Origin of the sequence: Maribacter sp. 2-571 (genome assembly GCF_050589625.1) — a bacterium.
In the GTDB taxonomy this organism is placed as follows: Bacteria; Bacteroidota; Bacteroidia; order Flavobacteriales; family Flavobacteriaceae; genus Pelagihabitans.
The window spans coordinates 1-57,671 of the sequence record NZ_JBNGOP010000030.1 but is presented as its reverse complement, the minus strand read 5'-3'; the positions used below and the strand labels follow the sequence as shown (position 1 = coordinate 57,671).

49 protein-coding genes and 2 riboswitches (1 of these 51 running past the window's edge) are annotated in these 57,671 nt (G+C 44.3%); of the genes, 33 read left to right on the top strand and 16 right to left on the bottom strand.

Features of this window, described 5'->3' with window-relative positions:
• Both pafA and murI read left to right on the top strand, forming a co-directional pair.
• On the top strand, positions 1-1,124 hold the 3' portion of the coding sequence (pafA, locus tag ACRD7P_RS17810) for an alkaline phosphatase PafA (RefSeq protein ID WP_430909048.1). Its footprint begins 559 nt before the window's first position; the window shows 1,124 of its 1,683 coding nt (coding positions 560-1,683); its start codon lies off the left edge, out of view; it ends in the stop codon at positions 1,122-1,124.
• A gap of 10 nt (positions 1,125-1,134) precedes the next feature.
• Positions 1,135-1,923, top strand: a complete 789-nt coding sequence (gene murI / locus ACRD7P_RS17805; RefSeq protein ID WP_430909039.1) for a glutamate racemase — start codon at positions 1,135-1,137, stop codon at positions 1,921-1,923.
• A gap of 5 nt (positions 1,924-1,928) precedes the next feature.
• On the opposite strand, the gene ACRD7P_RS17800 is transcribed toward murI, so the two are convergent.
• Positions 1,929-2,438 carry a dihydrofolate reductase gene (locus ACRD7P_RS17800; protein WP_430909038.1) on the bottom strand — a complete coding sequence of 170 codons (510 nt, stop codon included), beginning with the start codon at positions 2,436-2,438 and terminating at the stop codon, positions 1,929-1,931.
• A gap of 60 nt (positions 2,439-2,498) precedes the next feature.
• Positions 2,499-2,918, bottom strand: a complete 420-nt coding sequence (locus tag ACRD7P_RS17795; RefSeq protein ID WP_430909037.1) for a 2TM domain-containing protein — start codon at positions 2,916-2,918, stop codon at positions 2,499-2,501.
• A gap of 55 nt (positions 2,919-2,973) precedes the next feature.
• Between ACRD7P_RS17795 and ACRD7P_RS17790 the strand changes: the two genes are divergently transcribed.
• Together ACRD7P_RS17790 and ACRD7P_RS17785 are read left to right on the top strand one after the other, a co-directional pair.
• The gene (locus tag ACRD7P_RS17790) at positions 2,974-4,062 is read left to right on the top strand and encodes an aminotransferase class V-fold PLP-dependent enzyme (RefSeq protein WP_430909036.1); all 1,089 of its coding nucleotides are present in this window, start codon (positions 2,974-2,976) and stop codon (positions 4,060-4,062) included.
• 151 nt (positions 4,063-4,213) lie between these two features.
• Entirely contained in the window at positions 4,214-4,510 is a 297-nt protein-coding gene (locus ACRD7P_RS17785) for an isoamylase early set domain-containing protein (RefSeq protein WP_430909035.1), read from the top strand.
• A 117-nt stretch (positions 4,511-4,627) separates the two neighbouring features.
• On the opposite strand, the gene ACRD7P_RS17780 is transcribed toward ACRD7P_RS17785, so the two are convergent.
• The 11 genes from ACRD7P_RS17780 to ACRD7P_RS17730 all read right to left on the bottom strand — a co-directional run bounded on the left by ACRD7P_RS17780 (position 4,628) and on the right by ACRD7P_RS17730 (position 15,224).
• Positions 4,628-4,909: a DUF427 domain-containing protein gene (locus tag ACRD7P_RS17780; protein WP_430909033.1), complete on the bottom strand. Its 282-nt coding sequence runs from the start codon at positions 4,907-4,909 to the stop codon at positions 4,628-4,630.
• A gap of 49 nt (positions 4,910-4,958) precedes the next feature.
• The gene (gene egtD, locus ACRD7P_RS17775) at positions 4,959-5,930 is read right to left on the bottom strand and encodes an L-histidine N(alpha)-methyltransferase (RefSeq protein WP_430909032.1); all 972 of its coding nucleotides are present in this window, start codon (positions 5,928-5,930) and stop codon (positions 4,959-4,961) included.
• Between the two features lie 212 nt (positions 5,931-6,142).
• The gene (gene egtB / locus ACRD7P_RS17770; protein WP_430909031.1) at positions 6,143-7,306 is read right to left on the bottom strand and encodes an ergothioneine biosynthesis protein EgtB; all 1,164 of its coding nucleotides are present in this window, start codon (positions 7,304-7,306) and stop codon (positions 6,143-6,145) included.
• Between the two features lie 221 nt (positions 7,307-7,527).
• Positions 7,528-8,352, bottom strand: a complete 825-nt coding sequence (locus tag ACRD7P_RS17765) for a thymidylate synthase (protein ID WP_430909030.1) — start codon at positions 8,350-8,352, stop codon at positions 7,528-7,530.
• A gap of 151 nt (positions 8,353-8,503) precedes the next feature.
• Positions 8,504-8,995 carry a DUF6985 domain-containing protein gene (locus tag ACRD7P_RS17760; protein ID WP_430909029.1) on the bottom strand — a complete coding sequence of 164 codons (492 nt, stop codon included), beginning with the start codon at positions 8,993-8,995 and terminating at the stop codon, positions 8,504-8,506.
• 219 nt (positions 8,996-9,214) lie between these two features.
• Positions 9,215-9,754, bottom strand: a complete 540-nt coding sequence (locus ACRD7P_RS17755; RefSeq protein WP_430909028.1) for a hypothetical protein — start codon at positions 9,752-9,754, stop codon at positions 9,215-9,217.
• A 120-nt stretch (positions 9,755-9,874) separates the two neighbouring features.
• On the bottom strand, positions 9,875-11,149 hold the full coding sequence (locus ACRD7P_RS17750) for a hypothetical protein (RefSeq protein WP_430909027.1): 1,275 nt from the start codon (positions 11,147-11,149) through the stop codon (positions 9,875-9,877).
• Positions 11,150-11,226: 77 nt separating this feature from the next.
• Positions 11,227-12,684 (bottom strand): NupC/NupG family nucleoside CNT transporter, encoded by a 1,458-nt coding sequence (locus ACRD7P_RS17745; RefSeq protein WP_430909026.1) that lies wholly within the window; start codon positions 12,682-12,684, stop codon positions 11,227-11,229.
• A gap of 26 nt (positions 12,685-12,710) precedes the next feature.
• Positions 12,711-13,340: a bifunctional nuclease domain-containing protein gene (locus ACRD7P_RS17740; RefSeq protein ID WP_430909025.1), complete on the bottom strand. Its 630-nt coding sequence runs from the start codon at positions 13,338-13,340 to the stop codon at positions 12,711-12,713.
• An 82-nt stretch (positions 13,341-13,422) separates the two neighbouring features.
• Complete coding sequence (locus ACRD7P_RS17735) at positions 13,423-14,391, bottom strand: electron transfer flavoprotein subunit alpha/FixB family protein (RefSeq protein ID WP_430909023.1); 969 nt, start codon at positions 14,389-14,391, stop codon at positions 13,423-13,425.
• Between the two features lie 92 nt (positions 14,392-14,483).
• Entirely contained in the window at positions 14,484-15,224 is a 741-nt protein-coding gene (locus tag ACRD7P_RS17730; protein ID WP_430909022.1) for an electron transfer flavoprotein subunit beta/FixA family protein, read from the bottom strand.
• Positions 15,225-15,391: 167 nt separating this feature from the next.
• On the opposite strand from ACRD7P_RS17730, the gene ACRD7P_RS17725 reads away from it, so the two are divergent.
• The 4 genes from ACRD7P_RS17725 to ACRD7P_RS17710 all read left to right on the top strand — a co-directional run bounded on the left by ACRD7P_RS17725 (position 15,392) and on the right by ACRD7P_RS17710 (position 22,396).
• Complete coding sequence (locus ACRD7P_RS17725) at positions 15,392-16,369, top strand: pyruvate dehydrogenase complex E1 component subunit beta (RefSeq protein ID WP_430909021.1); 978 nt, start codon at positions 15,392-15,394, stop codon at positions 16,367-16,369.
• Between the two features lie 183 nt (positions 16,370-16,552).
• The gene (locus ACRD7P_RS17720) at positions 16,553-19,048 is read left to right on the top strand and encodes a DUF5686 family protein (RefSeq protein WP_430909020.1); all 2,496 of its coding nucleotides are present in this window, start codon (positions 16,553-16,555) and stop codon (positions 19,046-19,048) included.
• A 329-nt stretch (positions 19,049-19,377) separates the two neighbouring features.
• A complete protein-coding gene (locus ACRD7P_RS17715) occupies positions 19,378-19,905 on the top strand; it encodes an inorganic diphosphatase (RefSeq protein ID WP_430909019.1) in 528 nt (175 codons plus the stop codon).
• 109 nt (positions 19,906-20,014) lie between these two features.
• Positions 20,015-22,396 carry a sodium-translocating pyrophosphatase gene (locus ACRD7P_RS17710; protein WP_430909018.1) on the top strand — a complete coding sequence of 794 codons (2,382 nt, stop codon included), beginning with the start codon at positions 20,015-20,017 and terminating at the stop codon, positions 22,394-22,396.
• An 82-nt stretch (positions 22,397-22,478) separates the two neighbouring features.
• Here the strand turns inward: ACRD7P_RS17710 and ACRD7P_RS17705 are convergent, their stop codons facing one another.
• Entirely contained in the window at positions 22,479-23,183 is a 705-nt protein-coding gene (locus tag ACRD7P_RS17705) for an energy transducer TonB (RefSeq protein WP_430909017.1), read from the bottom strand.
• Positions 23,184-23,498: 315 nt separating this feature from the next.
• Here ACRD7P_RS17705 and ACRD7P_RS17700 point away from each other — a divergent pair, with 315 nt between their 5' ends.
• Positions 23,499-24,497 (top strand): App1 family protein, encoded by a 999-nt coding sequence (locus ACRD7P_RS17700; protein ID WP_430909016.1) that lies wholly within the window; start codon positions 23,499-23,501, stop codon positions 24,495-24,497.
• 38 nt (positions 24,498-24,535) lie between these two features.
• On the opposite strand, the gene ACRD7P_RS17695 is transcribed toward ACRD7P_RS17700, so the two are convergent.
• Positions 24,536-25,150, bottom strand: a complete 615-nt coding sequence (locus tag ACRD7P_RS17695; RefSeq protein WP_430909015.1) for a deoxynucleoside kinase — start codon at positions 25,148-25,150, stop codon at positions 24,536-24,538.
• Positions 25,151-25,855: 705 nt separating this feature from the next.
• Between ACRD7P_RS17695 and metK the strand changes: the two genes are divergently transcribed.
• The 5 genes from metK (at position 25,856) to ACRD7P_RS17670 (ending at position 34,120) form a co-directional block, all read left to right on the top strand.
• Complete coding sequence (metK, locus tag ACRD7P_RS17690; RefSeq protein WP_430909014.1) at positions 25,856-27,112, top strand: methionine adenosyltransferase; 1,257 nt, start codon at positions 25,856-25,858, stop codon at positions 27,110-27,112.
• 75 nt (positions 27,113-27,187) lie between these two features.
• A riboswitch (SAM riboswitch) is annotated at positions 27,188-27,317 on the top strand.
• Between the two features lie 186 nt (positions 27,318-27,503).
• A complete protein-coding gene (locus tag ACRD7P_RS17685) occupies positions 27,504-28,796 on the top strand; it encodes an O-acetylhomoserine aminocarboxypropyltransferase/cysteine synthase family protein (RefSeq protein ID WP_430909013.1) in 1,293 nt (430 codons plus the stop codon).
• A 74-nt stretch (positions 28,797-28,870) separates the two neighbouring features.
• Positions 28,871-32,257, top strand: a complete 3,387-nt coding sequence (thrA, locus tag ACRD7P_RS17680) for a bifunctional aspartate kinase/homoserine dehydrogenase I (protein ID WP_430909012.1) — start codon at positions 28,871-28,873, stop codon at positions 32,255-32,257.
• 154 nt (positions 32,258-32,411) lie between these two features.
• Complete coding sequence (locus ACRD7P_RS17675; RefSeq protein WP_430909011.1) at positions 32,412-32,714, top strand: GIY-YIG nuclease family protein; 303 nt, start codon at positions 32,412-32,414, stop codon at positions 32,712-32,714.
• 242 nt (positions 32,715-32,956) lie between these two features.
• Positions 32,957-34,120 (top strand): trans-sulfuration enzyme family protein, encoded by a 1,164-nt coding sequence (locus ACRD7P_RS17670; RefSeq protein ID WP_430909010.1) that lies wholly within the window; start codon positions 32,957-32,959, stop codon positions 34,118-34,120.
• A 135-nt stretch (positions 34,121-34,255) separates the two neighbouring features.
• Here the strand turns inward: ACRD7P_RS17670 and ACRD7P_RS17665 are convergent, their stop codons facing one another.
• On the bottom strand, positions 34,256-34,789 hold the full coding sequence (locus ACRD7P_RS17665) for a hypothetical protein (protein ID WP_430909009.1): 534 nt from the start codon (positions 34,787-34,789) through the stop codon (positions 34,256-34,258).
• 275 nt (positions 34,790-35,064) lie between these two features.
• Here ACRD7P_RS17665 and ACRD7P_RS17660 point away from each other — a divergent pair, with 275 nt between their 5' ends.
• The 19 genes from ACRD7P_RS17660 to ltrA all read left to right on the top strand — a co-directional run.
• Positions 35,065-35,472, top strand: a complete 408-nt coding sequence (locus ACRD7P_RS17660) for an RrF2 family transcriptional regulator (protein ID WP_430909047.1) — start codon at positions 35,065-35,067, stop codon at positions 35,470-35,472.
• A 708-nt stretch (positions 35,473-36,180) separates the two neighbouring features.
• On the top strand, positions 36,181-36,453 hold the full coding sequence (locus ACRD7P_RS17655; RefSeq protein WP_430909008.1) for a DUF2061 domain-containing protein: 273 nt from the start codon (positions 36,181-36,183) through the stop codon (positions 36,451-36,453).
• Position 36,454: 1 nt separating this feature from the next.
• Positions 36,455-37,078, top strand: coding sequence for a phosphoadenosine phosphosulfate reductase family protein (locus ACRD7P_RS17650; RefSeq protein ID WP_430909007.1), 624 nt, complete (start codon positions 36,455-36,457; stop codon positions 37,076-37,078).
• Positions 37,079-37,139: 61 nt separating this feature from the next.
• Positions 37,140-38,036, top strand: coding sequence for a sulfate adenylyltransferase subunit CysD (cysD, locus tag ACRD7P_RS17645; RefSeq protein WP_430909006.1), 897 nt, complete (start codon positions 37,140-37,142; stop codon positions 38,034-38,036).
• A gap of 121 nt (positions 38,037-38,157) precedes the next feature.
• Positions 38,158-39,405: a sulfate adenylyltransferase subunit 1 gene (locus ACRD7P_RS17640; RefSeq protein ID WP_430909005.1), complete on the top strand. Its 1,248-nt coding sequence runs from the start codon at positions 38,158-38,160 to the stop codon at positions 39,403-39,405.
• Between the two features lie 131 nt (positions 39,406-39,536).
• Positions 39,537-41,627, top strand: coding sequence for a nitrite reductase (locus ACRD7P_RS17635; RefSeq protein WP_430909004.1), 2,091 nt, complete (start codon positions 39,537-39,539; stop codon positions 41,625-41,627).
• A gap of 34 nt (positions 41,628-41,661) precedes the next feature.
• Positions 41,662-42,444 carry a uroporphyrinogen-III C-methyltransferase gene (gene cobA, locus ACRD7P_RS17630; RefSeq protein ID WP_430909046.1) on the top strand — a complete coding sequence of 261 codons (783 nt, stop codon included), beginning with the start codon at positions 41,662-41,664 and terminating at the stop codon, positions 42,442-42,444.
• A 128-nt stretch (positions 42,445-42,572) separates the two neighbouring features.
• On the top strand, positions 42,573-43,634 hold the full coding sequence (locus ACRD7P_RS17625; protein ID WP_430909003.1) for an NAD(P)/FAD-dependent oxidoreductase: 1,062 nt from the start codon (positions 42,573-42,575) through the stop codon (positions 43,632-43,634).
• A 496-nt stretch (positions 43,635-44,130) separates the two neighbouring features.
• Positions 44,131-44,247, top strand: a riboswitch (SAM riboswitch).
• 155 nt (positions 44,248-44,402) lie between these two features.
• Complete coding sequence (locus ACRD7P_RS17620) at positions 44,403-45,413, top strand: homocysteine S-methyltransferase family protein (RefSeq protein WP_430909002.1); 1,011 nt, start codon at positions 44,403-44,405, stop codon at positions 45,411-45,413.
• The gene (locus ACRD7P_RS17615) at positions 45,410-45,691 is read left to right on the top strand and encodes an antibiotic biosynthesis monooxygenase family protein (protein WP_430909001.1); all 282 of its coding nucleotides are present in this window, start codon (positions 45,410-45,412) and stop codon (positions 45,689-45,691) included. The genes ACRD7P_RS17620 and ACRD7P_RS17615 overlap by 4 nt, the downstream gene beginning before the upstream one ends.
• A complete protein-coding gene (gene metH / locus ACRD7P_RS17610; RefSeq protein ID WP_430909000.1) occupies positions 45,691-48,420 on the top strand; it encodes a methionine synthase in 2,730 nt (909 codons plus the stop codon). Before ACRD7P_RS17615 ends, metH begins: the two co-directional genes overlap by 1 nt.
• A 206-nt stretch (positions 48,421-48,626) precedes the next feature.
• The gene (metF, locus tag ACRD7P_RS17605) at positions 48,627-49,580 is read left to right on the top strand and encodes a methylenetetrahydrofolate reductase [NAD(P)H] (RefSeq protein ID WP_430908999.1); all 954 of its coding nucleotides are present in this window, start codon (positions 48,627-48,629) and stop codon (positions 49,578-49,580) included.
• A 698-nt stretch (positions 49,581-50,278) separates the two neighbouring features.
• Entirely contained in the window at positions 50,279-51,373 is a 1,095-nt protein-coding gene (locus ACRD7P_RS17600; protein WP_430908997.1) for an acyloxyacyl hydrolase, read from the top strand.
• A 14-nt stretch (positions 51,374-51,387) separates the two neighbouring features.
• Positions 51,388-52,260, top strand: coding sequence for a head GIN domain-containing protein (locus tag ACRD7P_RS17595; RefSeq protein WP_430908996.1), 873 nt, complete (start codon positions 51,388-51,390; stop codon positions 52,258-52,260).
• Positions 52,261-52,377: 117 nt separating this feature from the next.
• Positions 52,378-53,517: a serine hydrolase domain-containing protein gene (locus ACRD7P_RS17590; RefSeq protein WP_430908995.1), complete on the top strand. Its 1,140-nt coding sequence runs from the start codon at positions 52,378-52,380 to the stop codon at positions 53,515-53,517.
• Between the two features lie 152 nt (positions 53,518-53,669).
• Positions 53,670-53,993 carry a recombinase family protein gene (locus tag ACRD7P_RS17585; protein WP_430909045.1) on the top strand — a complete coding sequence of 108 codons (324 nt, stop codon included), beginning with the start codon at positions 53,670-53,672 and terminating at the stop codon, positions 53,991-53,993.
• Positions 53,994-54,442: 449 nt separating this feature from the next.
• Entirely contained in the window at positions 54,443-55,465 is a 1,023-nt protein-coding gene (locus ACRD7P_RS17580; protein WP_430908994.1) for a DUF262 domain-containing protein, read from the top strand.
• Positions 55,455-56,087, top strand: coding sequence for a HEPN domain-containing protein (locus ACRD7P_RS17575; RefSeq protein WP_430908992.1), 633 nt, complete (start codon positions 55,455-55,457; stop codon positions 56,085-56,087). Before ACRD7P_RS17580 ends, ACRD7P_RS17575 begins: the two co-directional genes overlap by 11 nt.
• 612 nt (positions 56,088-56,699) lie before the next feature.
• Positions 56,700-57,671 (top strand): group II intron reverse transcriptase/maturase (gene ltrA / locus ACRD7P_RS17570; protein WP_430908991.1); only part of this gene is annotated, 972 nt, incomplete at its 3' end.

Sequence of the window (57,671 nt, the reverse complement as noted above, 5' to 3'; positions counted from 1 at the left end):
CGGCCAATGCCGCATACTGGTTTCACGGTATGGAGGAAGGCCATTGGATCAGCAGTACATATTACATGAACGAATTGCCCAAATGGGTAACCGACTTTAATGCTTCCAACGCGGCGGAACAATATAAAAAGCCGTGGACCGCGCTCAAAGCCTTGAACAGCTACACGGAAAGTGGTTTGGACAACAATCCGTTCGAGTCCCTTTTCGAAGGGGAAAAAAGTCCTACGTTTCCTCATGACCTGCCTACATTGTGGGGGGCTAACAATCAGTTCGATATCATTAGGCCGACCCCTTATGGGAACAGTCTAACGGCCGATTTTGCTCTGGCGGCCCTATCCGGTGAAAATTTGGGACAGGACGCCATTACCGATTTTTTGGCAGTGAGTTTTTCCAGTACCGATTATGTAGGACATCATTACGGGGTAAATTCAAAGGAAATACAGGATACCTATTTGCGTTTGGATCAGGATCTGGAACGACTGTTCAAAGGGCTTGACAAAAAAGTAGGTGACGGGACCTATACCGTTTTTTTAACGGCCGATCATGGTGCCATTGACGTGCCCGCTTATCTCAAATCAAGAAAACTGCCTGCGGGCTATATGGAATGGGACGCGCTAAAAGAACGCTTCGGCACCTTTTTACAGTATACATATGGTACCAAGGACATCGTTAAGAATTTTTCGAACGATCAGTTCTTTTTGGACCACAAGATCGTGAACAATCTGGATTTGGACCTGGGAAAGGTACAGGAACGTATGGCCACCGAATTGCTTACCTACGAAGGCATCGACCGGGTGTATACGGGAGTACAAATGCGTAATAATAATTATGTGAAGGGCATTCCGTATATTTTGCAGAACGGTTACCATCAAAAACGTTCGGGAGATGTATTGGTAGTATTGCGCCCCGGTATGGTCACCTATGGCGTTACAGGGTCTACCCATGGTTCTCCACAGGTATACGACACCCATGTTCCGCTGTTGTTCTATGGAATGGGAATCCGTAGCGGTAGCACGGTTAACCGGACCGAAATACCCGATATTGCCCCTACAATGGCCACACTCCTGGGTATTTCCTTTCCTAATGGAACAACGGGCAACCCTATTTCGGAGGTTCTGGAATAAGCGCTAACAAATGGATAAACGTCCCGTAGGTATTTTTGATTCTGGAGTTGGAGGTACTTCCATTTGGAGGGAAATCATCACCCTTTTGCCCAATGAGCATACCATTTATCTTGCCGATAGTGCCAATGCCCCGTACGGTGCCAAAGCTGAAGCGGAAATAAAGCGATTGAGCATTAAAAACACCGAACTGTTGTTAAAAATGGATTGCAAGGCGGTGGTGGTCGCCTGCAATACGGCAACAACCAATGCTATTGCCCATCTTCGTACTTCGTATAACGTACCCTTTATCGGCATTGAGCCCGCAATAAAGCCCGCGGCCTTAAAATCCAAGTCAAAAGTGGTAGGGGTATTGGCCACCAAAGGTACCTTGAGCAGTGCCCTTTTTCATAGCACTTCCGAACTACATGCCGCCGATATTGCCATTATCGAACAGGAAGGTGCCGGTTTGGTACCCTTGATCGAGGCATACGAAGCGGAATCACCCAAAACGGAATCCCTTTTAAAGGAATATTTGGCCCCAATGCTCGTGGCGGGTATCGATCATTTGGTGCTGGGGTGTACCCATTATCCTTATTTGATTCCCTTGTTGCGTAAGTTGTTACCGGCCCATGTGAAAATTATCGATTCCGGCGAAGCGGTGGCCCGTCAAACAAAGGCAGTGTTGACAGAAAGAGCATTGTTGAACAAGGACCAAAAAAAAGGAAATGGTGTTTTCTATACCAACGCGGATGCCACTATTTTAAACCGTTTTGTGTCGGGAACGGCAACGGAGGTAACGGTATCCGAACTCGATTTTTAGGTGTTTTATTTGACCGGCAACTTTCTACGGTAAGATAAAAAAGTGAAGGCAAAGGCGTGGCGCTCGTCTTTAGGATGCAATGTTTCGGACGTCAGTTCCCAGTTTTGCTCCGCTAACTCGGGAAAAAAAGTGTCCGCATCCTTAAAAACGGTATGTACGCGTGTCAGTTCGATACCATCGGCCAAAGGCTCCGCTTGTTTGTATATCTCACCACCACCGATAATATATACCACCTCCTCGTCGGCCACTTTTGCGATGGCCGCTTCCAAAGAATGGGTTACCTCACAACTTTCGTGTTCGATGGTGTAGTCCGTATTTCGGGAAATAACAATATGTCGACGTTTGGGCAGGGGCTTGGGAAAACTCTGGAACGTTTTGCGGCCCATGATTATGGTATGCCCCATCGTTTTTGTTTTAAAATGCTTAAAATCGTCGGGCAAATGCCAAAGCAGCTCATTGTCTTTCCCGAGTGCGTTATTCTCGGCCGCCGCCGCTATCAGTATTAACTTTGCCATATGCTATTTTCACATGATGATAATGGTACGAACAAAAAGTGTCTTTTAAAACAATTTCTGCTACAAAGCGTCTTGAGCACTATCGTTACTATTGGCCCCCTCTTTTTTGTTGATGTTGGATAACGGAAAATCGGTCTCGATTTCCTTTTGTATTTCGGCGATGCGCTTTTTTTGTTTGGCGACCAGCCTTTCCCGTTGCCGTCGCTCCCAGTCGGTTCCCATAAACTTGTGGGTGACCAGTACGTTAAAAGCATGGATAACGAACAAAAACGCCCAAAAGGTTATCGCCCATATAAACCAATCATAGTCCGCACCGTACTTTAAAATTTTGTTGATGAGTACTAGAAAAACACTCCCGATAAGGAAAATGACAAAGTGGGAATACAGTCGTTTTTTTTGCCTGATCCGCTTTTGGGCATGTTCAAGAACATCATGCTGCTCAAGGTCAAGGCTCGGGATATTTTTGTTTTTGGAGAACATCGGTTTCCAGTATCTTTAGGAACAAATATACGGCAAACGCCTTTTTAATGGTATTATGGACGATTATCAAAAACACTTTCCGGTTTTATCGCAAGGGATTTATGCCAATACCGCGGCGTCGGGTTTAATGTACACGGATTTGGTAGCATGGCGGCACCGACACGATCAGCAGTTTTTGGAAGGTGGCAGTAACATGAAAATGAACGCAATGGTGCGGGATATTCCAAAAGTCAGGGAAACGGTCGGGCGGTTCTTTCATTGTAAAACGGAAAATATCGCCCTAGTACCCAATTTCTCCATTGGACTCAACCTTCTATTGGAAGGGCTTGATCTAAAGAGTAAGGTGCTATTGCTTGAAGACGATTACCCATCGGTAAATTGGCCATTTGAAGATAGAGGGTTCAATTGTTTATACGTTGACACCAATGACCGTTTTGAAGACCGGATACGGAAGCTGATACTCGAGGAAGGGATTACCGTTTTCGCCTTTAGCGTGGTACAGTGGGTGGACGGGATTGCCATGGACATCGAATTTTTAAGGGAATTAAAAAAGGAACATCCGGAACTGTTGCTCATAGCCGATGGCACCCAGTTTTGTGGTACGGTGGATTTTAACTTTGAAGAAGGACCTTTTGATGTGTTAGGGGCCAGTGCCTATAAATGGCTGTTGGCCGGATATGGAAATGGATTCGTTTTGCTCAAGGACGGTGTGGAAGAAGCACTACGGTCCCCCTCCACGGGGTTCAATGCCGCTGCTGGAGATCTGGAAGGTAGGGACGACATTGGTTTGGCGAAAAGATTGGAGCCCGGACATTTGGATACCCTTAATTTTGGAAGTCTTCGGGTATCGTTGGAGTTTTTAATGGGAATCGGGATGGGGAAAATAGAAAAGCGTTTAAAGGAACTATCACAAAAGGCGAAAAAAGCGTTCTCTGAATTAAAATTACTGTCCGATGTTGTCGTTTCAAAAACCGAGCACAGTACTATTTTTAACCTTAGAGCCGATGAAAATACGTTTAAAAAATTGCAGAAGAGCGGGGTGATCTGTTCGCAACGCGGAGGGGGTGTTCGGGTGAGTTTTCACTTTTATAACACCGAAAAAGACATTGATGCCATTGTAAAAATCTTAAAAACAAGGGAATAGGGTTTGAACACTTCTAAAATTCAACGTGGTTTTTTTGTTGAAGCTATTTAAAAGTAAGGAAAATATTACCAAATTGATAAAACTGACCTAAGTCATTGGATGCTAGGTTATTTATGCCCTAATTTTGTCAAAAATTTTAAAATTTGAAATCATGGCAGTAGCTAAACAATATTTGAAGACCAAACCAGTATGCAAAGTAACCTTCACCGTACCTGCGGAAGAAGCTAAAAAAGTAGCCGTTGTAGGCGATTTTAACAATTGGAACCCAAAAGGGAGCACCTTGAAAAAACTTAAAAACGGTAATTTCAAAGGTACCTTTGAACTTCCAAAAGAGGGAAGTTACGAGTTCAAATACATCATCGACGGTGATTATGTGAACGAAGCCGAAGCGGACCGTTACCAGTGGAACGATTACGCTGGATCTGAAAATGCCGTTATTGAGCTATAAGCTATAACGGAATTCCAACAAAAAACAAAGACCGGATGTCCTTTTCTTAACGGAGCATCCGGTTTTTTTGTGCTCATCGTCCAGGGATTCCCCAACTTACCAATAACCTATAGCACCCTATGCTTCAATGGTTACCCCTTTCCAAAAGGCGACACGACCTTTGATGCCTTTGGCCAATTCGCTTACTTCCGGATAGTACCATGCAGCGTCTTCGTTTGTTTTGCCCGCGACTTCCAAGGTGTAGTAAGAGGCAACGCCTTTCCAAGGGCAGGTGGTATGGGTATTACTTTCCGAAAAAAACTCTTTTTTAATGCTTTCCGCTGGAAAATAGTGATTGTTCTCTACGACTACGGTATCATCGCTCTCCGCAATGACCGTGTTATTCCATATCGCTTTCATAAAATGTTATAAATTATAAGTGTTATTCAGTAAGACCTGCCTTTTGAGGCTATCGTTTTTCAAAAAGATAATTTTTAAATTGTCCGTCAACATCTGTGAACTGTTCCGTTATCCGAAATCCTGATTTTTCAGAAAGCCATGTAACGGTCTCGTCATCGTATTTCTGGGATATTTCGGTATGAATGGTTTCCCATTTCTTAAAGCCTACAGTGAGTCCAAGTTTTTTAATGTTTACGGTTTGTGGGCTGTTGGCTACCAAATAGCTTTTAGCGGTACCCGACTCGGGGTCATACACCTCCCAATGCAGGAAAGCATCCAGGTCAAAATCTGCCTGTAATTCCGTATTGATGCGTTTCAGAACATTTTTATTAAAGGCCGCCGTAATTCCGGTGGGGTCGTTATACGCATCCAAAATGGTTTGCGGATGTTTCTTTTGGTCGAGTCCGATAAAGAAAAGGTCGCCAGGGGCCATTAACCCTTGTACCTGTTTTAAAAAGCTGATCGCTTGTGGATGCAACAGATTACCAATATTCGACCCTAAAAAGAGAATAACCTTTCGGGTACCGTCCTTGGCGTTGATTTTTTTTAAGGCTTCAAAATAGGTGCCTTGTTGGGTGGCCACAGCAAGCTCTGGAAGTTCTCGTTTTAAGGAGTTTTCCAGACCGTCGAGCACATTTTGGCTGATGTCAATGGGTTCGTAGGTAAATTTGATGCCGCTGTCGACCAATTGTTTGAGCAGAATTTTGGTTTTCTTACCGTCACCGGCGCCCAATTCTATTAAGTTAAAAGGTTCACCTCCGCTGCTAAAGGTATTGCAGATTTCCTGTTTGTACGTGTCAAAAATTTCAAACTCCCTATCGGTCAAATAATATTCGGGCATATCCATGATTTGCTGAAAAAGCGCGTCGCCCTCGGCATCATAAAAATATTTGCTGGACAAGTGTTTGGGATATGCCATAAGTCCCTGATAGACTTCCTCTTCAAAAGGGGTATCAAAAGATGTTGTAAGCTGTGTTTGCATAAAAGTTATGTCGTAAAGGGTATTAAAAGTATGCGTATGATGAACTCGTTTAAACTTTTTGCGTTTAAGCGAAAATTAGTCATTTTTTGGCCATTCGAAGGCTTTTTTGAGTTGCATAGCATGGCTACGGAAAGAAAAAAAGGCAAAGAACGGACGAAAAAGGGCAATTTTTTAGCAAATGGAGAAAGTTTAAACGAGTTCGATATTTAAAATTACTGTTGTACCAGTCGAAAACCCGTAAACTGCCATCGCAGGTCGGTCTGAAAAAAGTTCCTATAGGTCGGTCGTGTATGTTCGATGGGCGTTGCCACGGAGCCGCCCCGCAATACTTTTTGGTTGACCATAAACTTTCCATTGTATTCCCCAAGGGCACCGGCCGCTTTTTGGTAGCCAGGGTAGGGCAAATAGGCACTTTCGGTCCATTCCCATCGACTTCCCCAATTAAAATGTGCCTGCGCCGATTCCCATTCGAACTCGGTAGGCAATCGGCTCCCTTTCCATTGGGCAAAGGCGAAGGCCTCAAAATAGGAGATATGGGTCACCTGGGCCTCCAACGGTACTTTTTGTAATCCTAAAAGGGTATAATGATGCCATTCCCCGTCGATATTGTGCCAGTATAAAGGGGCGGTTATCCCATTTTTTTGTACCCAGTCCCATCCCTCGGCGTGCCAAAGGTCGAAACGGGTGTACCCACCGTCCAGAACAAACGCCATAAATTCGCCGTTGGTTACCAGTTTGTTCGCTATGTTAAAGGCATTCAGGTATACCTTGTGCCTTCCCAATTCGTTGTCGTAACAAAAGGCATCCGAGGCATGTCCGATCTCATAAACGCCTTTGTCCATATTGATCCATTCCGCTTCTTGCGTTTCAGGAACATGTTCGCGGAAAGCATCGGAATATACCGGTAACAAGGGGTTGTTGCCCAAAATATACTTAATGTCGGTCAGTAATAGTTCTTGATGTTGTTTTTCGTGGTGGATACCGATTTCCAATAGCTCCCAAACCGCTTTTGGTTGTTCCCGTTCGAACAGGGCGGTCATGGCCTTGGTTACATGGGATCGGTATTCGTATACTTTTTTTACCGAGGGCCGCGATAGGTTTCCGCGATCTGCGCGAACTACCCGTTTTCCCACGGACTCATAGTAGCTATTGAATACAAAGGAAAAATCATCATTGAAAATACGATAATCGTTCGCATGGGGCTTTAAAATAAATTCCTCGAAAAACCAGGTGGTATGCCCCAAATGCCATTTAGGGGGCGAAACATCTACGATGGGTTGTACCACGTAGTCTTCTATTTCCAATGGCTCACAAATGTTTTCGGTATGGGCCCGTGTTTCCAAAAAGAAGGTCACGAGCGAATCGGTAAGTATCATAAGTCATGTTGTAAACCCTAAAGATACGAAGAACCTTACGGTTGCTATGGCTCCAAAAAGGTCAAAAAATGGTTAAAACGGACCTCAAATACCTTCATTTTTATGGTTGCCACGTACACGGATGTGTTTGCCGGAACAAATAACATTCTGTGGTCGTTACAATTTAGGTCAAAGGTGACTTCTTTTTGGATATGCCAATAGGATAAAATGCTATGGCCAACTCAAATGGCAACCACGCCTTTAATGTGCGGATGCGGGTTGTAATCCACCAAAGTAAAGTCTTCAAAGCTAAAGTCAAGAATATTGGTCTTTTCCGGATTTAGGATCATTTTGGGCAACGGCCGAGGTTCGCGACCCAATTGCAGTTGTACTTGGTCCATGTGGTTGTTGTAGATGTGTGCGTCACCGAAGGTGTGTACAAAATCACCGGCGGCGTATCCACACACTTGGGCCATCATCATGGTAAACAGTGCATAGGAGGCAATGTTAAAAGGGACGCCCAAAAAGATATCGGCACTTCGCTGGTATAGCTGGCAGGATAATTTTCCATCGGCGACATAAAACTGAAAAAAGGCATGGCACGGCGGTAATGCCGCTTTGCCGTTCGCCACGTTCTCGGAAAAGGATTTGGAAGTATCCGGTAACACGCTGGGGTTCCAGGCAGAAACCAACATGCGTCGGCTATTGGGATTGTTTTTTAAAGTGTGGACCACCTCCTTGATCTGATCGATCTCGTCGTTGTTCCAGTTGCGCCATTGCTTCCCGTAAACAGGACCTAAGTCGCCATTTTCATCGGCCCATTCGTTCCAAATACGGACACCATTTTCTTGCAGGTAACCGACATTGGTATCGCCTTTCAAGAACCACAACAGTTCGTAAATAATGGATTTAAGGTGTAATTTTTTAGTGGTCACCATGGGGAAGCCTTCGCTGAGGTCGAACCGCATTTGGTATCCGAACACACTTTTGGTTCCAGTACCTGTACGGTCCCCTTTCTGATAGCCGTTTTCAAGTACGTGGTGCAGTAAGTCGTGGTATTGTTTCATGGGATTATTGGCGCTTGTGCGTATCGCAGTTTGCAGAGATAAATATAGCGCATCGTTACAAGTTGGGCCGTTATAAAAAAAGGGAGTTATAAATAATTATCAACCAAAGGGCGCCCTAATTTTGGGAGCGCATAAAAGAGAACGCTATCGTTCACGTTTCCGCTATTCCCCCTATGGCTACAATACGATTAGCATTCAGTTTTATCTCGAGGCCATGCTCGGTATCGATGGTGTAGTGTATGGGGATTTTGATGGTGTCGTGGTCTAAGATCCGGAGATACAAAACATCTTGTAGCGTAACAAAATGTTTGTCCATTGTGGTAATGCCCAGTGGTGGGGTACCTGATTTGGTTTCGTTTTCATAGTAGTGCGCGTAGAGGCCCAAATACCTTTCAAACGTCTGTGCTTTTATTGCCTCCATTACAGTGTCGATGCCATCGATAAAAGCGGAATATGTTTTCTGAAAAGAATCCAATTGATCGGTCGTGGGCGGTATTTCGATTTCCTCGCCGTCTTCATCGTATTCCGTTCCTAAAAACAACTTAATTTCCTTTTCAGGGAAATAGGGGGAAACAAATTTGACTCCAGGCGAAAAACCGGCCCAGTCTTCTACTATTTCTCCCCAAAATGAATGTTGGATCATTGGTGGTTTTATTTTGGTACTGTTAGGGTGGTACATCCGACACACCTTTTTGTCAAAGTCATGTTTCGTTTTTTCTGGGAACGTTCGGTCTTTGTCTCCTGGGTTTTAATCGGTTTTACCTTTGTTGTCCGAATTACTTTCGTCAATGACTACGAATCAAATACCTTGTGAGCGTTCTGTTTTTTAACTTTTTGATAAGCGCATAAACAGCAATGGAAATCAGAAAAGATATCCCATTACAATTTTTGTGGTCCCAAATTGGGCCATACCCAATGCGAGGCCCGCAATTCCCACTCGTGACCCTTGCGGTTCATATTCATATCCTTGTTCAATATTGATGGCTAGGTAAAGCGTCCATAAAAAAAGCCCCGTTAGGATCAAAATTGCGAAAAACTGCGGTTTTCCATGACGGTAAATTGAAGGTGTTTGTTCGGAGTATGTAAAAGTCGGGAAATGTGTTTTAAGCGAATCGAACACTTCGTCTTTTACTTTTTCGTTTTCCGTTTTGATCTCCTCCGACGAATCTTGTCCATAATTGATTCGGATGTATGTTTTTTCTTCGGGATTCTCGATGCTTCTTATATAGGAATAAGGAATACTAAAAATATCTTCCGGGAAAATACCTTTTTTAGCGTTGGATAACAGGTGGTTTTTATCATGTCCTTTTATCAGGCCATAAATTAATCGGTGTTCCGATAAAGCGATTAATCGGCCAGTATCCGAGCTGGGCAACCAATACGTTCTCATAGGATTCAACATATCAAATATCGATTTCTTTATACTGAAAATAAGTTGTTGTCATTAGGGTAATGGTAGCGTTACCTTTTACTTGGGAGTTTAGACCGTTTCACGCCACGTATTGATTTTTGGGACTATAATTTAATCTTGAAGTTCTAATTTCAACACATCGTTTAAAGGCACTCCCAACTCACTGCCGGCAATTAAAAAGATAGCATCGTTGTATACATTGACACGGTGAGCAAAACGAGAAGAATTCTGTTCTGGTAGTAACGAGGCCTCAAACCACGAAACTCCATCCAAACTATACCAAACATCGAATGGATCTCTTTCCCTACCGAAAATCCACATTCTCCCTTGAAATACTGCCGCAGCGGAAACATTCCTTTTAGAAAAAGCGGCATTTTCGGTAATTGTTTCCCATTGAATTCCATTCGAGCTGGCATACACCGTATTGTTTATTCCATCATTACTGTTTCCGGCGATAACCCATATTTTATCCTTAAAAACCACGGCTTCGTTTACAATCGTAGCATTCAGTTCCGGTGTATCTGTGGCAAGTATCCAGTCCACTCCATTTTCGCTATACCATACGTCGTTGATTCGAGATGGTAGTGGAACCCTATTCGAATCAAAACCGTTGATAATCCACATTTTATCATCAAAAACAACAGTTGAATGTAAAAACCTGGGGTCAAAGGCGGCATTTGCTGTTTCTAAATTCCAGTTGATACCATCCGAACTCGACCAGACATCATTAAGTGCCAGTCCGTTGCTGTCGGTTATGATTTGCCCACCGATGACCCACATTTTATTGTCAAAAACTAGCGAAGTATGGAATTCTCTTCCTGGAAACCCCGCATTTTCGGTAGCCAAATTCCATATAATGCCATCAGTGCTAGACCAAACATCATTTTTGTAGTCTCCGGCAATAACCCAAAGTTTATTGTCGAAAACTAATGTGGTATGTCTACTTCTTGCGGAGAATGCCGCACTCTCTTGAACCGTAGTCACGGAAAGCACGAGTCCCCTGGTCGTAAAAGCCGCCGTCCCCGATTCCGCAGTATTACCTTCGGTATCTTTCGCGATCACCTTCCAATAATAAGTGGTATCGGTATTCAATTTTTCTGTTAAGGTATAGTTCGGGGTATCAAGTCCTTCTGATATAATGGTAGTAGGATTTTCATTTTCGTCCAATAAAAACTGGTAGCGAACCGCATCTTGTTCGGGGTCCACAGCCGTATCCCATGTAAAGGAGGCTAGTAGGTCAACATCAGTGCTATTATCGGCAATGGTCAGGAGGCTGAAGTTTTTGGGCGCCTTGTTTTCCGGTGTTTCGGGAACTTCGCCGGAATTATCGCTTTGGCAGGAAAAAAGGGCCAGAAACAGGCCGCAGAGTAAACAGGTTTGTTTCATTTTTGTTTGGTATTAGGCGAAAATAGGAAAAAGTATTAATTCGATATTACTGCAGGTGGCTATGGGAGACCGACAAATCATCCCAATATCATCCCGGCTATAGTAGCGGAAAGCAATGAGGCCAAGGAACCGCCAAGTACCGCTTTCATACCAAATTCCGACAAGGTTTTTCGCTGCCCGGGCGCCAACGAGCCGATTCCACCGATCTGGATGCCGATAGAGGCAAAATTGGCAAAGCCACAAAGCATATACGTGGCCATGATAACCGATTTGTTGTAGGTAAGGCTTGGTTGAGAAGCCATATTTTTAAGCTCCGCAAGTTGGATGTAGCCAACAAATTCACTGGCGGCCAATTTAATTCCCAATAACTGTCCCATGAGCATGATGTCTTCTTTGGCCACCCCTATCAGCCACATTAGCGGCGCAAAAACAGTTCCAAGAACGGCTTCCAAAGAAAACTTCTCATAGGCCGTATTTTCGGCCATCCAATCATTAAGTGAGGTAAGCTCACCGGTCCAGTCCAAGATGCCATTGATCATGGCTATTATGGCAACAAAGACCAAAAGCATGGCACCTACGTTGACGGCCAGTTTTAAACCCTGAGTAGTGCCATTGGCAATCGCATCCAAAATATTGGCGCCAATTTTATCGCTGGATACATGAACGTCGGTATTGACTTCGTCCGTTTGCGGATATAACATTTTCGAAATGACAATGGCTCCGGGTGCCGCCATGACGGAAGCGGCCAATAAGTGCTTGGCGAACATGAGCTGTAGCGCCTCGTCCTCTCCTCCTAAAAAGCCTATGTAAGCAGCCAAAACAGCTCCGGCAACAGTGGCCATACCCCCGATCATGACCAATAGGATTTCCGATTTGGTCATTTTTTCCAAATAGGCTTTTATTAACAACGGCGCCTCTGTTTGTCCAAGAAAAATATTACCGGCCACAGAAAGACTTTCCGCTCCTGAAATCCCTAAGCTCTTTGAAAGTAGCCAAGCCAATGCACGTACTACTTTTTGGATGATTCCCAGGTAAAATAGCAAAGAGGTCAATGCAGAAAAGAAAATGATTGTGGGCAATACCTGAAAAGCAAAAATGTAACCAAAGGTGTTGGTGTCCACCACCAAACCTTCGAACAAGAACTTACTTCCTGCCCGGGTATATCCCAGAATACTGATAAACACCTCTCCAACCGATTCAAACGCCGTTTGTACGAGGGGTATTTTTAGAACGCCAATGGCGATCAATAGCTGCAGGCCTACGCCGATACCTACCGTTCTCCAGTTAATGGCCTTTCTATTGGAACTGAAAACAAATGCGATCAAAAGCAGTACGACCATTCCCAGTGCCCCTCGCGCAAGACTATTTATACTAAAGCCTTCGCTTGGCAATGCGGTTTTGATGGTAGGTGAACTATCTTGTAAGGCAGGAACAATGGAGGTTTCAAGTGAATCCGAAAAGCCCGTGTCGTGGCCAAATAGGGCAAAAGAGCATAAAAATGCAAACAGCAATATCCCTCTGTTGATCGTTATCATCTGCTTGCGGTGTTAACGGACTGGTGTTAATTTCGTTTTGAGATCTCGTCCCGTAATTTTGCGGCCTTTTCGTAGTCTTCATTGGCAACGGCTTTTTCCAGTTCCTTTCCCAACTCCTCTATGGTAAGCTCCTTATAACCATCGGCCGCCCCAGATTCGATTTCTACCGTTTCTCCCTCTTGAAGAATTTCGTCGACCATAATACTTTCATCGCTATCCTCGGTTTCTTTGTCCTTGGAGGAAAATTTAAGAAAGATTCCCGCTTTGTCCAAAATGGTCTTATACGTGAATATCGGTGCGTTGAACCGTAGCGCCAAGGCTATGGCATCACTTGTTCTCGCATCGATAATTTCCTCTATTTTGTCGCGTTCGCAGATGATACTGGAGTAAAAGACACCATCGACCAATTTATGGATAATGACCTGTTTGACCACAATATCGAAACGATCTGCAAAATTTTTGAACAGATCATGGGTCAGCGGTCTCGGTGGTTTAATTTCCTTTTCCAAGGCGATGGCGATGGACTGCGCCTCAAAAGCACCGATGACGATGGGAAGTTTTCGGTTCCCCTCTATCTCGTTCAAAATAAGAGCATAGGCCCCATTTTGCGTTTGGCTATATGAAATCCCCTTTATTTTTAATCTTACTAAACTCATAATCCTATAACAAAGAGGGCTGTTTAAACAACAGGCGTACTATCATTTAAACAGCCCTTTAAGGCATGCAAATTAACAAAAATTAAGCGTTCTGCGCTTTAAATTCCTTTAATTTTTCGGTAAGCTGCGGTACGATTTCAAAGGCGTCCCCAACAATTCCGTAATCGGCGGCTTTAAAGAAAGGGGCCTCCGGATCGGTATTGATCACTACCTTGGTCTTGGAGGAGCTTACGCCCGCCAAGTGCTGTATGGCACCGGAAATTCCGATGGCAATGTACAGATTGCTCGCAACAGGTTTGCCGGTCTGGCCCACGTGTTCCCCATGGGAACGCCAGCCCATATCCGAAACGGGTTTGGAGCAGGCGGTCGCGGCACCGAGTACGTCGGCCAATTCCTCGAGCATTCCCCAGTTTTCGGGACCTTTTAGTCCGCGACCACCGGAAACGACGATGTCAGCATCCGCAATGGTAGCTTTACCGACCACTTTGTCCACTTCTACCGATTTGGTGGAGAATGCGGAGTCGTCCAAAGTAGGGGAGAAGTCCGCTATCGTTCCCGATACCTTATTTTCAACGGTTCCGAAGGCGTTGTTCGAAACGCCGATCACCTTTTTATCGCTATTGATTTGGGTGTGGGCGAACCCTTTGTTACTAAAAGCGCTCCTTTTTACGATAAAGGGGCTTGTGCTTTCCGGGGCCGCTACCACATTGGGGGCATAACCCGCTTTTGTTTTTGCCGCTACGATAGGGGCCAGGAATTTGGTATCGGCACTGGAGCTCACCACGATGACCTGACTGTTTTCCTGTGCGGCGGCCTGTTCCAATAGTGTTGCGTAGGCCTTGGCGTTGAAGGTGTTCAAACGCTCATCGGAAACCGATAGCACCTTGGTCACGCCATAGTTGGCCAATTCGTCCGCCGAGGCAGCGTTGATGGCCACGGCAGTAACCGATGTACCCAATTGCTGGGCAACCTCATAGGCATAAGAGGCGGTTTCAAAGGCATTCTTTTTAAATTTTCCGTTTTCTGATTCTGTATAAACGAGTACTGACATATTACTTTCTTTAGCCGTTCCCGAACGGTATATTACGACCGGACAAGGAACATTATTTTTTTAAATCGTTGCGTTTTAATATGGTGCTGAGGTCATATAGCTTTTGCTTCGTTATGCAAAAGATCGATCAAGGCGTCTACGTTGTCCACAAGTTTTACCGCTCCTTTTGGGGCCGGTTTTTCAAACTTGACATCCGTTGTTCCCTGCAATGCGGAAACCGGTTCCACTACATTGAGTTGTTTTTTACGGGCCATCATAATACCCCTCATGTTGGGAATGCGAAGATCACTTTCCTCTACAAGCCCCTTTTGTCCACCGATAACCAGGGGGAGGTCCGTGCTAAGGGTCTCTTTTCCACCATCGATCTCCCGGATTGCCTTGGCGCTGTTGCCGTCCACTTCAAGTCCGATACAGGTGTTCACGAAATTCATGTCCAGCAGCGTAGCCAAAATTCCGGGTACCATACCACCGTTGTAGTCAATGGATTCCCTTCCTGCAATAATGAGGTCGTATTCCCCACTTTTCGCTACTTCGGCAAGTTGTTCCGCAACAAAATAGCCATCCGTTGGAAGCGCATTGATACGAATGCCTTCGTCCGCCCCAATAGCAAGCGCTTTTCGCATGGTCGGTTCGACCGAAGCATCGCCTACCGTGGCGATATGCACCGTTGCACCTTGTTTTTCCTTGAACCACATGGCACGTGTTAAACCAAATTCGTCATTGGGATTGATCACGAATTGTACCCCATTGGTGTCAAATTTGGTGTCCCCTTCCGTAAAGTTGATTTTAGAGGTCGTGTCGGGTACGTTACTGATACAGACTAATATTTTCATTCAAATAAATTTTGATCGTTTCGATTATTAGGGTAAAGATAGGGAATTTTGCTCAATTTACTATGCGTGCATAGTAAATTTTGTTGGTTTTTTTGATTCCCTCTACATCCGAATAAGGGTATAATTTGCTATTTTTGCATGCATTTTTACTTAACCATGCAAGAAATATGAAGACACTACAATTTAGGCAAGCCATTGCGGAAGCCATGTCCGAAGAAATGCGAAGGGACGAGAGCATTTATTTGATGGGAGAAGAAGTTGCCGAATACAATGGTGCTTACAAGGCCTCCAAGGGCATGTTGGACGAATTTGGTGAAAAGCGCGTCATCGATACGCCCATTTCCGAATTGGGTTTTGCCGGTATCGGGGTCGGGTCTACTATGACGGGAAACCGACCGATCATCGAGTTCATGACCTTTAATTTTGCGTTGGTCGGTATCGATCAGATCATCAATAATGCGGCCAAGATTCGCCAGATGTCGGGCGGGCAGTTTCCATGCCCAATCGTATTTCGCGGTCCTACCGCTTCCGCCGGTCAACTTGCCGCAACACATTCACAGGCATTCGAGAGTTGGTATGCCAACTGTCCCGGACTAAAGGTAGTAGTGCCCTCCAACCCTGCCGATGCCAAGGGCTTGTTGAAGTCTGCTATACGGGACGACGATCCCGTAATCTTTATGGAATCGGAACAAATGTATGGGGATAAGGGCGAAGTGCCCGAAGGAGAATATACGATTCCGCTCGGCGTGGCCGATTTGAGAAGGGAAGGTACCGATGTCACTATCGTTTCTTTTGGAAAAATCATCAAAGAAGCCGACAAAGCTGCCGATGAATTGGAAAAAGAAGGAATACGTTGTGAGATAATCGATTTGCGGACCGTAAAACCATTGGATTACGAGGCCGTTGTTGCATCGGTGAAGAAAACCAATCGTTTGGTCATTTTAGAGGAAGCGTGGCCATTTGGAAACGTATCCACCGAAATTACCTATCACGTGCAAGAGCACGCTTTTGATTATTTGGACGCTCCCATACAGCGCATCAATACTGCCGATACCCCGGCTCCCTATTCCCCGGTATTGTTGGCGGAATGGCTGCCGAACAAGGGCGATGTGATCAAGGCTGTTAATAAAGTGTTATATAGATAAGAATAAACGCTACGTAAAACTACATTTGCTTCGTCGACCTCATACGTCGACGAAGTTTTTTTTTGTATTACTTGTCGAGCTTTCAAAACACATTTGTGCCAGTTTGTTCCTAAACAAAAAATGGAAACTTAAAATCCGTGGCATACGCTTTGATAGCAATAGGTCGAGAATCGAATGAACCGCATGAAAAATTTTCTTTTACCGATCCTTCTTTTTTACACCGCCTTTGCAATGGCCCAGACCAAGGTCGGTGGTATGGTGGTGGACGAGTTCGATAATCCAGTGGCTTTTGCCAATGTCATCTTTAAGGACTCCTACGAAGGAACCATAACCAATGATGATGGCCGATTTTATATGGAATCGGATGCCACCCATAAGACCCTGATCATTTCCTTTATCGGTTATGAGGATTTGGAAATACCGTTGACCTCCAAGGTTACCTATAACATGCAGGTTCGTTTAAAGGAGTCCAGTGAGCAGTTAAAGGAAGTGATCGTATTTAGCGGAAAGCAGTCGAAAAAAAATAACCCTGCTGTCGATATCCTCAAAAAAATATGGGCCAAGAAAAGACAGAACGGGATACGGCAATTTAAGCAGTATGCCTATGATAAGTACGAGAAAGTAGAATTTGACCTGAATACTATAGACAGCGCCCTCATGCAGCGCAAAATTTTTAAGGGGCTCGAATTCGTTTTTCAGGATCTGGATACCTCCCGCATCACCGGTAAAACCTATTTGCCCATCTTTTTGAACGAAACCTTTAGCAAGGTGCACGGCGACAATGTGTTGAAGGCCGAAAAAGAACAGATATTAGGGAATAAAAATTCAGGGTTCGATAACAATCAGGCCATTATCGCCTTTGTAGACGATCTGTACCAGGATTATGATGTGTACGACAACTACCTAAAGTTTTTCGATAAAAGTTTTACCAGTCCATTATCCCGAACTGGGGTCGATACCTACAATTACGCCTTGCGGGATAGTGCTTTCATCGACAACAAGTGGTGCTATAACATTGTTTATTATCCTCGAAGAAAGAACGAATTGACCTTCAAGGGCGATTTTTGGGTAAACGATTCTACCTACGCCATAAAAAACATCAACCTAGAGGTTACCAAAAGTGCCAACATCAACTGGGTGAAGGAAATTTACATCGAGCAGGAGTTTGATGTGGTGAACGACTCGGTATTTCTGTTGAAACGCGACTATATGTTGAGCGACTTCAGTTTTCAGAAAAAAGAAAAGTCCCGAGGGGTATACGGAAAACGGACCACCGTGTATAACGATTACCGTTTCGACGAAGAGAAGCCAAAAGAGTTTTATCGTGAAGATCGGAACGCCTTTGATCCTTCCGTAATGAACAAGGACAGTACGTTTTGGGCACAAAACCGTTTGGAAAACCTAAATAAGGATGAAAAGGGAATATACCAATTGCTCGATACCCTGAAAACCGTTCCCAAATTCAAGTCATACTACAATCTGGTCAGTATTTTGGGTTCCGGCTATGTAGAGATCGATAAATGGAACATGGATATCGGTAGCGTATACGATGTTTTTGGCTTTAACGATGCCGAAGGCCCAAGAGTCCGATTGGGGGCACGTACCTATTTTGACGAGAACGATCCTTGGCGGCTCGAAGGCTATATGGCCTATGGTTTTAGCGATAAAAAATTCAAACATGGTATTTCCGGTAAGTTCTTGCTCGACAAGAGAAGCCGGTTGATCGTTTCGGCAGGCCACCGAAGGGATATTGAACAATTGGGAGTCAGCCTTACCGCCACCAACGATGTTTTGGGAAGGAGTATCGCCTCATCGGCCGTACTTACGGTCGGTGCCAATAACCGACTGACCAATATTAACCTGAGTGCGTTCTCCTTGGAAATGGAACCCCTAACGAACTTTCGCTTTCGTTTAGGCTCCACCTATCGCGAACTGCGCTCGGCCTTGCCCGAAGATTTTAGTTTGGACTATATCGATCCGGATATCGGTACGGGAACCGCATCCGAAATAAAACAGTTGGACGTGAATGCCGTAGTGATATACACACCCGGTAAAAAAACGATTGGGTATGGGGTGGAACGCCGCGATATCAATGATACCTACAGTACGCTATTGTTGAATTATACCAGAGGGGTAGAAGGGCCCTTGGGCAGCGATTTCAATTACAATAAGCTACAATTTTCCTATAGCCAGCCCTGGCAGGTAGGCGGTTTTGGTAGATTGTTCAGTACCATTGAATTGGGCAAAACCTTTGGCGATGTTCCTTTGGGGCTTTTAAACGTAATCCCCGGGAATCAGACGCTGTTTTCCAACTATGGTACCTTTGCCAATATGGATTTTTATGAATTCGTCACCGATACATATGCTGCCCTGCATTTGGAACATAATTTTAATGGACGCCTTTTTTCGCGGATTCCCTTTTTGCGAAAACTGAATCTTAGGGAAATTGTTGGGCTTCGCGGTGTTTGGGGGGATCTCTCCGATAGCAACATCGCATTGAACGCGCCCACGAACATTCCATTGATAGCACCTAACGAAACGATTTATTACGAATACTCCTTGGGTATTGGTAATATTTTTAAGGTTTTTAGAATCGATTTTAACTTTCGGGGCAATTATTTGGACAGTCCCAATGCCAGGCCCTTTGCGGTTACCGGCACCTTCGGATTCAATTTTTAACGTTTCATACCAGAAATGGTATCATAAGTCCGTGTAAAGAATACAGTGAAGTAGCTTACCCCGTTGGAAGGATTAAAGCTCAAAATTTGATAGGATGTTGGGCAATTTCCAACTTTTTCGACCGTTTCGAAGATAATCATAAAATACACTAACTGAATTCGTTTAAACTTTTTCCATTTGCTAAAAAATTGCCCTTTTTCGTCTGTTTTTTGCCTTTTTTTCCTTCCGTAGCCCTGCTATGCAACTCAAAAAAGTCTTCAAATGACCAAAAAATGACTAATTTTCGCTTTAACGCAAAAAGTTTAAACGAGTTCACTAAATAGATACGAATGAGTGAAAAGAAAAACGTCGTTTTCGATGTGCTGATCGAAATACCGAAAGGCAGTCGTAACAAATATGAGTACGATTTTACCTTGCATAAGATCCGTTTCGATAGAACCCTATTTTCATCGATGATGTATCCGGGCGATTATGGTTTTGTACCGGAGACCCTAGCGTTGGATAAAGATCCTTTGGATGTTTTGGTTATGGGTACCGAACCTACCTACCCCATGGTGGTCATGGAGGTAAAGCCGATCGGGGTGTTCCATATGACCGATGAAAAGGGACCGGACGAAAAAATCATCTGTGTTCCCGTATCCGATCCCATTTGGAGCAAAAGAAGCGATATTGCCGATATCAACCCGCACCGCTTGAAGGAAATCGAACACTTTTTTCAAGTGTACAAAGACCTGGAAAAGAAAAAGGTCGACGTTGGCGGTTGGGGCAATGCCGAAGAAGCCATCAAAATATACCATCAATGTGTGGAGCGCTACGACCTCAGCGAGCACAAAAAAAAGCGTACTTTCACGATATAGAAAACACCACCGACCGAGCCACTTTTCCCTAAGAAAGTGGCTTTTTTTATTCTGTTCCTTTTTCTTACTTTAGCAGCCGTTAAAAAAAATATAAAACAACTGTACTAAAATGGAATTAATTGTAAAATTTTTACCGGTTTTCGGTGTCTTGGCACTGCTATTCGTATTTGTAAAGAATATGTGGGTCGGCAAACAAGAGGTCGGCGACGCCAAAATGGCGCGTATAGCAAAAAACATTGCTGATGGTGCCATGTCCTTCCTAAAAGCGGAATACAAGATCCTCTCGATTTTTGTTGTGGCGGTAGCCATATTATTGTTTTTTAAGGGGAGTAATGAAACAGGTTCTAACGGCATGGTCGCCGTATCCTTCGTAGTAGGCGCCATTTGTTCCGCGCTTGCCGGATTTATAGGAATGCGTGTTGCTACCAAAGCCAACGTGCGTACAACACAAGCCGCAAGGACTTCTTTGGGCAAGGCCTTGGAAGTCGCCTTCGCCGGTGGAGCCGTAATGGGCCTTGGGGTTGTAGGGCTTGGAGTGCTTGGACTAAGCGGTTTATTTATGGTCTACAGCGGTCAAGGCTGGCAAATCGGGGAAGTATTGAACGTGCTTTCCGGTTTTTCCTTGGGAGCCTCCTCCATTGCATTGTTTGCTAGAGTTGGTGGCGGTATTTATACCAAGGCTGCCGATGTCGGTGCCGATTTGGTAGGAAAGGTAGAAGCGGGTATTCCCGAAGATCACCCTTTGAACCCTGCCACGATCGCCGATAATGTTGGGGATAATGTTGGGGATGTTGCCGGTATGGGAGCAGATCTTTTTGAATCGTATGTAGGGTCTATTATAGGTACCATGGTTTTGGGCGCGTCTTTTGCGCAGATACCTGCTTTTGGTAATGCATTTGACGGTTTGGGAGCTGTTTACTTACCGTTGGTACTGGCCGCAGTTGGTATCATCATGTCCATCATAGGAACCTTTTTTGTAAAAGTAAAGGATGGTGGTAACCCACAGACTGCCTTAAACATTGGGGAATTCGGTTCGGCCGGTCTTATGTTGGTCGCCTCTTATTTCATAATTACGATGATGCTTCCGGAGACCTGGTCTTTTGGAACTGTTGAATATACCTCAATGGGTGTTTTTTACGCGGTAATTGCCGGTTTGGTCGCTGGTTTGGCCGTTGGTAAGGTAACGGAATATTATACCGGTACCGGAACAAAACCGGTAAACTCCATTGTACGTCAATCGGAGACCGGAGCGGCAACAACGATTATTGCCGGACTCGGCGTAGGGATGATGTCGACCATGTTTCCTATTCTTTTGATTGCAGCGGCTATTTTAGTATCCCATCATTTTGCAGGGCTTTACGGAATTGCCATTGCTGCGGTCGGGATGTTGGCCAACACCGGTATTCAATTGGCCGTTGATGCATACGGACCTATTTCGGACAACGCTGGAGGTATCGCCGAAATGGCGGAGTTGCCGAGCGAGGTACGGGAGCGTACCGATAAGCTGGATGCGGTAGGAAATACCACCGCGGCCATCGGTAAAGGATTTGCAATCGCTTCGGCCGCATTAACGGCCTTGGCATTGTTCGCGGCATTCATGCAGACCGCAAATGTAACGGCTATCGATGTTTCCAAACCTACGGTAATGGCAGGTTTGTTGGTGGGTGGTATGTTGCCCTTCGTTTTTTCCGCGCTTTCTATGAACGCGGTAGGGCGTGCGGCCATGGCCATGATCGAGGAAGTAAGAAGACAGTTTAGGGATATCCCACAGTTAAAAGCGGCATTGGAAGTAATGCGCGCAGTGGATTCCGATATGTCCAAAGCATCTGCCGAGCAACGGGCTATTTTTGACGCTGCCGACGGTGTTGCGGAATACGATAAATGTGTGGCGATCTCAACCCAGGCATCTATTAAGGAAATGGTGTTGCCGGGCTTATTGGCAATTGCCGTACCGGTTGCCGTAGGCTTTCTTGGAGGTGCTGAAATGCTTGGAGGTCTTTTGGCCGGTGTTACCACTTGTGGGGTGCTTATGGCCATCTTCCAATCCAATGCGGGAGGTGCTTGGGACAACGCCAAAAAAATGATCGAAGAGCAGGGAAGAAAAGGTACCGATGCCCATAAGGCCGCGGTCGTTGGGGATACCGTTGGTGATCCGTTCAAGGATACTTCTGGACCTTCCCTGAATATCCTTTTAAAATTGATGTCGGTAGTGGCTTTGGTCATCGCACCGAGTATTGCGCTTAGCGTGGAAGGAATGGCTTTCGATGCGGATAACAACGAAAACACCATTGAAATGATTGCGGATGATGCTACCGATGCACTTGCAACGGCTACGGTAAACTACACGAATGTTATAGCTGGTGAAGCCGTTGCGGCCGAAAAAACGATTACCGGAACGCAGGCAGACGTTAAGTCACAATTGCTCGCTTTTGAAGAAGTGGTCAATAATGACCCTAAGCTGACCATTGAAACGGTGGATATTCAGAAGTAATACAAAAACTCCAGACGAGTTTATAAGAGAAAAAAGGGATGCAACTTCAAGTTGCATCCCTTTTTTGTTTTGGAACAAGGTGTTATTGTAATACAAAGGTTATTGGAATACTAAAAGGTACCTTTACCGCTCTTCCACGTTGTTTGCCAGGCGTCATTTTTGGTAGTTTGTCAATGATGCGTGCCGCTTCTTTTTCGAGATTTTTGTTAGGTCCTCTCATGCGAACATTACCTATGCTACCATCTTTTTGGATAACAAAAATTACACTTACTCTTCCTTGTATACCCATTTCTTTTTCTAACTCTGGGTATTGAAAGTTCTTTTGAATGTGCTTGGCAATCATTCCTTCAAAACATGCTTTTTTATCGTTTACTTTTTCACAACCAGGAAAAATAGGAACGTTTTCAACGGCAATAAAAGGTATTTCGTCAGGTTCTTCGATTTCAACGACGTCTAGGTCTTCATATTTCACTTCTTCTTCCGGATCCAGTTCGGTCGTGTCGATCAAGGTCTCCGTTATATCCGCATCGTCCTCTTCAATGGTAATTTCATCTGGGATAACCGGAGCTGGGGGCGGTGGAGGCGGCGGGGTTTTAAATTCCATAAAAGGTACTTCTTCCCACAAATCGTCGGCAACGTTCAGCCCTACCGTATCATAGGTGGTGGTTTCGTACGTTTTCCATTCCAGGGCAATATAGGCCAAGGCCATTACCAATACCAAACCGGTAATGAAGAATAGCCCCCTGTTTCGGTTCAAATCTGCTTTTGGGTTCTTTTTTTGTTCCATTTCTCTTTAAGTTATGAGCCTTTTGGGCTCGGTTTCACAATTGTTCGAAAAAGCCGGCCATCTGTCTAGAATCAATGACCTGTTTTTAGGTGTGGTATTGGCTGTCAAGATAAATGTAGGGCGTTCTTAGGCTTTTTTAAACCAGGAATGAGGGAACGCCCCGTTTGAATGAGCGAATGCTCCCGGAGCAACTAAGGTGGCCGGGGTAGATAGTCTCCAACAGCATATGATCACTTCTTTTTGATCGTTTTGAATGCCCTTGCCCTAGAAATAGGGATACCTTTTCAAAGTTAAAAATGGTATTATCTTTAACCTATGGGAATTTTCGGGAAACAAGACGAGCTACAGATCATCGCTTTTCAGACCTACGGCACCGACAAACACCTTTATGCTCGCGGTCGGGCCTTGGAAGATGAGGAAATCGACCTGGTGGAAAAAGGATGGTATGGCATTTTAAGAAATACCTACAAGCGGTTCGAAACCGATGAAATAAAAAATACTACGCTCAAATTGACCTTGGCGGACGGAAGGACCGTTACCGGGCGTACCGACAACCACGGCTACTATTTGCTGGATGCTTCGATAGCTAATTTGGCGGAACTGACCAATTCGGAAGGCTGGTTGCCCTACGAAATGGCGTATGCCGATGCCAAACTAAAAAGAACGATAAAGCACGAAAACCGTTTTCCCGGGGAAATGCTGATCCCCTCCAAGAAAGCCGACTTTGGAGTGATCAGTGATATTGACGATACTATTTTACACACCGGGGTGGCGTCGTTTTTAAAATGGAAGGCCCTGTATAATACATTTTTTAAAAATGCCTCCATCCGATTGCCATTGAAAGGAGCTGCAGCGTTTTACCATCAGCTGCATCGAGGGGTCAGCGGAAACAACGCCAATCCTATTTTTTACGTAAGCAATAGTCCGTGGAACCTATACCGTTATTTGGAGTTCTTTCTAACAAAGAACACCTTTCCCAAGGGACCTATTTTATTACGAAGTATGGCGGCCACCCTTGGGAATAGAAAAACCGAACAGCCCCATAAGACCCACGAGATAGAAAATATCCTGACCACATATCCCGAACTTCGATTTGTTTTGATAGGGGATAGCGGTGAACACGATGCCGATATTTATAAAGCGATCAACGAGCGGTATCCCGATCGGATATTAGCCATTTATTTAAGGGATGTCGGGCACCGTAAACGTATGGCACGCATACGAAAAATGTTCGAAGGGTATCATACACCGGTCTCTTTTGTGGAAAATAGCGATCAGGCCATCACCCATGCCAAAAAACTAGGGCTTATTTAAACAAGTAAATTTTCCGGGGTAGCTACGTCTAAAACGTATTAAAAAAGGCCGTTGATTTCAGCATCGATCCTATTGATGATGGTTCCCAAATCTTCGGGGTTATCCACAAAATCAAGGTCATCGACATCCACCACTAGCAAGTTTCCCTTCTCATAGGTGTGTACCCAAGCTTCGTACCGTTCGTTCAGTCGGCTCAAATAGTCGATGGATATGGTATTCTCGTACTCCCTTCCACGTTTATGGATCTGCTTTACCAAATTGGGGATAGAGCTCCGGAGGTAGATCAACAGTTCCGGCGGTTGCACCAAACTCTCCATCAGTTCGAACAGGCTTTTATAGTTGGTAAAGTCCCTATTGGTCATGAGGCCCATGGCATGAAGGTTTGGGGCAAAAATAAAAGCGTCCTCATAGATGGTGCGGTCCTGGATGACATTTTTGCCACTTTCCCGAATCGCTAGAATTTGGCGATACCGATGATTTAAAAAATAGATTTGAAGGTTAAAGCTCCATCGCTCCATCTGATTGTAAAAATCGTCCAGATAAGGGTTGTCGACAACTTCTTCAAAGTGGGCTTCCCATTTGTAATGTTTCGCCAATAACTTGGTCAAAGTTGTTTTTCCGGCGCCAATATTTCCTGCAACTGCAATGTGCATTTCCGCTTTTTTTAAAGTTTGGTGGTTTGGTAAAGAGAATAAAACACAATATACGAAGTATATCGAGTTTGGGAAAAAATAAGCCGGGAAATACCAATAAAATTCACATTGCCCCAAAAGGAACCGTCCGTTGTTGAAACTGATGCCAATAGGCCAAAGTTCCTATGGTGGTAAGGGGCAAAATGAAAAAATACTATAGCCGTTTTACGAAAGAAGTTGGGCTTTGGGATAAACCGGAATAACGGTTTTGTCGAAAGCGGTAGTTGTTTCGTTTCCTTGATAGGTTCCTTACTGGATTTTTATAGAAAATCCGGTTGCAAAGGAGAGCCAACAAAAGTATTTTACACCATTTTAACTTTGAAATAATACTAATAAATGGTTTCTTTTTCCCGTATTCTTCGTTAAAAAAAATAACCGTAGCTACGGCTATGCTTAGGTTTTTCGCCTTGAATACCGAAAAAATAATCCAATTTCTATACGTACCATTTCAAAGTTAAAATGGTATTAGTATTTTTGTGCACACAAACAAAGAGGAAGGATTTGACTGATTGCAACCTCTGAGGACCTTAAAAAGTTCTTGTTCACAATTGAACACTTGCCCGCAAGAGGCAGGTAAAAATGCTAAAGCAGTTGGCCGGTAGGAATAGTAACCGGTTTTCTTCTTCAAAGCCAATACGTCAAATCCTTTCCGTCAAAATATTATTTATGTCTTATTTATTTACCTCTGAATCTGTAAGTGAGGGGCACCCGGACAAGGTGGCCGATCAGATAAGTGATGCGTTGTTGGATAACTTTTTGGCCTTTGATCCGGAAAGCAAGGTAGCCTGCGAAACTTTGGTTACAACAGGGCAAGTAGTATTGGCCGGAGAGGTTAAGAGTGGGACGTATTTGGACGTTCAGGATATTGCCCGCCAGGTAATAAATAAGATTGGCTACACCAAAGGCGCCTATCAGTTCAGTGGCGATTCCTGTGGTGTTATTTCGCTGATACACGAACAATCCCAGGACATCAACCAAGGTGTCGATCGTGGCAAAAAAGAGGAGCAGGGTGCCGGCGATCAGGGAATGATGTTCGGTTACGCCACAAAGGAAACCGCTAACTACATGCCGCTTGCCTTGGATATCTCCCATAAAATACTACAGGTGTTGGCCGATTTACGAAAAGCGGGAGACGAGATTGACTACTTAAGGCCCGATGCCAAATCGCAGGTAACCATAGAATATTCCGATAAAAATGCCCCACAACGCATCGATACGATCGTAGTATCCACCCAACACGATGATTTTGATGAAAGTGATGAAAAAATGTTGGCGCGTATAAAAAAGGATATTGTAGAAATACTGATTCCTAAAGTAAAAGAACAATTGCCCGAAAATATTCAAGCGTTGTTCGATGATCAGATTACCTATCATATCAATCCCACGGGCAAGTTCGTAATTGGAGGACCTCATGGGGATACCGGTTTAACGGGAAGAAAAATTATTGTGGACACTTATGGCGGAAAAGGAGCACATGGTGGCGGGGCCTTTAGTGGAAAAGACCCCAGTAAGGTAGATCGTAGTGCGGCATACGCCGCACGCCACGTGGCCAAAAATTTAGTGGCCGCCGGGGTTTCCAATGAAATTTTGGTACAGGTCAGTTACGCAATCGGTGTTGTAGAACCAACATCCATTTTTGTGGATACCTATGGTACCGCGAACGTAGCGTTTACCGATGGGGAAATCGCCCGTAAAGTAGCGCAATTGTTCGATATGCGACCTTTTGCCATAGAAAAACGGTTGAAACTCAGAAACCCGATATATTTGGAATCTGCGGCCTACGGTCATATGGGGAAAACGCCTCGGACGGTAACCAAAGTTTTTGAATCCCCCTACAGCGGACGTGTGGAAAAGGAGGTAGAGCTGTTCACCTGGGAGAAATTGGACATGGTAGAAAAGGTCAAAAACGCATTTAACTGCTAAGTTTTCCGAAAAAATGGGGGATTTTTAAATTCCCCATTTTATATTTGCAACCACAACGTTCAAACACGTATTGAATAGTTATCAAGAAAGGTGGAGGGAATAGACCCTTTGAAACCTTAGCAACCCTTGTCTCCCATAGGCAAGAAGGTGCTAAATTCTATCTTTAATGTCGTATTCGTTAAAAACGGATTGGAGTACATAAAGAGTAGATAACCCTATGAAAATTACCTTCGGTAGCTTTTCACTTTCTTATAGCTTTTTGATTTTACCGTTTCGCAGGTCCGCGATGATGGGTTTGACCGATATCATCTGTAATGCTGTCATTTAAAAAAGGGACAGTGTATTTTTAAGAACCGGTATCCTAAGTATTGGGGTACATAAAGTAAAAGTCATGAGTGATCACAAATTAGCGACAAACGCCCTACATGCAGGGCACGACACCACACAAACCAGTGGAACAAGGGCCGTGCCTATTTTTCAATCGACATCTTACGTGTTCAATAACACGGATCATGCGGCAAACCTATTTTCCCTTGCGGAACTTGGATTCATTTATACGCGTTTGAACAACCCTACCAATCAAATTTTACAGGAGCGTTTGGCCGCGATAGAAGGTGGCGTCGGTGCGGTGGTATTTGCATCGGGAACGGCAGCCATTGCTACAGGTTTGATGACCTTGTTAAGGGCCGGTGATCATATTGTGGCCTCTAGCAGTTTGTATGGCGGAACCTTCAATTTATTGAACGTTACCCTACCCCGATTGGGCATTACCACCACCTTTGTAGATCCCGACGATCCGACCAATTTTGGAAAGGCGGTTCAGGACAATACCAGGGCCATTTTTGTGGAATCGCTTGGAAATCCAAAATTGGATGTACTGGACCTAAAGGCCATTTCAAAAGAGGCCAAGGCCGCTCAGGTTCCCTTTATTGTGGACAACACCGTAGCAACACCGGGCTTGCTGAACCCCATTGAACATGGTGCCAATTTGGTAATACATTCGTTGACCAAATATATTAACGGGAATGGTACCGCTCTTGGCGGTGCGATCATAGATGCTGGAACTTTTGACTGGCAGAATGGGAAATTTCCGGAGTTCACCGAACCTTCGGCAGGATATCACGGTCTGGTATACAGCGAGGCCTTGGGTGCCGCGGCGTTTACCTTTAAACTGATATTGGAAGGCCTTCGCGATTTCGGTGGCGCTATGAGTCCGTTCAATGCCTTTCAGATCATTCAAGGATTGGAAACGCTTCCGATTCGGATCAAACAACACAGTGAAAACGCATTGGCTTTGGCCGAATGGTTACAGGCAAGGTCTGAGGTGGCATGGGTAAATTACCCTGGCCTGAAGGGAAGCAAGTATTTTGACTTGGCGCAAGAATACCTTCCAAAGGGACAGAGCGGCTTGGTCACCTTTGGCGTAAAAGGTGGTTTTGAAGCTGCAAAACAATTGACGGATGCCACCAAGGTGTTCTCCCTGCTCGCCAATATTGGGGACACCAAATCGTTGATCATACATCCGGCCAGTACCACACATCAACAGTTGGACGATGCCGCCCAAGAATCGACCGGTGTTACCAAGGACCTGATACGGCTGTCGGTCGGTCTGGAGGATATCGAAGACCTAAAGGCCGATTTGGAAGCTGCGTTCGCCGCAATAGACAAGTCCGTTTTGGCCTAATGCATATGGCGCCTAAATGCCCAAAACGTTTAGGTGCCCAATTTTTAACACGCTAAGGACCAATACTCGATCCCATGCTGCACCATTTAAAAATACCGGAGTATCGTACCCAAAATGGTACGGTACGGGACATTGCCCTGTCATACCAACTTTTTGGTAAAGCGCTCCACACCGCGCCCATCGTTCTGGTCAACCATGCCTTGACCGGAAACTCCAATGTTACGGGTGACGACGGTTGGTGGTCCGAATTGATCGGGCAGGGAAAGTGTATTGATACCGATACCTATACCATACTGTCGTTCAACATTCCCGGAAACGGATACGATAAATTCACGATCGATAATTACAAGGATTTTGTGGCGGCGGATATGGCGCAAATTTTTCTGATCGGACTCGGTCAGCTTGCGGTTTCAAAATTGTTCGCGATAATAGGCGGTTCCTTGGGAGGTGGTATCGCTTGGGAAATGGCGGCGCTAGATCCGCAAATTACGGAACACCTGATTCCTGTTGCATCCGATTGGAAATCGACGGATTGGTTGATCGCCAACTGTCAAATTCAGGAGCAGTTTTTGGTAAACTCCAAAAAACCGGTACACGATGCCAGAATGCATGCCATGTTGTGCTATCGTACCCCGGAATCGTTCAAAGAGCGATTTAAACGTAGTACGAACGAAGAACTTAAGGTGTTCAACGTGGAAAGTTGGTTGATGCACCACGGACAAAAACTACAGGAAAGGTTTCAGCTGTCGGCCTACAAGCTCATGAACCAACTGTTAAAGACCATTGATGTGACCCGGAACGGCGAACAGCATTTTTTGAACCTTCAGAACAGCAATACCAATATCCATATTATCGGAGTCGATTCCGATTTGTTTTTTACTGCGAAAGAGAACAAGGATACGTTTAAGCAATTGGCCCAGGCCAATAGCAATGTTACCTATGGGGAGGTACATTCCCTACACGGCCATGATGCGTTTTTGATCGAGTTCGATCAAATGGAAAAGTTGTTGTACCCCGTTTTTAACGATCCGGGCATGACAAAAAAAGTCAAGGTCCTAAAATTCGGCGGCAAATCCCTAAGTAATGGTGAGGGGCTGGAACGGGTTTTGGAGATTGTCAAAACAAAAGTAGCGCAGGGCGAACATATCGCCATAGTATTGTCCGCCAGGGAGAAGGCTACCGATCAACTGGAACGAATATTGGACAAGGCGGCCAAAGGCGAAAACTATATTGCAGCTTTTGAGGCGTTCGAAAAGTATCAACAACACACCTTTTCAAATGTAAGCTTGAGTTCGGAGTTCAAGGCATTGGCCCAACTTTTTGAGGGCGTTTCCCTGTTGGGGGATTATAGCCTTAAAATTAAGGATGAGGTATTGGCCTATGGGGAGCTGATCTCCGCAAAATTGATTGCCAAACTCCTGATAGGAAAAGGTGTTGAAGCGTTGTTTTTGGATACGCGGCAGCTCATTGTTACCGACGCCAACTTTGGAAATGCCAAGGTATTGGAAGAGGCTTCCAAGGAGCGGGTGTTGCAGCGGTTCGCAAGGCTTCCCAAAGGTACGGTTCCCGTTGTTACGGGCTTTATCGCCGCAACCGAAAATGGGGAAACGACTACCCTTGGCCGAAACGGCAGTAACTATTCGGCAGCACTTTTGGCCAACTTCCTTGGGGCAGAGGAGCTACAAAATTATACCCATGTAGATGGCATATATACCGCAAATCCCGATTTGGTGCCAGAGGCGAAGCGTATTGCGAACCTTTCATACGGCGAGGCGAACGAGCTTGCCAATTTTGGGGCGACCATTTTACATGCCAAGACCATTATTCCGTTAATAGAACGCAATATTCCGCTGCGCATCCTTAATACCTATAACGGCGATACCGAAGGAACCCTGATCAGTGCAAAATCGAGCAAGGAGGGAATCAAGTCGCTTTCCGTGATCGAGGATGTTGCCCTGGTCAATTTGGAGGGTAGGGGACTACTGGGAAAAGTAGGCATCGATGCCCGTATTTTTAAAACCTTGGAAACGCACAACATCAGTGTCAGCATCATTTCCCAAGGTTCCTCCGAAAGGGGTATTGGCCTGGTGGTAGAACAAAGTAGGGCACAAGATGCCAAAAGAGCATTGGAAAATGAGTTTACCACGGACTTTAAATCCAAGGATATTAATACCATCACCGTTATCGATGCCGTTTCGGTAATCTCAATTGTAGGCCAGGATTTGAGCACATTTCACAAGCCGTACAACGCCTTGATCAAAAATCAGGTGGTACCGTTACTCTTCAACAATACCGTTTCCGGAAAGAACGTGAGTTTGGTGGTTAAAAAGGCCGATATGAACAAGGCCCTCAATGTAATGCACGGTCAAATTTTTGGAATCAGTAAAAAAGTAAACTTGGCCATTTTTGGTCATGGAAACGTTGGCGGCACCCTTATCGATCAGATTTTAAAATCGGCCAAGACCATCGAGAAAAGAAAGGGAATCGATTTAAATGTTTTTGCGGTCGCCAATTCTCGAAAGATACTTCTAAAGCAAAAAGACGCGGGCAAAAACTGGAAATCGGAGATACGAACAAAGGGAATAGCGCACGATGTTTCCGCCGTTTTTCGGTTTGCCAAACAACATCATCTTGAAAACTTGATTGCCGTCGATAACACGGCGAATGTGGATTTTGTTGCGCATTACTTTGATTTTGTTGAAAATGGTTTCGATCTGGTGTCCTCCAATAAGATTGCGAATACCTTAGGTTTCGACTACTATCAGTTATTGCGGGAAGAGCTTGCCCAGCATCAAAAGCAGTATCTGTACGAAACTAATGTAGGCGCCGGTCTGCCGTTGATCGATACCATAAAGTTATTGCACCTGTCAGGAGAGAACATTACCCGGATCAAAGGTGTTTTTTCCGGCTCCTTGAGTTATATTTTCAACACATTTTCAGAGCAGGACGCGCCGTTTTCGGTTATTTTAAAGGAGGCAATGGAAAAAGGGTTTACGGAACCGGATGCGCGGGAAGACCTTTCTGGAAACGATGTGGGCCGAAAATTGTTGATATTGGCCCGAGAGTTGGATCTGAAAAATGAATTTACGGATATCGAAATTGAAAATTTGATTCCCGTTGGCTTGCGCGAGGGTGGCGTTGATACGTTCATACAAAACCTGAACGTGCTGGACACTACTTTTAGCGAGGTGAAAAAAAATCAGAAAGAAGGCCATGTGTTACGCTATATCGGGGACCTGCACGGAAACCTGCAAAAGGAAAAGGGGCTGTTGGACGTAAAACTGGTTTCGGTGCCAAAAGAAAGTGCTCTGGGTCAGGTAAAAGGTTCCGACTCCATAATTGAGATCTATACGGAGTCGTATGGGGAACACCCATTGGTAATCCAAGGAGCCGGTGCCGGTGCCGCGGTTACCGCCCGTGGCGTTTTTGGCGATATACTCAGAATTGCCGAAAAAGGATGACCTCGACTCCGCTCGGTTACCGGGATTTGGAGCCGGTGGGTTTAAAGAAGTTCGTTATAGTATTGTCGGCCTAGTGGGTGAGTTTATAAAAGGATGTTTCAATAATTAGTGGCTGAGCGGAGCCGAAGCCAAAGATAATCACATGATAGGTTTTATGTACATTCTAGAATGTTCTGACGGAAGTTATTACACCGGTAGCACGAAAGATTTGGAAGCTAGAATAATACAGCATCAGGAGGGTAAAGGTGCTAGTCATACTAGAAAGAGACTTCCGGTTAAATTGGTTTATGTAGAACAGTATAATAGCATAGCGAGGGCGTTTTACAGGGAAAAGCAAATACAGGGATGGTCTAGAGCTAAGAAAGAAGCCCTGATAAATGGTGAAATCGATTCTCTGAATGGATTGGCGGAATGCAAAAATGAAACACATTATAGATTTTATAAGGAAAACGATTGATTTCCATGTAGTAATGCAAACTTTAAGTCATAATTGGTATTACAAGAAGGGTTGCCTTCGGCTCCGCTCGGTTGCCATGGTTGCAGGGCAGTTGCATTTACATCAAAAGTGTTCCGGTATCGGTGGCTGAGCGGAGTCGAAGCCACAGGAATCGATGAACAAAACCAAAGACAAAATAAATGAACACAGCTATTTGATAGCCTTTTGATATTGAACACTAGAAAATAGCACGAAACAATAGCATGAATAACAAATTTGAAACAGACGCGATACGCACCCAGATTGAACGCAGTCAATTTTTGGAACACTCGGTACCCATGTACTTGACCTCTAGCTTTGTTTTTGATGATGCAGAGGATATGAGAGCTTCTTTTGCCGAAGAAAAAGAACGGAATATTTATTCCCGATACTCGAATCCAAATTCGTCGGAGTTTGTTGAAAAAGTATGTAAAATGGAGGGCGCCGAGGACGGCTTTGCGTTTGCCTCCGGTATGGCCGCGGTTTTTTCGACCTTTGCGGCACTTTTGAACAGTGGGGACCACATTTTGTCGGCACGCAGTATTTTCGGCTCTACCCATTCGTTGTTCACCAATTTTTTTCCCAAGTGGAATATCGACCATTCCTATTTTCGGATCGATGCCTTGGAGGAAATCGATAATCTGGTTACCAAAAACACCAAGGTGATCTATGCCGAGTCGCCGACCAACCCTGGGGTGGATATTTTGGATTTGGAAAAGTTGGGGGAAATCGCAAAGAAGCATAATCTTATCCTGATCATCGATAATTGTTTTGCTTCCCCATACTTACAACAACCTATAAAGTTTGGTGCCGATTTGGTCATTCATTCGGGAACCAAGTTGATGGATGGTCAAGGTAGGGTACTGGCGGGTGTGACGGTGGGGAGCAAAGAACTCATTGATACCATTTATCGGTTTTCGCGTATCACCGGACCCGCATTGTCGCCGTTTAATGCATGGGTACTTTCCAAGAGTTTGGAAACGCTGGCGGTACGCGTGGATCGGCATTGTGAAAACGCATTGAAATTGGCGGAGTTTTTAGAGGGGCACGAGGGCATCAATTGGGTGCGCTATCCTTTTTTAAAATCACACCCCAAATATGCCATCGCCAAAAAACAGATGAAGGCAGGCGGATGCGTGGTTGCTTTTGAAGTAAAGGGCGGTATAGCGGCCGGCCAACATTTTTTCAACGCCATTCGGCTGTTGTCCCTGTCCGCAAATTTGGGCGATTCCCGTACTATAGTCACACATCCGGCATCTACAACACATAGCAAACTATCTCCCGAAGAACGCCTGTCAGTCGGTATTACCGATGGTATGGTTCGCGTTTCCGTCGGTTTGGAACATATTGACGATATTATAAACGATATCGATCAAGCTCTGTCCTAGAGAACCACGATATTTTTATGCTGATTTGCCCTTAAAATGAACGAGTTGGAATGGCTCATTTTAAGGTAGAAATGGTAATAATGGTGGTAGTGATGCCATCGCAAATGGAAATCGACCATTAGAGCTACATTCGCATTAGCGTTCCAAAGTGATGGTAAGTTTCCCTTCTGTGGTTATTTTTCCTCCGTTGGCCTCAAGGGATTCGTTATAGTCCATGGTCATCACAATTTTGTTTTCCGTTTGTTCCATTACTTTGGCCAAAATCTCTTTTTCCTCGGTGATAAAAACAATATCGCCATCCCGTATTTCCCAAGCAGTAGATTCAAACAAACTATATGCGGGTGCTTCCTGGGTGTATTCTTGTCCTAATAAGGTAGTGATGAGCACTACCGTATACGACCCATTGCTTACCGCTGTTTGCGGGTCCATGTTAAAAGCAAAGGTCATGTCGTAATCTTTTCCGTAAGAGGTGTATTGTTGGGTGATCCGTTGGCCTTCGGCTTCGGTGATGGACAATCCATCGGCAACCTCATAGCCAACAACGTTCCATGTTCCGAGAAGTTCGGTCGTGTCAAGTCCGTTATCTAAAGGGCCCGGTTCATTGGTTTCTTTTTCACAGGAAGCCAACAGCCCTGTTATTAGGAATAGTACAAGCGATAGTTTTTTCATGATAATTAAAATTTGGGTTTTTCGAGAACGGGTCAGCATTACAAAAGGTATTTCGGGAGGTATTTTTTCGACAAAATGCACTGAACTGCATACGTTAGGTTGTTTGGTAAATGGTTTGGGGAATGCTCCTTTTTTTGATTCATGCGAGCCGGCTAGAAGCGCATTTTGATCGTTTATGCAGGAGTGGTCGTTTTACGGGTAGAGGAGCGGTAGCTAGGGTTATCGTCCCTAAGGTGTTGGTTTCAGGGAACGGTTTTATTCGCTATCTTCGTTCAATGCTCTCCAAAAAAACCAAATATGGCCTGAAAGCCATTACGTATCTGGCTGCCCAAAAAGGGAATCAACCCGTGCAGATTTCGGAGATTGCGAAGCATGAAAATATCTCACAAAAGTTTTTGGAGAGTATTTTGTTATCCTTGCGCAAAACCGGTTTTTTAGGTTCAAAAAAAGGAAAGGGCGGGGGATACTACCTCATCAAAGATCCCCAGGAAATACTGCTTACCGATGTCATGAGAATTTTGGAGGGACCAATAGCAATGGTACCTTGTGTAAGTCTCAACTTTTACGAAAAGTGTGAGGATTGTCCCGATGAAAGCAGTTGTTCCGTTCATAAATTAATGTTGCAAGTACGCGATAGTGCTTTGGACGTATACCGTAATAATACCTTGGCGGATTTGATTTAAGATTTTGGTATTCAGTAGTTAGTTGCAGTTCGCAGTCGTTAGTGGTGAGTAAAAAGTAATTGGTAACAAGTGGTTAGCGGTAATTCTTCATGATTTGAGTTTGAACTTGACACTCGAACTTGAACTTGTCTTTTATCCTTGTTCCTTCAGCGCAGCGATCTTTTTTCAATTAGCAATGAACAATTAGCAATTAACAGTGGTTAGTGGTTAGTAAAAAATAATTAGTGACGTATTCTTCTAATTTTGGATTTGACGTTTGAGTTTGAGTTTGAGTTTGAGTTTGAGCTTGAACTTGACACTTGAGTTTGTCTTTTATCCTTGTTCCTTCAGCGCAGCGGTCTTTTTTCAATTAGCAATGAACAATTAGCAATAAACAATGAGTGGTTAGTAAAAAATGATTTGTGGCGTATTCTTCTAATTTTGGATTTGGATCTGAATTTGAGTTTGAGTTTGAGTTTGAGTTTGAACTTGACACTTGCCCTTATACTTACTTTCTCTATTTTCTTTCGTCTTTTAAAGCACCTATTTTAAGTCTTTTCACGAAAAATGCTGAAAAATTCGCAGCGATTCGGCTCTTTTTTTATTAATCTACTAAATCGATAGGGTAAAAGTAATTTTTGAAGTTTTTTAACGTACTACTTAGTAGAATAAAAGTAAGTTTGTTTATCCTATTAAATTTATAGGGTAATAAGATTTAAACTGAATTCCATGATTGTAGACCAACTTGTTCTTGATAAAAAGCCTTCGAAAAGCAACTATGATTCGGACAAGAACTCGGAAAGACCAATTCGCAGTATTGCCAAGGCCGTAAGCTGGAGGGTAATCGGCACTTTGGATACGTTGGTGATTTCCTATCTGTTGACGGGAAAAGTAGCTTTGGCCGCTTCCATTGCCAGTATCGATTTTGTGACCAAAATGATTTTATACTTTTTTCATGAGCGTATTTGGAACACCATAAACTGGGGAAAACAAAAAAAATAATATGGCACTTACACAAAAAGATATAACCGCCTTGAATGCTCGATTTAGGGATGCTGCACCTCAAGAAGTAATTTCATGGGCTATCGATCAGGCCCAAAAAGCGGTGGTGACGACAAACTTTCGCCCCTATGAAGTGGTGATATTACAGGCGGTCACTAAAGTAAAACAAGACATTCCCGTAATATGGTGCGATACGGGGTACAATACGCCGAACACTTACCGGCATGCAGAGGAGCTGATACGTACTTTGGAACTAAATGTAGATTTATACGTTCCCAAACAGACTTCGGCACACCGTGATGTAGTTATGGGAATTCCCGCTATTGACGATCCACGGCACGCCGTGTTTACGGAGCAGGTTAAACTTGAACCTTTCAATCGTGCCATGGAGTCGCACAAGCCCGATGTGTGGTTTACCAACCTAAGAAAAGGACAGACCGCCCTACGAGATTCATTGGATATTTTGAGCTTGGGAAAAAACGGTGTTTTAAAAGTAAGTCCGTTTTACCATTGGAACGATACTGAATTGGATGCTTATTTGGAGGAGCACAACCTTCCGAACGAACATACGTATTTCGATCCCACCAAAGTATTGGAGAACCGGGAATGCGGTTTGCATACCTAAAGGAAGAATAACGACCAACCCTTTACGGGGCTTTAAATAGAAACGAATTAGAATTTAAATAATGGATACAGCACATATTAATCCTTTAGAAAACGAAGCCATTTACATTTTTAGGGAAGTGGCGGCCCAGTTCGAACGTCCCGTTCTTTTGTTTTCAGGGGGGAAAGATTCGATTACCTTGGTGCGCTTGGCGCAAAAAGCATTCTGGCCCGCGAAGATTCCTTTTCCATTAATGCATATCGATACCGGACACAACTTTCCGGAAACCATTGAGTTCAGGGACCGATTGGTGAAAGAATTGGGGCTGGAACTTATTGTGCGAAACGTACAGGATTCCATTGATCAGGGTAAGGTAAAGGAAGAGTCGGGGCGCTATTCCAGCAGAAACTCGTTACAGACGACCACCTTGTTGGATGCCATTGAAGAATTTAAATTCGACGCCTGTATCGGTGGTGCCCGTCGCGACGAGGAGAAGGCACGAGCCAAAGAACGTATTTTTTCGGTACGGGACGACTTTGGACAATGGGACGAAAAAAATCAACGTCCGGAACTTTTTGATATGTTGAACGGACAAATTGAATTGGGGCAGAACGTTCGAGTGTTTCCAATTTCCAATTGGACAGAATTGGATGTTTGGTCCTATATCGAAAAAGAAAATATTGAAATACCCTCGATTTATTTTGCACACAAACGCAAAGTGTTCTTAAGGGACGGACTTATTTGGTCGCATTCCGATTATGTATATCAGGAAGAAGATGAAGAAGTGCTGGAGCGCATGGTGCGTTTTCGTACCGTTGGGGATATGAGCTGCACAGCGGCAGTTTTTTCGGAGGCCAAGGATATTGCTTCCGTAGTTCAGGAAATTCGAGAATCGACCATATCGGAACGAGGCGCAAGGATTGATGACAAACGTTCCGAGGCCGCAATGGAAAAAAGAAAACAACAAGGGTACTTTTAGAGCGTACCAAGTACCAAGTATCAAGCACAAGGTATGACGTGGATAAAAGAATAAAGGTTTTAACAAGACATTCTTTATAACACCTACGTAACATACGATTAAATAGCACAAAATACAGCACATGGAAGTTTTAAAAATAGCAACGGCAGGGAGTGTAGATGATGGTAAAAGTACCCTGATCGGCAGAATACTGTACGATACCAAATCGTTGACGACCGATAAGTTGGAGGCCATAGAAAAGACCAGTAAGAAAAACGGATACGATTATCTCGATTTTTCTTTGGCTACGGACGGCCTTGTTGCGGAAAGGGAGCAGGGCATTACCATTGATGTAGCACATATTTACTTTTCTACTGCGAACAAGAGCTATATCATTGCCGATACTCCCGGTCACGTAGAGTATACCCGTAATATGGTAACCGGCGCCTCCACATCGCAGGCGGCCATAATTTTGATCGACGCCCGAAAAGGTGTTATCGAACAGACCAACCGTCATTTTTTTATCAACAACCTGCTGCGCATCAAAGATGTCGTAGTGGCTATCAACAAGATGGATCTGGTAGATTATTCGGAAGAGCGCTACAACGAAATCAAGGCAGATTTTGAACAGCTTATGGACAAAAGGGAATATCGTGATCAGAAAATTACGTTTATTCCGGTAAGTGCCTTAAAAGGTGACAATGTCGTCAATATATCGGAACGTACGCCATGGTATTCCGGTACCACGCTTTTGGAGCACTTTGAAACGTTGGACCGTAAGGACATCTTCAATGTAGGTACACCGCGGTTTCCGGTACAGTACGTCATCCGCCCAAAAACGGATGCGCACCATGATTTTCGGGGATTTGCCGGTAAGGTATATGGAGGGGAACTGAGCGTTGGGGACGAGGTCGTGGCACTTCCTTCACAAACCCGATCAAAAATTAAGGATATCTATTTCCATGATAAAAAATACCAGACCGCTGCAAGGCGCTCTTCGGTGACCATAACCTTGGAAGACGAAATTAACCTAAGTAGAGGGGATATGTTGGTAAAGGTGAACGATTTGCCAACCATTGAGAAGCGGTTTACCGCTACGGTTTCCTGGATGGATTCGCAGCAACTCACCGTTGGTAACAAGTACATTATACAACATGGGGTCAACAAGGTATTGGCCAAAATAGACAAGGTGCACCATAAGATCGAACCAGATTATTCCGGAGTTGACACCGAAGTGGATTCGTTGGGAATGAACGATATCGCGGAAGTAAGTTTTCAACTGAACAAGCCCATATATTATGACAAGTTCAAGGACCATAGGACCAATGGATCTTTTATTTTGATCGATCCAAATTCGAACAGTACGGTAGGGGCAGGTTTTATAAGTTAGGGAGCATAAGGGTTTCAAATAGCGAGGGGACACGGCGATAGCTGTTGCGGATTCCTTGAATGATTTACCTATAAATCCCATAGGTTTTATATACTAATTGGATGTAATGTCCGACCATTATAGAAAAAGAAATGCAAAGTTTTAGAACAGAGATAGAGGATCCCATTGTAGAGAAGGATATCGTTGAACTGGCAACAAAGATTCAGCGATTCCATGACGGTAAGATCGACGAAGAAAAATTTCGTAGCCTTCGCTTGGCGCGCGGCGTTTATGGTCAGCGACAGCAAGGCGTACAGATGATTCGTATCAAGCTGCCTTACGGTAAGGTTACGGCGCGGCAATTACGTCGTATTTGTGATGTTTCGGACGAGTATTCCCGGGGACGTTTGCACATTACTACAAGACAGGACATCCAGATTCATTATGTGGACCTGAACCGTACACCGGAGCTTTGGGCCGAATTGGAAAAAGATGAGGTAACACTAAGGGAAGCCTGTGGAAATACGGTCAGAAACGTAACCGCAAGTGAAACCGCCGGTATCGATGTGGACGAACCCTTTGATGTTTCCCCATATGCCGATGCCGTGTTCAAATACTTTTTAAGGAATCCGATAAGTCAGGAAATGGGACGGAAGTTCAAGGTTTCCTTTTCGGCTAGCGATGCGGATACCGGTCTTTCCTATATGCACGATTTAGGCTTTATCGCCAAGTTGAGCAATGGTGTTCGAGGTTTCAAAGTGATGCTGGGGGGCGGCTTGGGGTCGCAACCGCGACATGCCGATACCTTGTTCGAATTTTTGCCTACGGACGAAATTATTCCTTTGATGGAAACCGTTGTACGCGTTTTTGACCGCTATGGCGAACGAAAAAGCCGAGCCAAGGCGCGGATGAAATTTTTGTTGAAGGATTTGGGACTCGATGGCTTTAAGGAGCTTTTGGCTGCCGAAAAAACGGCCTTGCCCTTTAGCACCGTTGCTATCGATGCGGACAGCTATCCGAGGGTACAGGTCGCTACCGCTGCCATACCGGAGGTAGCTATTAAGGATGTTAAGGCTTTTGAGCAATGGAAAGCAACCAATGTGATACCGCAAAAACAACCGGGTTACGTTGCCGTAGGCATCAAAGTGTTGCTTGGGGATTTTTATACCGATAAAGCGCGTTTGTTGGCCAATTTGGTCGAACAATATGCGGCCGGTGAGATACGCCTGTCCTTGCGCCAGAATATATTGATACCCTTTGTTGCGGAAAATGCACTGCCCTTTTTCTATACGGCACTTGAAAAGTTGGGTTTTGCCGAAGCGGGGTACAACAAAGCGGTGGATATTACCGCTTGTCCGGGAACCGATACCTGTAATTTGGGAATAGCCAGCAGTACCGGTATCGCCGAAAAACTGGAAAGCGTTATCAAGGAAGAATATCCCCAATATCGTAATAACGCCGATGTGGTGATCAAGATCAGCGGTTGTATGAATGCCTGTGGGCAGCACAATATGGCCCATATCGGGTTTCAAGGGATGAGTATCCGTACCAAGGATAAACTGGTAGCTCCGGCACTACAGGTGCTTTTGGGCGGCGGCAATTTTGGAAACGGTAAAGCGCGCTTTGCGGATAAGGTGGTAAAAATACCGAGCAAGCGTGGGCCACAGGCATTACGACTTATTTTGGACGATTTTGAGGCGAACGGAAATGGCTCGGACTATGCCGTGTACTATACCGAAAAAGGGGAACATTATTTTTACGATCTGTTAAAGCCCTTGACCCAGATCGACAACCTGACACCAGAAGATTTTATCGATTGGGGGACCACGGATACCTATAAAAAAGCGATCGGAGTAGGGGAATGCGCAGGAGTCGTAATCGATTTGGTAGCGACCTTGTTGTTGGAAAGCGAGGAAAAAATAGAACAGGCCCAAGACGCGTTCAACAATGACAGATGGGCGGCCAGCATCTACTATTCCTATACCTCCATGGTCAATTCGGCCAAAGCGTTGCTTACAGCCGAAAAAACCAAGACCAATACCCATGCCGCTATCATTAAGGATTTTGATGAAAAGTTTGTAGCGACCGATAGGATCGCTATTCAGGGCGGTTTTGAAAATTTGGTGTTGCAACTGAACAAGAACGCTCCTAGTGAAGCCTTCGCAAAAAGCTATATGAACGATGCCAAAGTCTTTTTAAAAGCTGCGGAAGCGTTCAGGACCAGCGAACTTCAAGAAGCATAAAATGAAACAGCTGTCCACTGATCAGAACAAGGCAATGCACGGATCCGATTCGGGAACGGCACCAAAACTCACGGTTGTGGGAGCGGGTCCGGGTGATGTAGAGCTCATTACCTTGAAAGCCATAAAAGCATTGCAAAATGCGGATGTGGTGCTGTACGATGCATTGGTAGCCCCCGAGTTGTTGGAGTACGCCCCCGTTGCGGAGCATATTTTTGTTGGAAAACGTAGGGGATGTTACGCGTATCAACAACAACAGATCAATGAACTGATTATAGAACGGGCCCGTTCACATGGGCATGTGGTCCGTTTGAAGGGCGGTGATCCCTTTGTGTTTGGAAGGGGCGCCGAAGAAATGGAGTACGCAGCGGCAAATGGATTGGCGGTACATATGGTTCCGGGAGTGTCCTCATGCTTGGCGGTGCCGGCTTCCCAAAACATACCGGTCACCAAACGTGGGGCCACCGAGAGTTTTTGGGTAATAACGGGAACGACCAAGGCCCATAAACTATCGACAGATGTTGCTTTGGCGGCGAAGAGCGATGCCACCGTTGTCATATTGATGGGAATGGGGAAACTAAATGAAATTGTGTCCTTGTTCGTGGGAGAAAACAAAGGCGATACGCCAATTGCCATCATCCAAAACGGCACGCGACCCGATGAACGCATTGCTATCGGTACTATAGCGGGTATCGAAGCTATTGTGAGGTCGCAAGAACTGAAAAACCCTGCCATAATTATTATTGGGGAAGTGGTTCGCCATAGGGAAAAACTAGCAGGGATTACCAATGCGGTCAATGCGGAGGAAGTACAAATTTGATTTTACGCCATAAGGCCGGGAATCAAAAAAAGAAATAATGTGAGACGGACATCTCTTGGTTCCGATGTTCGTCCGATAACAAAAAGTATAACATCCGGTATTCCGGATATCGTTTAAACAACGTGAATATGATACAGACAGATATTCTTATAATTGGCGCTGGCCCAACAGGACTTTTTACCGTTTTTGAGGCCGGTCTTTTAAAGCTGAAATGCCATCTTATCGATGCTTTGCCGCAAGCGGGAGGGCAATGTTCGGAAATATATCCCAAAAAGCCCATCTATGATATTCCGGCCTTTCCGGAGATTTTGGCGGGTGACCTCGTATCCAACCTGATGGAGCAGATCAAGCCGTTTGACGCAGGATTTACCCTTGGGGAACGCGCGGAAACCTTGGAGAAGCAGGAGGACGGATCCTTTATCGTTACCACGAACAAAGGGACTCGGCATCAAGCACCTGTGGTGGTTATCGCCGGTGGCCTAGGCTCGTTCGAACCAAGAAAGCCGCCCATTGCGAACATCACCGATTTTGAGGATAAAGGGGTAGCCTATATTATTAAAGATCCGGAGGTATATCGTGATAAAAAAGTGGTCATTGCAGGTGGTGGGGACTCCGCTTTGGATTGGTCCATTTTCTTGGCCGATGTTGCTTCCGAAGTTACCTTGGTACACCGAAGAAACGAGTTCAGGGGCGCTTTGGACTCTGTGGAAAAAGCCAGTGTATTGGCCAAACAGGGAAAAATAAAACTGATTACCGAAGCAGAGGTGAAAAAGCTGTATGGCGATGAACACCTTGAAGCGGTAGTGGTGAAGCACAATAAGGAAGAGAAGGGAGAAACGTATGTGGAAGCGGATGCCTTTATTCCATTGTTCGGATTATCGCCCAAATTGGGACCCATTGGTAACTGGGGGTTGGAGATAGAGCGCAATGCCATAAAGGTCAACAACGCCAAAGATTATCAAACCAATATCCCGGGCGTTTTTGCGATAGGTGACGTCAATACCTATGAAGGAAAATTGAAATTGATACTTTCAGGCTTCCATGAGGCCGCCGTCATGTGTCAATATGCCTATCAATTGATCAATCCTGGAAAGCGCTTTGTAATGAAGTATACCACGGTAGGTGGTGTCGAAGGTTTTGATGGCAGTAAAAAAGAAGCAAAAAAAGAAGTAGTACAAAGCATTCTGTAAACCACTTCATTTCCAACGGATTTTAACTTAGGGCCTTCACCATACATAATCGTATCTGAAGGCCTTTTTTGTTCATAGCTTTGTGTGTGGTCTATTACCGATGATCGTAACACCAGGGCAAGGATAAAATGATACAATACCATTTCTATCTTGAAATTACCCATTAAAAATTGCCCTTTTCCTCTTATACTTCAAAATAAAAATCAACCATAGCTACTGCTATGCTTGATTTTTCTTTTTCGCCTAAGCAAAAAATGACGGCTTTTCATTTGGGTGATTTCAAAGCAAAAATGGTATAAATTGGTGGTGGGGCTGGATGATGTAGGGCTAAGTGGTTTTTGCTTTTTTTTTTGGAAAACATGGATTATCGCGATACTTTTAAAAGGTACTGCCATAGTGCATTCTTCTCCGCATAGGATGTAAAAACCGCCTACTTTCCTTGCTTTTGAAAGCCCTGTGGCGTTACTTTGTAATCAGTTCATTAAAAATCTGAAAAGCGTTATCAAGAAAGGTGGAGGGATTAGACCCTTTGAAACCTTAGCAACCCTTTGGTATAGTCCGTATTCTCTCGGAACCTAAGAAGGTGCTACATTCTATCTTAAAGCTATAAAACTGGTATGGACCGGTATGCATTCGGTATGTAAGACCGAACTAAGAATAGATAACAAAAGAGCATATACTCCTACCTTTTACTTGATATCATTTCATCTAGCACTGATGGCCAATGCGCCGTTGGAAGCGGTCGAACGACGAATTTAGAATAAAACTATGCGTGACATTCAAGATATTTTGAAGGAACGGATCCTCATATTGGACGGGGCCATGGGAACCATGTTGCAACGGTATAAATTTCAAGAAGCCGATTTTCGAGGGGAACGATTTAAGGATTGGGAGCATCCGTTACAGGGCAATAACGATTTGTTGTCATTGACCCAACCGGAGGCCATTGCTGCGGTACATGCCAAGTATTTTGAGGCCGGGGCCGATATCGTGGAGACCAATACGTTCTCGGGTACCACCATCGCCATGGCCGATTACCATATGGAAAGTTTGGTGTACGAATTGAACTATGAGTCCGCTCGGATCGCAAGGGAAGTAGCCGATGAATTTACTGCTAAAGAGCCCGATAAACCGCGTTTTGTGGCAGGCAGCATAGGGCCCACGAACAAAACGGCGAGTATGTCGCCCGATGTAAACGATCCCGGGTACAGGGCCATTTCATTCGATGAATTGCGAATAGCGTACAAGCAGCAGGTGGAGGCACTGTTGGACGGAGGTTCCGATATTCTTTTGGTGGAGACCATATTCGATACCCTTAACGCAAAAGCGGCCCTTTTTGCCATAGAGGAAGTAAAGGAAGAACGGCAGATAAATGTGCCGATTATGGTAAGCGGAACCATTACCGATGCATCGGGCAGGACCCTTTCGGGGCAGACGGCCGAAGCGTTTTTAATTTCGATATCCCATATTCCCATATTGTCCGTAGGGTTCAACTGTGCGTTGGGCGCCAGTCAGCTGGTCCCGCACTTGGAGGTGTTGTCCAATCGTACCGATTATGCCGTATCGGCACACCCTAACGCAGGCTTGCCCAATGCCTTTGGAGAGTATGATGAAACGCCCGAGCAAATGGCCGCGCAAATAAAGGAATATGTAGAGAAAGGTCTGGTTAATATCGTAGGTGGATGTTGTGGTACCACCCCCGAACATATTTCTGAAATAGCGACTTTGGTAAAAGCATATCGACCACGGGTTTTAGGGGAAAGACAAATGAGTATATGATACTGGAAATGGCCGAATTGTGCATTAGAGCGGGACAGGCACAAGCCTTCGAGGAGCAGTTTAGGAAGGCAGGGCCGCTAATAGCTTCTATAAAGGGCTATTGTTCCCATGAACTAAAAATAGGTATCGAAAAAAAAGACCGATACCTTTTATTGGTCCATTGGGAAACCTTGGAAGACCATGAAATAGGATTTCGACAATCCGATCAGTATCAGGAATGGAAGCGTTTGTTACATCATTTTTATGAACCCTTCCCAGAAGTATTGCACTATCAATAATGAGTACAGAAACGAATATCGTGAACAACAGTTCTACCGTAACGAATGAAAACCCCAGGTACCTGAAATTATCGGGATTGGAACCTTTGGTGATTACCCCGGAAAGCAATTTTGTGAACGTTGGGGAACGAACGAACGTTGCCGGGTCCAAAAAATTTCTGCGGCTGATCAAGGAGGAAAAATTTGAGGAGGCCTTGGACGTTGCCCGAGAGCAGGTGGAAGGAGGTGCCCAGATCATCGACATCAACATGGACGATGGTTTGATCGATGGCAAGGAGGCCATGGTCAAGTTTCTGAACCTTGTGATCGCAGAACCCGACATTGCCCGGGTACCCATAATGATCGATAGTTCCAAATGGGACATTATTGAAGCGGGACTGCAGGTGGTTCAAGGGAAGTGTGTGGTAAACTCGATCAGTTTAAAAGAGGGCGAGGCACAGTTTATACAACAGGCCAAACTTATAAAACGATATGGGGCCGCGGTAATCGTAATGGCTTTTGACGAAGTTGGGCAGGCCGATAATTACGATCGAAGAATAGAAATTTCCAAAAGGTCATATGACATTTTGGTACATCAGGTGGGTTTTTCGCCCGAGGATATCATTTTTGATTTGAACATCTTTCCGGTCGCTACCGGAATGGACGAACACCGGTTAAATGCCATCGATTTTATCGAGGCCACCCGCTGGGTACGGGAAAATTTACCTTATGCCAGCGTTAGTGGTGGGGTGAGCAATGTATCCTTTAGTTTTCGGGGGAACAATCCCGTTCGGGAAGCCATGCACTCGGTATTCCTATACCATGCCATAAAAGCGGGGATGAATATCGGTATCGTAAACCCTAGCATGTTGGAGGTATATGATGCCATTCCCAAAGACCTACTGGAGCACGTAGAGGACGTTATTTTAAATAGAAGGGACGATGCCACGGAGCGTTTGCTCACCTTTGCGGAATCGGTGGTCGGTAAGGCCAAGGAAAGTACGGTAGACCTTTCCTGGAGGGAAGAACCCTTACAGAACCGGGTGACCCGGGCCTTGGTAAAGGGTATCGATCAATATATTGTCGAAGATGTAGAGGAAGCACGGACAAGCGTGGCCAAACCCATTGAGGTGATCGAGGGTCACTTAATGACGGGGATGAACGTTGTGGGCGATCTGTTCGGTAGCGGTAAAATGTTTCTGCCACAGGTGGTGAAATCGGCACGGGTCATGAAAAAAGCCGTAGCCTACCTATTGCCCTATATTGAAGAGGAAAAACGAAACAACCCGCAGGCCGATCAAGCCGATGGCGCCGGAAAAATTCTAATGGCCACCGTCAAAGGAGATGTGCACGATATCGGCAAGAACATTGTGAGCGTTGTGTTGGCCTGTAATAACTATGAAATTGTTGATCTGGGGGTAATGGTGCCTCCCGAAAAAATTATCGATGCCGCCATTGAACACAATGTGGATATCATTGGTTTGAGCGGACTGATTACCCCGTCATTGGACGAGATGGTGCACTTGGCAAAGGAAATGAACCGTAAAAATTTTCATATTCCCTTGTTGATCGGTGGGGCGACCACCAGCAAGGCCCATACCGCTGTAAAAATAGATCCACAGTATAAAGCGGCGGTGGTACACGTAAACGATGCCTCGCGAGCGGTGACCGTAGTGGGGGACCTGCTGCAAAAAGAAACGGGCGATCGGTACAAAAACGATTTAAAAGAGGAATATGCCGTTTTTCGGGACAAGTTTTTAAAGCGATCCGTTAAAAAGGAATATAAAACGCTTTCCGCGGCAAGGGCCAACAAATTTCAAATCGATTGGGAAAGGGCGTCCATTTCAACCCCCAATACCATGGGCATCCAAGTCATTGAAACTCTGGATCTGGAAAAATTGGTCCCCTTTATCGATTGGACCCCATTTTTTAGAAGTTGGGACCTGCATGGCAAGTATCCCGCAATTTTAACGGATACGGTCGTCGGTACCCAGGCCCAAGAACTGTTCGACGATGCCCAGGAAATGCTCAAAACAATTTTATCCGAAAAGCAGTTGACCGCAAAAGGTGTTTTTGGCCTTTTTCCGGCCAATACCGTAGTAGAAGACGATATTGAGGTACAAGCTGGGGAAGCCACTTACCTGTTTCGGACCCTGCGCCAACAGTTACAACGAAAAGCGGGAGTGCCCGATTATGCGTTGGCCGATTTTATAGCCCCAAAGGAAACGGGAATTTCCGATTACATGGGCTGTTTTTGTGTGACTACAGGTTTTGGGACCGCCGAACTTGCAGCCGGTTATGAGAAAAACCTGGATGACTATAGCGCCATTATGGTCAAGGCCCTTGCGGATCGATTTGCCGAGGCATTTGCGGAATACCTGCACAAAGAGGTGCGTTTGAACCATTGGGGGTATGCCGGCAAGGAGCAACTGAGCAATGAGGAGTTGATCAATGAAAAGTATAAAGGAATACGCCCCGCCCCGGGATACCCTGCCTGTCCCGATCATTTGGAAAAGTTGACCATTTGGGAAGTATTACAGGTAGAGGAACGCATTGGGGTACAATTGACCGAAAGTTTGGCCATGTGGCCGGCAGCTTCGGTAAGCGGATATTATTTTGCGAATCCGGAAGCGCGGTATTTTGGACTGGGAAAAATAAAGGACGACCAAGTTTCTGATTTTGCCTCCAGAAAGGGCATCCCGATTGAGGAGGCCCGCAAGTGGTTGGCGCCAAATATTGCGGAGGAGTAGGGTTGGTTTTACAAAATAGGCCACTTTATGGGTTTATGGTCGCGTTAGGGATTGCGGCATTGTTGGAGCACTCCCATTTTTTTGGGATGCGACTGCCAAAAGCCCGGCCGAAAGGCAACGTCCGAATAAAAATGAAGATATATTAACTTAAAAATAATCTCGAAATCACAGGAGTTCTTTGAAGGCCCTGGAACGGGAAACCGATTATGAAAGTAACCGATCATATAGAAAGCTCAAAAGGGAAAACGCTTTTTTCCTTCGAAATTATACCACCGGTAAAAGGGCGCAGCATTCAGGAGTTGTACGATAATATTGACCCGCTGATGGAGTTCGATCCGCCGTTTATTGATGTGACCACATCGCGTGAGGAGTACGTATACATTGATCGCGAAGGGCTGTTGGACAAAAAGTTGACCCGAATGCGACCGGGAACCGTGGGTATTTGCGCTTCTATAAAACACAAGTACGATGTAGATACCGTGCCGCATGTATTGTGCGGTGGTTTTACAAAGGAGGAAACGGAGTATCTGTTGGTAGACTGTCATTATTTGGGCATCGATAATGTAATGGCGCTAAGGGGCGACGCCATGCGGGAAGAGAAGTATTTTAAGCCGACCAAAGGCGGTCATCCTTTTGCGCTGGACCTTGTAGCGCAAATTCAGGACCTGAACTGTGGCAAATACCTGCATGAGGTAATCGAGACCGACGATTGTTCAAACTTCTGCATCGGTGTAGCGGGATACCCCGAAAAGCATTTGGAGGCACCATCCTTAAAATCGGATCTGATCCGCCTAAAGGAAAAGGTAGATGCCGGGGCGGACTATGTGGTGACGCAAATGTTTTTTGACAATCAGAAGTATTTTGAGTTTGTAGAAGCCGCAAAGGAAATGGGTATTACCGTACCCATTATTCCGGGAATCAAGCCCATTGCCGTAAAACGCCATTTGCAATTGCTCCCCCAAGTTTTTCGGATCGACCTTCCCCAAGATTTGATCGACGGCGTAGAAGCGTGCAAAAATAACAAGGACGTACGTAAGGTAGGGATCGAGTGGGCCATACAGCAGTCCAAAGAATTGAAAGCGGCCGGAGTACCGGTATTGCACTATTATTCCATGGGAAAATCGGATAACATTAAGGCTATTGCAAAGGAGCTGTTTTGATGGGGGTTTGTTTGGTAGTTAGTACTTAGTAGTGAGTATTTAGTAATGAGTAATAAGTATTAAGTGGTGGGTGATTAGTACTAAGTTATACGTTATGAGTTATGAATGATGTTTGAATTTGAGTTTGACACTTGGGCTTGAACTTGTCTTTTGTCTTTGTTCCTTTAGCGCAGCGGTCTTTTTTCAGATTTCGGTAAAAAGTAGTCAGTAATAAGTATTAAGTGATGCGTCATGAGTGATGCTTGAATTTGAGTTTGAGTTTGAGTTTGACACTTGAATTTGAACTTGAACTTGTCTTTTGTCCTTTTCCAAGGAGGTTTCAACTGTACTCGTTTTGTCCGATCGAGCGGAGTCGAGACCTCTCTGTGTTCCTAGGTTCTGGACTGCGCTCGAAGTGACATTTTTCTGGTTTTCCCTCAGTTCGATTGGACGAAGTGCTCTTTTCCATTGTTCTTTCAGCAAAGCGGTCTTTTTTCAAATCTCAGTAAAAAGTAGTGAGTAATAAGTATTAAGTGATGCGTTATGAGTTATGGATAATGTTTGAATTTGAGTTTGAGCTTGAATTTGATATTTGAATTTGAATTTGAATTTGACATTTGAGTTTGAACTTGACACTTGAACTTGAGTTTGACCCTTGATCCGGAAAATCCTTAAAAAACTGGAACGATAAACTTTGAATAGTTTTACCTTTGGACCCCATGAGAACAAGGGTACTTTTTGTATTTCTTTTTTTGGGCATTAAAGCCTTTTCACAAGAACCTTCAAAAACGAAAAGGTACACCTTGGATGTGAATCCGTTTTACGGTTCCATTCTATTGCACAACACCGACATTTCCCATTTGATTACGGAACATCCCGTAGGTGTTATCGTGGGATATAACCGAAAAACGTTTGGTGAAAACGAATGGGAACGCGAATACAACTACCCCGATGCGGGAGCTTCTTTTGTATATCAAGATACCCGAAGCGCTACCTTGGGGAAAACCTACGGCCTGTTCGCACATTATAACTTTTATTTTTTTAAGCGCAACCTTCAGTTTCGGGTGGCACAGGGCCTGGCCTATGCGACCAACCCCTACGATAGGGTTACCAATTTTAGAAACAATGCCTACGGTTCCCGTTTTTTGAGCAGTACCTATATGATGCTGAACTATCACAAGCAACGTATTTTTAGGAATCTTGGGCTGAATGCGGGTATTAGCGTGGTGCATTATTCCAACGCAAACGTCAAAGCTCCCAATACGTCTACCAATACATTGGCCTTTACCTTGGGGCTGGTCTACAATATCGGTGGTACCGATCTGCCCTATGTAAGTCGGGAAAAACAGCAACTTACCGAGCCGTTTCGATACAATCTTGCCTTTCGTTCGGGCATTAACGAGAGCGATAACATCGGCGCTGGACAGTTTCCTTTTTACATCTTTTCGGGTTATGTGGACAAACGCTTGGGCCGTAAAAGTGCCTTGCAGTTGGGCACGGATGTGTTTTTTAGTAATTTTTTAAAGGAACTGATACGGTATCAGAGCATTTCATTTCCAGAAAACGAGATTGCCGCGGATACCGATTTTAAAAGAGTGGGGCTGTTTTTAGGGCATGAACTTTTTATAAATAAACTCAGTATTACCACCCAATTGGGGTACTATATCTATTATCCGTTCGATTTTGAGGGGCGGGTATACAATCGGGTGGGATTAAAACGGTATTTCGGGGACAAGCTATTTGGTGAAATTTCCCTGAAATCCCATGGTGCCGCCGCGGAAGCGGTGGAGTTTGGCATCGGAATTCGACTGTGACCTAAAAAATACTAATGGTAAAAACTAACGTTCGAAAAGGAAATAAGGGATACCGCAACACTAAGGGATTGCTGGACGCGTCCGGTTCCGAAGGCCATTGCGGACCAGGTCGTTTCCCATACATCGTATATTTTTTGACAATACTGTTTTTTGGTTTATTAGTTTCCTGCAATTCCGAATCGGCCCCCGATTGTTTTCAGGCCAGCGGGGATACGGTACGCGATTCGGTAATGGTCGCACCGTTTACCGCAATTACGGTTTTTGAAAACATCACTTTGGTGTTGCAAGAGGGTACGGAGCAAAAAGTTGAAATAGAAACGGGAGCGAATCTAAGGGAGGAAGTAAGCGCCGAGGTCGTAGACGGTAGGTTGTTATTGCGCGATACCAACGATTGTAATTTTTTTAGGGAATACGGAGCAACTACAGTTTATGTTACGTCACCCAATATTACGGAAGTACGAAGCAGTACCGGATGGCCGATCCGTAGTGATGGTGTTTTGGCCTATCCCAATTTACGGTTGATTTCGGAGAGCTTTTCGGACCCGACCTCAGAGACTACCGACGGTGTTTTTGATTTGGATGTCGCTTCGGAAAATTTGCAGGTAACGGTCAATGGAATTGCGTACTTTCAATTAAGGGGCAGCACCGAAACCTTGTCAATTGTTATCGCCGCCGGCGATTCCCGTATCGAAGCGGAAGCGTTGGTAGCACAGAACGTAACCCTCAACCATCGCGGTTCCAATGATATTTTGATCGATCCGCAAGAGACATTGAATGGAGTGATCAGGGGCACGGGAGACGTCATCAGTTTCAGCCGCCCCGAAGCGGTTGCCGTTGAGGAGTTGTATAAGGGGCGATTGGTCTATAAAAATGATACAGGTCGCTAAAAGTGATAGGTGTTCCTATTACACGCATCAGAAACCATTTCAGCGGAGAACATCATTGGTATTTCGGTGGTGCAAGCTGTGAACGGTATCCGTGGTGTATTTCAAAAATAAAACAACGTGAATCCGATCAAGTCTTTTTTTAAGAACTTCTTTGCAAGAAAAAGGGTTCTGGGCGATTCCGAACAACTGACCGGACTCGCCAAGGCCGATGCCCTATTGAATACTTTGGTCAACGAAGGTCGCGTTCCCGGAATATCCGTTACGGTGCTGAAAAATGGTGAAACACTGCTAAAACGCGGATATGGCTACGCGGATATGGAACGGCAAGAACCGGTACATACCGAAAAAACGATTTTTAGGATAGCGAGCGTTTCCAAACCCATTGCAGCTACGGCCTTGGCACATATGGTCGGTGAGGGGCTTATCGATTTGGATGCCTCCTTTTACCGATATGTTCCCGATTATCCCAAAAAAAAGTATGATTTTACCATTCGGCAATTGGCAGGTCATACAGCGGGAATTCGGGGTTACCGGGGAGCGGAGTATGGGTTGAACGAACCCTTTTCAATAGGGGAAGGCGCCGCAATATTCAAGGAAGACCCTTTGATATTCGAACCTGGCACGCAATACCTGTATAACAGTTACGATTGGGTATTGATCGCGCTGGCCATGCAGGAGGCCAGTGGCATCGCTTTTGAGGAATATGTATATAATAAGGTATTGGTACCACTGGGGATGCAGGCCACTTTCGCCCCTGAAAACTACAAGGGAACATCTGGTACAACTCACGGAAACCTTGGCTCCCTCAAGGAACACAATGAACGTGGCTTGACGCCAACTTCCTTTTACAGTAAAAACCGTATTGGTTTTCGAAAGGCCATTCCCGTAAACAATTACTACAAACTGGCTGGGGGAGGCTATTTGTCCACTTCCGAGGATATTGCCAAATTGGGACAGGCCTATTTGGAGGGGAAAGTGCTGACACCGGCATTGATCGAACCGTTCCTGACATCACAACGAATAGCCGACGTTCCTACCTATTATGGTTTGGGTTGGCAGGTAAGCCAGGATAAAAAGGGCCGTTCATTCTACGGACATGTCGGAAATGGGGTGGGGGGCTATTCCAATTTTTTTGTGTACCCCGAAAATCAAATGGTAATCGCCATACTGATCAACTGTACCGACCCGAAAGTACAGGATACCTTGGATGCCGTAATCGATGGTGTGATAAGGGCGGTGGAAACTACGACGGCTTAACTGTGCCGATCATTCTATTTCCAGGAACTGAAAATCGATACTCTGATACAGCTAGGTACGATCGTAGCGGTAACCGACCGTTTTAAGTAAACTATCATATTTTACAGTTCATAACTCCTACTAAATTCATTTTTCGGTATGCCTATTAGTTTATTTTTAGAGATATTTCTTCTGGCGCAAAAGCAGAACGTCATGATTTGGATTTGATGATTTCAAAACTTCATGAAGGGGAGACCGTCCTTGTTTGGAAGCTTGATAGAATTGCACGTAGTATTTCACATTTATTAAAGTTGGTTGACCAATTTGAAAAATTGGGCGTGAAATTTAGAAGTATCAATGATCCGTTTATAGATACCACATCAGCACAGGGTAAATTAGTAATTACGCTTTTTGGAGCTGTAGCTCCATTGGAAAGAGCTATTATTATTGAAAGAACAACTGCTGGGCTTAAAAGTGCAAGGCGAAGGGGAATTTAACTGTGTCGTAAGAAGGGCCTTAATAAGGAGGCCAAACAAAAAGCTATATTGGCAGCCTCGTATTACAAGGAGAATAATCTACCGATAGTTGATATAATGAAACTAGTGGGTATAAAATCTAAACCTACACGCTATAAATATTTGGCCATACAAGGTAGACGGAATTGTAAGGAATTCGGAGTTATTTTTTGGGATAGAGAACAAGAATTAGAAAAAGCTTTTTGTAAAAAACATTCAAAAAAGAGCGTATAATTCTTCTTTTGAGTAAATGTTTGTAAACGCATATTATTCATTTAGATTATAACTATGCTTAGTAAAACCAACTAAACAAAGATTATTTATAACTTACGGCTAACAACACGCGCTATAATTAATGGCCCAAAAACATGTTAGCCTGAAAAAGGGCCACTAATCATAGCGCCATCGTTGGCGGTCATTAAAACAAAAATATGAATAACGAAAAGCAAATACTGAATTTATATCCAATTGACTACCCATTTGAGACCTTAGTCTCGAGGGCAAACTCTGAACCTCCGAAATTAATTCTTAATCCAGATTTTCAAAGAAAATACAAATGGGATAAAGATGGAAATGTCAGAGCTAGTCGGTTTATTGAATCTTGCTTAATGCGAATTCCAATTCCTGCGTGTTATTTTGCCGAAAACGAAAATAACTTTCATAATGTCATTGACGGTGTACAGCGAATAACCACAATCAAGAACTACTTCAATGATGATTTTGCTTTGGAAGGATTAACAATCTATCCAGAACTTAATGAAAAAAGGTTTTCAGAGTTAGGTGATTTGAAAAGCACCTTAGAAAGTACAACTATAAGATGTATAATATTAAGAAAAGAGAATCCTAAAGAACTTGTACACGAAATATTTGCTCGACTTAATCAAGGTGCTGTAAAGTTAACTGATCAAGAAATTAGACACGCAATCTACCCAGGAACATTAGACAGTCTACTAACCGAACTTGGCGAGAACGAATTTATTGCGGAGTTTCAGAATAGTAAAAGTAAAGATGATCGAAGTAATGAAGAATTGATTCTAAGGTTTTTTGCTTTGGACAGCGATTTGGATGATTACGATGGTAAATTATCTGAATACTTGGATAAATATATGTCGAACAACCAGAACATAGAGGTCGAGGACGCTGCAAACTTGAAGGAGACTTTCCTAAATACTCTTGATAAATGCTTAAGAACCTATGAAAGACCATTTGTGGACACAACTTTAGATAAACCAAGACAAAGTGTCGCATATTACGACTTAATAATGCACAGCTTTAAAAGTTTTACTGATGAATTTATAGACCAAAACAAACAAAGTTTGATAGAAAAATTTGAAGAGTTGTGTGGTACCCCTGATTTTCAAAAAACGCTTGCTGGCGGATTACAACATAAATCTTCAATTTTGAAAAGACGTGAATTGTGGAATCAAAAAATTAATGAAATAGATGAAAACTAAAGTCTTTAAAAGTTTTGAGGAAAAACTTGAAGACTTGAGAAAAACTGTAAATGACTGTAATGCAATTATCATTTCCGAGGAGCCTTTAAGTTTTGTATATGAAAATGCAAACTTTCTTACAAAATCATTTTTGATAAGCCTTTGTGGGTATTTGGAAACCTATTTGAAAGATGGATTAGAAATTTTAATAATTGATTACAATGATCGGATAACTCGTGAAAACTTTCCTTACAACTTAATCCGTTGGAGTATTGAAAATAAAGATAAATCAGATTCCAAGGTTCAAAGCTTACTCGACAAGAAAAAAGCTAGGTTTGAAGATTTGTCAATAAAATTAAAAAAGAAAGACCTTGATGCCTTTATTTCAGGTAATCCATTCAGGACTAGGGAACTTTTTGCAATGTTTGGAATAGAATTAGACGGTATTGATGACTTCAAGCAAAAGAAAGATTCTATAAATCAAATTGTGGTTAAAAGAAATAATGTGTTACACCACAATGATGATGCCTCCGATTTATCAAATCAAGATATTATTCAATACATTGATGAAGTAAAATATTATTGTGAAAAACTAGATAACGAAATAGAAAAAAGAATAACGAACCGCCAACACTGTATATGAAATCATAGCACCCTTCGGGATGCTACGCTTCATAGTGTGCCGAGCAAGCAACGAGCGGCAAATTACTCGTTGTGAACTGTAATCAAGATGGTGGAACCGACCCACCAACGTCGTTTTATAGGAGAAGGCGTTAAACCACCTAAAGGTGCTGTTGTAAAGAGCAATGGTATTGAGCGTTTAGGAGACGACTAATCAAGAATTGGTCAGGTATGGATAAAAGAGATGAACGAAAGTGAACCCCTTTTGAGGTGTCGAGAAGTAGGTACACCCTGTCAAAAGCTACGAAGTATGATACGGAGTTAAAGAGTATAGCGACTACCTATTTATCGGCTATACGGCAGGCGTCATTCAGGGGGCATGAATTTTATCTAGGCTTGGTTACGGAACTCGGGAACCTGACTATAAATGCTAAGGGAAATACACAATAGGCCCAACCTAGAGGTAGAATACCGAAGTTATTTTCAGGGACGGACCAACCCGTAGTAGCGTTGAAGTTTCTGTAATGGAAATGGAGCAAAGGGGTTGGGTTATACAGTTGCATTACATTTAACAACTCACTATTTGAGGATGACTTTATGCGATGAAACAAAATCGATACCTATAAGCAAAGCCATGATATGGCAAGCTTACAAGAGAGTGCGAGCCAACAAAGGAAGCGCAGGTATAGACCTGGTCAGTATCGAGCAATTCGAGACCGACCTGTCCGGAAACCTGTATAAGCTCTGGAACCGTATGGCATCGGGAAGCTATTTCCCCCCTCCGGTCAAAGAAGTGGAGATTCCCAAAAAGGACGGAAAAGTCCGAAAACTGGGAATACCTACCGTAAGTGACCGAATTGGACAAATGGTGGTCAAGATGTTTCTAGAACCTCGTTTGGAAAAGGAATTCAGTCAAAATTCATTTGGTTACAGACCTAAAAAGAGTGCGCATCAAGCACTTGAACAGGTCAGGAAAAACTGCTGGAAAACAGACTGGGTGATCGATCTGGACATTAAAGGGTTCTTTGATAACATCGACCACCACAAACTGATGCTTGCCGTAGAGAGACATGTACCCGAAAAATGGGTCAGACTCTATATAGCGCGTTGGCTGGCATGCCCAGTAATGACCAAAACTGGAAAATTGTTCGTAAAACAAGGAAAAGGAACGCCACAGGGCGGTGTAATAAGCCCTTTATTGGCGAACCTCTTTCTACATTACGGGTTTGACAGATGGTTGGAACAGACTGACACAACAGTAAGCTATACACGTTATGCCGACGATGTTATCGTAAACTGTAAAAGTCAAAAGCATGCAGAACAAACACTAAAGGCCATCCAAAACAGAATGCACCGAATTGGGTTGGAGTTACATCCGGAAAAGACCAAAATAGTGTACTGTAAGGATTATCGCAGAAAAGGGAAATACCACAACGTCAAGTTTGATTTTCTAGGCTATTCTTTTCAACCTAGGACGTCCAAATCCAGAAAGCGAAGCGGGCTATTCCTAGGCTTCGATTGTGGCATTGGTATAAGTTCGAGAAAACGCATTGCGGATAAGTTAGGAGAACTTAAAGTGCATAGAATGACCTCCAATAGTATCGTA

What these genes read in the sequence shown, in the direction of transcription:
- murI (WP_430909039.1), top strand. Translation starts at nt 1,135, where the DNA reads ATGGATAAACGTCCCGTAGGTATTTTTGATTCTGGAGTTGGAGGTACT.
- ACRD7P_RS17800 (WP_430909038.1), bottom strand. Translation starts at nt 2,438, where the DNA reads ATGGCAAAGTTAATACTGATAGCGGCGGCGGCCGAGAATAACGCACTC.
- ACRD7P_RS17795 (WP_430909037.1), bottom strand. Translation starts at nt 2,918, where the DNA reads ATGTTCTCCAAAAACAAAAATATCCCGAGCCTTGACCTTGAGCAGCAT.
- ACRD7P_RS17790 (WP_430909036.1), top strand. Translation starts at nt 2,974, where the DNA reads ATGGACGATTATCAAAAACACTTTCCGGTTTTATCGCAAGGGATTTAT.
- ACRD7P_RS17785 (WP_430909035.1), top strand. Translation starts at nt 4,214, where the DNA reads ATGGCAGTAGCTAAACAATATTTGAAGACCAAACCAGTATGCAAAGTA.
- ACRD7P_RS17780 (WP_430909033.1), bottom strand. Translation starts at nt 4,909, where the DNA reads ATGAAAGCGATATGGAATAACACGGTCATTGCGGAGAGCGATGATACC.
- egtD (WP_430909032.1), bottom strand. Translation starts at nt 5,930, where the DNA reads ATGCAAACACAGCTTACAACATCTTTTGATACCCCTTTTGAAGAGGAA.
- egtB (WP_430909031.1), bottom strand. Translation starts at nt 7,306, where the DNA reads ATGATACTTACCGATTCGCTCGTGACCTTCTTTTTGGAAACACGGGCC.
- ACRD7P_RS17765 (WP_430909030.1), bottom strand. Translation starts at nt 8,352, where the DNA reads ATGAAACAATACCACGACTTACTGCACCACGTACTTGAAAACGGCTAT.
- ACRD7P_RS17760 (WP_430909029.1), bottom strand. Translation starts at nt 8,995, where the DNA reads ATGATCCAACATTCATTTTGGGGAGAAATAGTAGAAGACTGGGCCGGT.
- ACRD7P_RS17755 (WP_430909028.1), bottom strand. Translation starts at nt 9,754, where the DNA reads ATGTTGAATCCTATGAGAACGTATTGGTTGCCCAGCTCGGATACTGGC.
- ACRD7P_RS17750 (WP_430909027.1), bottom strand. Translation starts at nt 11,149, where the DNA reads ATGAAACAAACCTGTTTACTCTGCGGCCTGTTTCTGGCCCTTTTTTCC.
- ACRD7P_RS17745 (WP_430909026.1), bottom strand. Translation starts at nt 12,684, where the DNA reads ATGATAACGATCAACAGAGGGATATTGCTGTTTGCATTTTTATGCTCT.
- ACRD7P_RS17740 (WP_430909025.1), bottom strand. Translation starts at nt 13,340, where the DNA reads ATGAGTTTAGTAAGATTAAAAATAAAGGGGATTTCATATAGCCAAACG.
- ACRD7P_RS17735 (WP_430909023.1), bottom strand. Translation starts at nt 14,391, where the DNA reads ATGTCAGTACTCGTTTATACAGAATCAGAAAACGGAAAATTTAAAAAG.
- ACRD7P_RS17730 (WP_430909022.1), bottom strand. Translation starts at nt 15,224, where the DNA reads ATGAAAATATTAGTCTGTATCAGTAACGTACCCGACACGACCTCTAAA.
- ACRD7P_RS17725 (WP_430909021.1), top strand. Translation starts at nt 15,392, where the DNA reads ATGAAGACACTACAATTTAGGCAAGCCATTGCGGAAGCCATGTCCGAA.
- ACRD7P_RS17720 (WP_430909020.1), top strand. Translation starts at nt 16,553, where the DNA reads ATGAAAAATTTTCTTTTACCGATCCTTCTTTTTTACACCGCCTTTGCA.
- ACRD7P_RS17715 (WP_430909019.1), top strand. Translation starts at nt 19,378, where the DNA reads ATGAGTGAAAAGAAAAACGTCGTTTTCGATGTGCTGATCGAAATACCG.
- ACRD7P_RS17710 (WP_430909018.1), top strand. Translation starts at nt 20,015, where the DNA reads ATGGAATTAATTGTAAAATTTTTACCGGTTTTCGGTGTCTTGGCACTG.
- ACRD7P_RS17705 (WP_430909017.1), bottom strand. Translation starts at nt 23,183, where the DNA reads ATGGAACAAAAAAAGAACCCAAAAGCAGATTTGAACCGAAACAGGGGG.
- ACRD7P_RS17700 (WP_430909016.1), top strand. Translation starts at nt 23,499, where the DNA reads ATGGGAATTTTCGGGAAACAAGACGAGCTACAGATCATCGCTTTTCAG.
- ACRD7P_RS17695 (WP_430909015.1), bottom strand. Translation starts at nt 25,150, where the DNA reads ATGCACATTGCAGTTGCAGGAAATATTGGCGCCGGAAAAACAACTTTG.
- metK (WP_430909014.1), top strand. Translation starts at nt 25,856, where the DNA reads ATGTCTTATTTATTTACCTCTGAATCTGTAAGTGAGGGGCACCCGGAC.
- ACRD7P_RS17685 (WP_430909013.1), top strand. Translation starts at nt 27,504, where the DNA reads ATGAGTGATCACAAATTAGCGACAAACGCCCTACATGCAGGGCACGAC.
- thrA (WP_430909012.1), top strand. Translation starts at nt 28,871, where the DNA reads ATGCTGCACCATTTAAAAATACCGGAGTATCGTACCCAAAATGGTACG.
- ACRD7P_RS17675 (WP_430909011.1), top strand. Translation starts at nt 32,412, where the DNA reads ATGTACATTCTAGAATGTTCTGACGGAAGTTATTACACCGGTAGCACG.
- ACRD7P_RS17670 (WP_430909010.1), top strand. Translation starts at nt 32,957, where the DNA reads ATGAATAACAAATTTGAAACAGACGCGATACGCACCCAGATTGAACGC.
- ACRD7P_RS17665 (WP_430909009.1), bottom strand. Translation starts at nt 34,789, where the DNA reads ATGAAAAAACTATCGCTTGTACTATTCCTAATAACAGGGCTGTTGGCT.
- ACRD7P_RS17660 (WP_430909047.1), top strand. Translation starts at nt 35,065, where the DNA reads ATGCTCTCCAAAAAAACCAAATATGGCCTGAAAGCCATTACGTATCTG.
- ACRD7P_RS17655 (WP_430909008.1), top strand. Translation starts at nt 36,181, where the DNA reads ATGATTGTAGACCAACTTGTTCTTGATAAAAAGCCTTCGAAAAGCAAC.
- ACRD7P_RS17650 (WP_430909007.1), top strand. Translation starts at nt 36,455, where the DNA reads ATGGCACTTACACAAAAAGATATAACCGCCTTGAATGCTCGATTTAGG.
- cysD (WP_430909006.1), top strand. Translation starts at nt 37,140, where the DNA reads ATGGATACAGCACATATTAATCCTTTAGAAAACGAAGCCATTTACATT.
- ACRD7P_RS17640 (WP_430909005.1), top strand. Translation starts at nt 38,158, where the DNA reads ATGGAAGTTTTAAAAATAGCAACGGCAGGGAGTGTAGATGATGGTAAA.
- ACRD7P_RS17635 (WP_430909004.1), top strand. Translation starts at nt 39,537, where the DNA reads ATGCAAAGTTTTAGAACAGAGATAGAGGATCCCATTGTAGAGAAGGAT.
- cobA (WP_430909046.1), top strand. Translation starts at nt 41,662, where the DNA reads ATGCACGGATCCGATTCGGGAACGGCACCAAAACTCACGGTTGTGGGA.
- ACRD7P_RS17625 (WP_430909003.1), top strand. Translation starts at nt 42,573, where the DNA reads ATGATACAGACAGATATTCTTATAATTGGCGCTGGCCCAACAGGACTT.
- ACRD7P_RS17620 (WP_430909002.1), top strand. Translation starts at nt 44,403, where the DNA reads ATGCGTGACATTCAAGATATTTTGAAGGAACGGATCCTCATATTGGAC.
- ACRD7P_RS17615 (WP_430909001.1), top strand. Translation starts at nt 45,410, where the DNA reads ATGATACTGGAAATGGCCGAATTGTGCATTAGAGCGGGACAGGCACAA.
- metH (WP_430909000.1), top strand. Translation starts at nt 45,691, where the DNA reads ATGAGTACAGAAACGAATATCGTGAACAACAGTTCTACCGTAACGAAT.
- metF (WP_430908999.1), top strand. Translation starts at nt 48,627, where the DNA reads ATGAAAGTAACCGATCATATAGAAAGCTCAAAAGGGAAAACGCTTTTT.
- ACRD7P_RS17600 (WP_430908997.1), top strand. Translation starts at nt 50,279, where the DNA reads ATGAGAACAAGGGTACTTTTTGTATTTCTTTTTTTGGGCATTAAAGCC.
- ACRD7P_RS17595 (WP_430908996.1), top strand. Translation starts at nt 51,388, where the DNA reads ATGGTAAAAACTAACGTTCGAAAAGGAAATAAGGGATACCGCAACACT.
- ACRD7P_RS17580 (WP_430908994.1), top strand. Translation starts at nt 54,443, where the DNA reads ATGAATAACGAAAAGCAAATACTGAATTTATATCCAATTGACTACCCA.
- ACRD7P_RS17575 (WP_430908992.1), top strand. Translation starts at nt 55,455, where the DNA reads ATGAAAACTAAAGTCTTTAAAAGTTTTGAGGAAAAACTTGAAGACTTG.